Below are 57,671 nucleotides of genomic sequence, written 5' to 3'. Positions count from 1 at the left end.
TGGCTTGGCCAACGCGGCAAACAACAATAAACCTGGAGCGCGCTCATGAAAGTGAAAAACATGCGTCTGGCAGTATCCGGTCTGGCCCTGAGTTGTTTCACCGCGTTCGGCGCCCACGCCGCCGAGCCCAAGCAATTGTTCTTCTACAACTGGACCGATTACTACCCGGTGGATCTGCTGGCCAAGTTCGAAAAAGAGACCGGGATCAAGGTCACCATGGACGGCTACGACAGCAACGAAACCCTGCTCGCCAAGTTGCAGGCCGGCGGCGCCGCGTATGACGTGATCGTGCCGTCGCAGTCGATCATGCAGACGCTGATCAAGCAGAACCTGCTGCTGGAAATCGACGCCCCGACCCTGAGCAACTTCCAGTACGTCAAAGGCCCGTTCCGCGATCCGAGCTTCGACCCGGGCCGCAAGTTTTCGGCGCCGTATCTGTGGGGCACCACCGGGTTTTCCTATGACAGCGCGCGGGTGCCGGGCGGCAAGCTCGATGATTCGTGGAAAGAATTCTTCGAGCCGCGCAAGGAACTGCAAGGCCAGCTTGCCGCCCTCGACACCTCCAGCAGCGTGATCAACGCCGCCAGCCATTACCTGAACGTCGACGAATGCACGGAAAACCCGCAGGACGCCAAGCGCATCCTCGAACTGCTGCAAAAGCAGAAACCGTTTTTGAAGATGTACAGCTCCGACAACACCGTCGACCGCATGGCCTCGGGCGAAGTGATCATGATGCAGAACTGGAACGGCTCGACGGCCCGCGCCACATTGCAGAAGAGCACGATCAAATACGTGTACCCGAAAGAAGGCCTGGCAATGTTCCAGGACAACTTCGCCGTACCGAAAAGCGCCCCGCATCCGGGCAACGCGAAGATCTTCATCGACTGGATGATGAAGCCGGAAAACGCGGCGGCCGTGTCCAACGCGATTGCCTATGCCAACGGGATTCAGAGCGATCAGTTGCTGGATGCGAAATGGAAGGTCATGGACGCGATCAACATGCCCGAGGAGTACGCCTCGCGCCTGCGCCCGGAGAAGGAATGCAGCAACAAGGCGCGGGAGCTGCAGGATCGGATCTGGTCGAAGCTCAAAGGCTGATCGCCTGACTTGAGACCGCGTCGCGGCCATCGCTGGCAAGCCAGCGATGAGGCCCGCCCAGACAACATAGAAACAGAGGTATGAAATGTCCCACCCCCGCTGGCTCAGAAACATCCGCCCCTACGGCGCCCCTGCCGAAGACCTGCTGATCGAAAACGGCAAGTTCAGCCAACGCCGCCCGGCCTCCAGCACCCCGCTGGCCGCCACCGACATCGACGGCCAGAACCAGCTCCTGACCGCGCCGCTGGTGGAAAGCCACGTGCACCTCGACAAGACCTTGTACGGCCAGCCCTGGCGCCCGAACAGCGCCGGCCCGACGCTCAAGGACTACATCAGCAACGAGCGCCGCGTGCTGCGCGAAGTCAAAGCGCCAATTGCCGAACGCGCCGGCGCCCTGCTGGAGAACTGCATCGCCCGGGGTTCGCTGACGATGCGTTGCCACGTCGACATCGACCCGGAATTCGGCCTGCGCCACGTCGAGGCCATGCAACAACTGCGCGAAACCTACAACGACCTGATCGACCTGCAACTGGTGGTCTTCCCGCAAACCGGCCTGATCAGCCGTCCCGGCACCGCCGAACTGATGCGCGAAGCCATCGCGCTGGGCGTGGAGAACGTCGGCGGGCTCGACCCGTGCGGCATCGATAACGACCCGATCGCGCAACTGGATTTCGTATTCAAGCTGGCCAGTGAATTCCAGCGCGGCGTCGACATCCATCTGCACGACAAAGGTGAACTGGGCCTGTGGCAGATCGCCCGGATCGCCGATTACACCGAGCGTTTCAACCTACACAACCGGGTGATGATCAGCCACGCCTATTGCCTGGGCATGCTGCCGTGGAGTCAGGTCAAACCGGTCGCCGAACGCCTTGCTGCACTGGGCATTTCGCTGATGAGTTCGGCGCCGGCCGATTGCGCCGTTCCACCCTTCCTGGCGCTGCGCGAGACCGGCGTCAACGTGTGTCTGGGCTCCGACGGCATTCGTGATGCGTGGTCACCGATGGGCAACGGCGACATGCTGGAACGGGCAATGCTGCTGGCGTTTCGTTTTGATCTGGGCAAGGACGATGAACTGGCGGCGGCGTTCGACGCGGCGACGGTCAACGGTGCCCGCGCATTGGGGATCGAGGATTACGGCTTCGCCATCGGCCGGCCGGCAGACTTTCTGCTGATGCCGGTGGAAACCCTTGGTGAAGCGGTAGTCGCGCGGCCGGTGCGTCAGGTCTATCGCGGCGGCGAACTGATCGCCAGCGGCGGTCGTTTGCTGGGCAGCCGGCTGTGAAACGGATCGGCCTGAAGGCCGGTTGCGTGGTCGGTTTCGACGGCACGCAACATGTGCTGTGGCGCGACGGCGAAGTGGTATTCAGCGGATCGCGCATCGAGTTTGTCGGGCGCGGTTATCAAGGGCCGGTGGATCAGTGGATCGACTACGGCAACGCACTGATCGGTCCCGGTTTCATAGACCTGGACGCCCTCGGCGATCTCGACTCCACGGTGCTGACCCTGGACAACGGCGACGAGCGTGCCATGGGCCGCATGTGGTCGGCGGAGTATCTGGAGGCCGGCCCGCGTGAGTCGTTCAGCCCGGACGAAGAGGTCTTCAAATACCGCTACGCCTTCACCCAGTTGATCCGCAACGGCATCACCACGGCCATGCCGATCACCTCGATGTACTACCGCGAATGGGCGGAGACCTACGACGAGTTTGCCGCTGTCGCCGATGTGGCGGGCGAGTTGGGCCTGCGTACCTATCTCGGCCCCTGCTACATGAGCGGCATGAGTTACTGGCGCGCCGACGGCACCCTCGCTCACCACTGGGATGAGGCTCGAGGCCTGGCCGGGCTGGACGCGGCCGAACGGTTTTTCAAGGATTTCGATGGCGCCCACGCCGGGTTGATTCGCGGCGCGCTGCTGCCGGATCGCATCCAGACCTGCACGCCGAAACTGCTGCAACGCACATCCGCCTTGAGCCGCGAGCTGAACGCACCGATGCGCCTGCATTGCTGTCAGGCGCCGGGTGAAGTGGCGATGGTCGAACAGCTACGCGGCACCACGCCGCTGGGCTGGTTGCAGCAACTCGACCTGCTCACCCCGCGCAGCCTGCTGCCCCACGGCCTCTACACCTCGGGCGATGACGATCTGCAGCGGGTCATCGACGGCGGCGCGAGTCTGGTGCACTGCCCGCTGGTGTTCGCCCGTGACGGCGAGGCGCTGAATTCGTTCGGCCGCTATCGTGCCAAAGGCATCAACTTCGCCCTTGGCACCGACACCTGGCCGGCAGACCTGCTGGAGAACATGCGCCACGGTTTGAACATTGCCCGCTTGATGGAAGGCGGGCCCGCGCTGACCAGCAGCCTGGATCTGTACAACGCCGCCACCCTCGGCGGCGCCAAGGCGCTGGGCCGTGACGACCTCGGTCGCCTGGCCGCCGGCGCCAAAGCGGATATCACCGTGTTCAACCTGCGCGGTCTGCACCTGGGCCCGCTGTTCGATCCACTGAAAAACCTGCTGCTGGCCGGGCGCGGCGACGACTGCATCGCCAGTTACATCGATGGTCGCTGCGTGATGCACGACGGTCAGGTCATCGGCGTCGACTACCCCTCTCTGCAACGCCAGGCCCAGCGCCAATACGAAAAACTGATGCGCAGCCACAGCGACCGGGCCTTTGACCGACCGGACTGGAAAACCCTGTTTCAGCCGGCCATTCCGTTCGCCGACGACTACAGCGCCGAAGCGCCCTTGAGCGCCATCGATCCACTTCTTTAGAGAACACTGCCATGCACAGCTTCGATTTCAGCCAACTGAGCCCACGGGAAAAATACAAGATTCTGATCGGCAGCGTAGTGCCGCGCCCGATTGCTCTGGTCACCACCATTGATGCCGAAGGCCGGGTCAATGCCGCGCCGTTCAGCTTTTTCAATGCGCTGTCGGCGGATCCGCCGATTCTGGCGCTCGGCGTGGAGAACTACGGCGATCAAAGCCCGAAGGACACCACGCGCAATATCCAGATGAATCAGGAATTCACGGTCAACATCGTCAGCGATGCACTGGTGGAAGCCATGAACGTCTGCGCCGTGCCGTTCGCGCCGGGTTTCGATGAATTGACCGCTGCGGGCCTGACAGCGATTCCCGGCACCTCGGTCAAATGCCCGCGAATCGGCGAAGCACCGGTGGCGCTGGAATGCCGACGGATGATGGCGCTGAACATCGGTCAGTCCCGGGAGATCATTTTTGGCGAGGTGTTGATGGCGCATGTGCGCGACGAGTTGATCGACCCGAAAACCCTGTACATCGATCAATTGGGGCTGGATGCGATCGGGCGCATGGGCGGGCATGGTTATGCGCGGACCCGGGATTACTTCGACCTGCCGACCCGCTCGTTGCAAGCGTGGACGGAAGCGCCGGGGGGTGGCGAGCGGTTCTGGCCACAGCGCTGAAAGCTATTGCTCGTTCCCACGCTCCGCGTGCTGCTCGTACTGATCGTTCCCACGCTCCGCGTGGGAATGCATACCGTGACGCTCTGCGTCACAGTGGACGCGGAGCGTCCATGGCGGCATTCCCACGCGGACGGTTCGACGCCTCGACGTGGGAACGATCAACGATGCAGGGCGTGGGAACGAGCAGCAGGTTCAGTGGGTGTCAGTGGAAGTCGCGGCTCTGTACGCGGATGCCGTTGAGCAGCGGAGTCAGATCGCTCAGGCGTCCGGCAATCAGGTGACGCACCTCGCCTTCCCGCTCCCAGCGGCCATCGACCTTGAGCAATTGCGAGCCCACCAGCACCTGACGCTGACGCTCGGCCAGATCGCGCCAGACCACCACGTTGACGTTGCCGAACTCGTCTTCGAGGGTCACGAAGGTCACGCCGCTGGCGGTGCCCGGCCGCTGGCGACCGGTCACCAGCCCCGCCACGCTGACCGGCCGGCCATGCTCGACCTCCAACAACTCCCGGGAACTGCGACAGCGCCGCGCCCGCAACTCGTCGCGCAATAGCGTCAGCGGGTGCGGCCCCAGCGTGGTGCCCAGCGTTGCGTAGTCGGTGAACAGGTCTTCGCTGACACTCGGCGTCGGCAGCAGCACATCCGGCTCTTCCTGACTCGGCAACCCGGCAAACAACCCGAGCTGTTTCTGCACCCCGGCCACTTCCCAGCGTGCCCGATGACGATGACCGGCCAGACCGCGCAATGCCCCGGCATCGGCCAGCAGCGCCTGAGCGCGACTGTCGAGCCCGGCCCGTTCGCCCAGATCGGCGACATCGGCAAACGCCCCCCTCGCCCGCGCGCTTTCAATGCTGCGCGCATCCTCCTCGCGAAAGCCCTTGATCATCCGCAGGCCCATGCGGATGGCCGGTTGCTCGCCGGTGATCGGCTCCAGGCTGCAATCCCAGTCACTGGCGCGCACGTCCACCGGGCGGATCTGCAAATGATGCCGGCGCGCGTCCTGAAGAATCTGATCCGGGCTGTAGAACCCCATCGGCCAACTGTTGATCAGCGCACAGGCGAACGCCGCCGGTTCGTGGCACTTGAGCCAGCAACTGGCATAGGTCAGCAAGGCAAAACTGGCAGCGTGGGATTCAGGGAAACCGTAACTGCCGAAGCCCTTGATCTGCTCGAAGATCTGCGCGGCGAATTCCGGGCTGTAGCCGTTTTTCTTCATGCCGGCGGCCAGCCGCTCCTTGTGCGGTTCCAGTCCGCCGTGGCGTTTCCACGCGGCCATGGAACGGCGTAACTGGTCGGCCTCGCCGGGGCTGTAGTCGGCGGCAACAATGGCGATCTGCATCACCTGTTCCTGAAACAGCGGCACGCCGAGGGTGCGTTTGAGCACCACTTCCAGCTCCGGTGACGGATAGGTTTCCTCTTCCTCCTTGTTCCGCCGGCGCAGGTACGGATGGACCATCCCGCCCTGGATCGGCCCCGGCCGGACGATGGCCACCTCGATCACCAGGTCGTAGAAGGTTTGCGGGCGCAGGCGCGGCAGCATCGACATCTGCGCCCGGGACTCGATCTGGAACACGCCGATGGTGTCGGCGCGGCTGATCATGTCGTACGTGGCGCGATCCTCGGCCGGAATCGTCGCCAGACTCAGCTTCTGGTTACGATGACGGCGCAGCAGGTCGAAACAGCGGCGGATCGCGCTGAGCATGCCAAGGGCGAGGATATCCACCTTGAGCAGCCCGACGGCGTCGAGGTCGTCCTTGTCCCACTGGATGATGGTCCGGTCGGCCATGGCGGCGTTTTCCACCGGCACCAGCGTGTCCAGCGGTTGCTCGGAAATCACGAAACCACCGGGGTGCTGCGACAGGTGCCGGGGGAAGCCGATCAGTTGCCCGGTCAGGCTCAGCACCCGGTGCAACAGCGGACTTTCGGGGTCGAAACCGCCTTCGCGCAGACGCTCCACGGGCGGCGTCTCATCGCTCCAGTGGCCGCAGCAGTCGGCCAGCGCATTGATCTGGTCCGGCGGCAGCCCCAGCGCCTTGGCCACATCGCGGATCGCACCGGAAGCGTGGTAGGTGCTGACCACCGCGGTCAGCGCCGCACGACGGCGACCATAACGACGAAACACGTATTGCAGGACTTCTTCCCGGCGCTCGTGCTCGAAATCCACGTCGATGTCCGGCGGCTCGTTGCGCTCCCTCGACATGAAACGTTCGAACAGCAGCGTGGTGCGATCCGGGTCGATCTCGGTGATGCCCAAGGCAAAACACACCGCCGAGTTGGCCGCCGAACCTCGGCCCTGGCAGAGGATTTTCTGCTCACGGGCGAAGCGCACCACGTCGTGCACGGTGAGGAAGTAGCTTTCGTAGCCGAGTTCGGCGATCAGCTTCAGCTCATCGTCGATCTGCTTGAGCACCTTGGGTTGTGCGCCTTGCGGCCAGCGCCAGGCGATGCCTTGTTCGGTCAGGTGGCGCAGCCAGGAACTGGCGCTGTGTTCCTCGGGCACCAGCTCTTTGGGGTATTGATAACGCAACTCGCCCAGATCGAAGGTGCAGCGGCGGGCCAGTTTCACGGATTCGTCCAGCAAGGCCTGCGGATACAACTCGCGCAACACATCAAGGCTGCGCAGATGCCGCTCGCCGTTGGGGTGCAGGCGCAAGCCGGCTTCGGCCACCGGAACGTGATGGCGGATCGCAGTCATGGTGTCCTGCAAGGCCCGCCGGCCACGGGCGTGCATGTGCACATCACCGCTGGCCACAGCTGGAATCTGCAGTTCATCCGCCAGACTCAGCAGTGCGGCCAGCCGTTGCTGATCGTTCTGCCCACGATGCAACTGCACCGCCAGCCACAGCCGTTCACCGAAGGTCTGTTTCAGCCAGCGGCCCTCTTCTACCTCTTCGACCGTATCCGGCACCCACAGCACCAGCAATCCCGGCAACGGTTCGCTGAAATCCTCGCGCAGTATTTGATACTGGCCTTTCTGGGTGCGCCGTCGAGCCTGGGTGATCAAACCGCACAACGCCTGATAACCCTCGATGTTCTCCACCAGCAACACCAGTTTCGGGCCGTTCTCGATGCGCATCTCGCTGCCGATAATCAGCGGCAGCTCCACGGATTTGGCTGCCTGCCAGGCACGAACGATCCCGGCCAGTGTGCATTCATCGGTGATCGCCAGCGCCTGATAGCCGTGTTTCTTCGCGCGCTGGAACAGCTCCAATGCACTGGACGCACCACGCTGGAAGCTGAAGTTGGACAGACAGTGCAGCTCGGCATAACCCTGGCTCATGCGAACCAGCCCTGCAGCCACAACGGGCCACCCTCACCCACCGCCCGGTACGCCCAGCCTTGCTGGCCGGCGCGGTTCTGGATCAAGTAATAGTCGCGGCGCACATCGTCACCGTCCCACCAGCCGGACTCGATGCGTTCCGGGCCCATGAGAATCCGCGCCGAACCTTCGGGCACGGATTGCGGTTCGCCCAACAACCAGCCCGGACGCTGCACGCCCGGCAATGCAGGGCAACGCTGTTTGTCATCGGCGTTCTGCCACGCGCACTCCGGGCGATGATCGGCCTGAAAGCGCAGGCCCTGCACCGCCTCATCCCCCAGTCGCGCGCGCAGGCGTTCGCGCAACTGCTCCCAGGGCAAGGTCTGCTGCGGACGGTCGTCGAACAGCTCCTGAAACTGCGGCACGAAACTCGGCAGATCCTCGGCGCGCAGACGAAAACCGCGCACCGGGGCTTCGACCTGCACCTGCTCCAGTCGACCACGGGCCAGCTCGAACAGCATCGCCGGATCGCGCTCGGCGCTGAGCAGGCCGACCTTGATCAGCGTGTCCGGCAACCCGGCGTGTTCCAGATGCAGATCGAAGCGCTGCACGCCGCTGTCGCGCCCGCACAAAAACGCCGCCAGATCGGACGTCAGGCGGCGCAATGGAAACAGCAGCGCCTGATGGGACTGCACGTCGAAATTGAGTTCGATGCGCACGTCGAAGCGATCCGGCGGCAGGTAGAACGCCAGCGCCAGCGGTCGTGCGCCGAACAGCGTGTCCAGGTGCTTGAGCATCGGCGCCTCGAAACGCCGGGCCAGGGCCTGACGCGGCAGGTTCTGCACCTGATGGAGGTTGCGCAGGCCCATGCGCGACAACGCCGTGGCCACACTCGGCTCCAGCCCGATGCGGTCGACCGGCAGTTGCCCGAGGTGATGGCGCAGGGCTTCACCGTCGGGCACCACCAATCCGTCGTAGGCGTTGGCCAGCACCCGCGCCGCCACCGGGTTGGGCGCGGCAACGATGCGGTGCCGAAAGCCCAGCTCGGTCAGCTCCGTGCGCAACCGCGCCTCGAACTGCGCCCAGGAACCGAACAGGCCGAGGCTCGATTCGATCTCGAACACCACGGTGCGCGGGTAATGCACGCTGACCTGGGCGCTGAAACGATAGGCCCAGGCGGCGAGAAACTGCTGCCAGTGCTCGACCTCGGCCGAATCGTAATCGACGGTGGCAAACCCTTTGCTCATGGCCTGCGCAGCAGTCATCGACTGCCCCGGACGCAAGCCCAGGGCCCGCGCCGCCGGGTTGACCGCTTGCAGCACCCGGCGCTGGGCCGGGCCGCTGAGCAGCGCCAAGGGTTGCTCGGGATCGGGGCGCTGGCGCAGCACGGCGTCGAGGGCCAATTGCGGGAACAGAATGCAAACCCAGCGCATGACGACCTCAATGCCCCACGGTGAAGGCAATCGGTGCGCTGCGCGCCAGACCACCCCGGCACTTGAGCACGCGCAACTGCGCCGGCCGCGCATCGATGGCAATGCGCAGCGCGGCCGGCGACGGGTTGACCGCTTCGCTCAAGGGGCGCCACGCGAACGCCAGGGTCTGGCCGGTTTCCGCCGCCACCTGCAAACGGCGCAAGGCACGGTCATCGGCCTTGTGCGGCCAGCACAGCACCGCGCCGCAACTGCCCGAGCGCAGGCATTGTTCTGCCGCCCACAACGCATCGCGCTCGCTGGCCTGGATCACCGACAACTGCCGCAGATCGACCCCGGCATTGGCCCAGGCCTGCGGGTACGGCACAAACGGCGGCGCCACCAGCACGATGCGCTCCCCCGCCGCCGACAACCGCGCCAACGTCGGCCACACCAGTTGCAGTTCGCCGACACCGGGCCCGGCCAGCAGGATTTCGCTCAGCGCCGCTTCCGGCCAGCCGCCACTGGGCAAGGCCGCATCCAGCACCGCGTGCCCGGTGGGTTGCGGGCTGGCGGCGGGTGGCGCAGGCCGACCCTTCCAGACCTGGCCGCCATTGAACAGCGTATCCAGCGCAACGACGGCCCCCATCAGCCTTGCCTCACCAGACCGCAGAACACCCCTTCGATGGCCAGATCCTGATCGGCCCGCACCACAATCGGCTGGTACGCCGGGTTGCGCGGCAACAGGCGAACTTCATCACCGATGCGCTCGAAGCGTTTGATGGTGACTTCACCGTCGAGCCGCGCCACCACGATCTGGCCGTTGAGCGCCTCGGGGTTGCGCCGCACGCCGACCAGATCGCCGTCGAGAATGCCGTCCTCGATCATCGAATCGCCCTGCACCCGCAGCATGTAGTCGGGCGTGCGGGAGAACAGCGCCGGGTCGAGCATCAGCCGATTGTGCAGGTCGGCATCGGCACCGATGGGCGCACCGGCGGCCACCCGGCCAAGCACCGGCACTTCGAGCAGTTCCGGTCGCGCCGGTTGCCCGAGCAAACGAATGCCCCGGGCCTGATGCGGATTGACCTCGATGAACCCGGCTTCGGTGAGCGCCAGCACATGCTTGCGCGCCACGCTGCGGGAGGCGAAACCAAAAGCCTCGCTGATTTCAGCGAGGCTTGGGGGCTGACCGTGTTCGGCGATGCGTTCGCGGATAAAGGTCAGGATGGCGGTACGGCGGGGAGTCAGAGTCGTCATGGAGTACATTTGTACTCTTGTGGGAATTTCCTGACAAGCACCGCCAGTCAGCTCAAACCCACTGATGATCGTTCCCACGCTCTGCGTGGGAATGCCTCTAGGGACGCTCCGCGTCCAGTGACGCGGAGCGTCACGGGCTGCATTCCCACGCGGAGCGTGGGAACGATCAGAAGCACGGAGTCAGCTCAAACCGCGTTCGGCGAGAAACCCTGCGATGTAATCAATAAACGCCACAACCTTGGCCGTCGCCCGCCGATGACTCGGGTACACCGCCAGAATGTGCGGGCCGAAGCTGTCCGGGTCGATCTCGTAATCAGCCATCACCCGCACCAGTCGCCCGTCGGCGATGTACGGCGCGGCGCTCCACAGCGGGGTGTGCAGCAAACCGCGCCCGGCCAGGGCGCTGGCCAGCAGCAAATCGTAATTGTCACTGCGCAACAGCGGCGCCGCCGGTTGCGCCAGGCTCAGGCGCTGGCCGTCGCGTTCGGCCCACCAGAACTCGCGGCTGAGCAACGGATGCCGGTACAGCAGCCATTCATGCTGATCGAGGGTTTGCGGCGTCACCGGCAACCCTTTGCGCGCCAGGTATTCAGGGCTGCCGCACAGCGCCAGGCGATTGCTGCCGACCACTCGCGCGATCAGCCCCGGCAAGTCGTCGTGCCCCTCGCGCAACGCCAGGTCGTAGCCGCTTTCCAGCAGATTGACGAATTCGTCGCACAAATCCACTTGCAGGCTGATTTGCGGGTATTGCTGCAAAAAGCCGTCACACACCTGATCGAGAAACGCCCGCCCGTAAGCCAGCGGCGCGGTGATTTTCAGGCTGCCGCGCAGGCCGTGCTGCAACTGCTCGATTTCCTCGCTGGCCTCGTCCAGCCGTTGCAACACCTGGCGTGCGGTTTCCAGATACAGCCGGCCGATTTCGGTCAGCAGAATCCGCCGCGTGCTGCGCTCGAACAGCCGCGCGCCGAGTTCGGATTCCAGATGATTGACCGCTTTGGTCAGGGCCGACGGGGTCTTGCCCAGTTGCTCGGCAGCGCGGCTGAAACTGCCGAGTTGCGCGGTGACCACGAACATTTTCAGTGCACCCAGCTTGTCCATGCTTTTTCCATTCAGGCAAAAACGTTTTTCGTGAGGGAGGCGTTCTGTCGGGCGTTGGCAGCCACTAATCTGGCCATCAGACGCAATAACAAGGAAATGTTCAATGAAAAGATTCATCCCGCATTTCGCAAAAAATGTGCTGGTCGCCGCTATGAGTTTTGCCTCGATGGAAGCCATGGCCGCCACCGATCTGGTGCTGCTCAATGGCAAGATTTTCACCGCCGACCGCGCCCAGCCGAAGGTTCAGGCGCTGGCCGTGGAGAACGGCAAGGTGCTTAAAGTCGGCAGCGATGCGCAGATCAAGGCCTTGATCGAGCCCGGCACCCAGGTCATCGACCTCAAAGGCCAGGCGCTGATGCCCGGCCTGATCGACAGCCATTCCCACGCGATTTTCGGCGGGCTGGAAATGGTCTCGGCCAACATGGAAGACGACGTGGTCGGTCTGGATGAACTGGAAAAACGCCTGCGCGGCTGGCGTGACGACGGCAAGGCCCGGCATGGCGATGTGCTGAGCGTGGCCGGCATGAGTTCGGCGTATTGGGCCAAGGCTGAAGCGCTGGGCCAAATCTTCAACCATGGCGAATGGGCCGACGTGCCGGTGGTGTTCACCGGCAGCGACCACCACACGGCGTGGGCCAATAACGTGATGCTAAAGCGTGCGGGCATCGACGCCGCGCTGCTGAAAACCCTGCCGGACGCAGAAAAAGACACCATCGGCAAACTGCCCAACCGTGAACCGAACGGCTTTGTGGTCGACGCCGGTTGGGATCGGGTCGCCTCGAAAATGCCGGTGCCAAGCCCAGCCGACATGCTCAAAGCCGCGCAATCGGCAGTGCGCTTCAACAACAGCCTCGGCATCACCGCGTGGATGGACCCCGCCGCCAACGCCGCGCCGGGCGAGCCGGTGTTCGCCCTCAAGCCCACCGAGAAAACCGTCGGCGTGTTGCCCGCTTATAAAGCCCTGTCGGAAAGCGGCGGCATGACTGCTCACGTCGCCGCGCTGCTGGTGGCCAATCCGAAAAGCGTCCCGGCCGACCTCGACACCCTCGAGAAAGTGCGCCGGCAGTTTCAGGGCATCCCCAACCTGACGCTGCCTGGGATCAAGATCTTCGCTGACGGCGTGATCGAATACCCGGCCCAGAGCGCGGCGATGATCGATCCCTACAGCAACTCGCACAAACAGGGCGAGTTGCTGATCGATCCGCAGCACTTCGGTGAGCTGGTCAGCGCCATCGACCAGCGCGGCTGGCTGGTGCACATCCACGCCATCGGCGATCGCGCGGTGCGCGAATCACTGAACGGCATCGCCCAGGCGCGCAAGGACCGGCAAAGCGGCGTGACGCACTCGATCACCCACCTGCAAATGGTCAACCCGAAGGAGTTCGCCCGCTTCAAGCCGTTGAACGTGATTGCCTCGATGCAGCTGCTGTGGGCCAGCGCCGACGACTACACCACCGACATGATCAAGCCTTACGTCAGCGCTCTTGCCTTTCGCTATCAATACCCGGCGCATTCGCTGCTCAAACAGGGCGCGACGATTGCCGGCGCCAGTGACTGGCCGGTGTCCTCGCCGAACCCGTGGAACGCCATGGCCCAGGCCATCACCCGCACCGGGCCGCTGGGCGTGCTCAACGCCGACGAACGCCTGGATCGCGAAACCATGTTCTACGCCTACACCGCCAACGCCGCGCGGACCATCGGCCTGGAACAACAGATCGGCTCGCTGAGCCCCGGCAAACAGGCCGATTTCATCGTGCTCGATCGCGACGTGTTCAGCGTCGACGACAAGGCCCTGCATGACACCCAGGTCCTGCAAACCTGGTTCGCCGGCCGTCAGGTCTACGCCCCTACCCTCCAATAACAATCGCCATATCCGCTGCCCGACCCCGCGCCCGTCGCCGGGGTCCGGCGCAGCCTTGCCCGCTTCCTGCCCATAACAACCACAACAACGGGACTTCACATGAAAGCCTTGCCCCTGCTCGCCCTCACTTCCTTGAGCCTGCTGCCTTTGAGCAGCCACGCAATTGCCCTGAACGATGATTTCGCGGTGCTGGTCGATCTGACCCTGGCCAGCGATTACCGCACCCGCGGCATCTCCCAGACCCAGAACGACCCAGCCCTTCAGGCCGGTCTGACCCTGGCCCACAGCAGCGGCCTGTACCTCGGCGCATGGAGTTCGAACGTCGATTTCGGTGGCGGCCTGAAAACCCGTCAGGAGGTCGATTACTACGCCGGCTGGCTGTGGCAGGCCACCGAAGCTGTGAGCCTGGATCTGGGCTACATCAAATACGCGTATCCCAAAGAGAGCCAGTTCAACCAGAGCGAGGTGTACTCGATTCTCAGCGCTTACGGCGTGAAACTCGCGGCCTATTACTCCAGTGACGCGCCGGGCATCGACAGCAAACAGAGTTCGCTCTACAGCTACATCGGCTATGAAACCGAATTGCCGTTCGATTCCGGGCTGAAACTGCGCTACGGCAACATGGACTTCAAGGATCCGCATATGTATTCGGCGTCCGGTCACAGCGAAGAGTCCTACCGGGAGTGGGAAGTCAAACTGACCCACAACCTGGCCGGCGTAGTGCTGGGCCTGAGCTACATCGACACCGACCTGTCGCAGAGCCAATGCCTGAGCAACTGGGGCTTCAAGGACGTGTGCACGGCGACGGTCGTCGCCAGCATCAGCAAATCCTTCTGAACCTCCGCAGTTCTCCGTGGGAGCCGGCCTGCTGGCGCCCACGTTTTTTTTGCACTTACCGTGGATTTTGTTACCGGATGTTTACGGAATTTTTACCAATGCTCTTCTACAGTTACGCGCGTAACCGTATGGGTTTTCGACTGACGTAGAGGAAAGTATCGAAATGGCTTTGGGCAAAGGACTGCGTTTACCGTCCATCACTCCGACCCGCCTGGTGCTGCTGTTTTCGCTGGCACTGGTGGCGCTGTACAACCTGGCGACCTGGAAGGCGCTGGGAACGCTGATCACCCTGCAAGGCGCACAGAAACTGGCGTTTTTCGCGTCCTTCGGGCTGTTTCTCTGGGCGGCGATCACCCTGTTACTGACCCTGGTGTCGTTTCGCTGGACGCTGAAACCGGCGCTGACCCTGGTGGCCCTGCTCTCGGCCTGCGCGGCGTATTTCATGAACGAATACGGCATCACCATCGACACGGTGATGATCCAGAACGTGTTCGAAACCAATCCCGGGGAGGCCACCGCACTGTTCAGCGGCAAACTGCTGGCTTACGTGCTGGTGCTCGGTGTGTTGCCGGCCGTGCTGATCTGGCGCTGGCCGGTGGTGTATCGGCCGTTCTTTCGGGGTTTGCTGAACAAGGTGCTGGTGATCGCGGCCTGTGTGCTGGTGATCGGCGCTTCGGTGGGCGCGTTCTATTCGACCTACGCGCCGATCTTTCGCGAGGAAGACAAGCTCACCCACTTCATCAACCCGACCAACTACATCTACGCGATCAGCAAATACACCAAGCAACGGCTGGGGATCAAAAAGCATTTCGTGGTGCAGGCCATCGGCGAAGACGCAGTCATGAGCGCCAAGGCGGCCGGTCGCGAGAAGAAATCGCTGATGGTGTTCGTGGTCGGTGAAACTGCCCGGGCCGACCATTTTTCGCTCAACGGCTATGAGCGCGAGACCAATCCCGAGCTGAGCAAACTCGACATCCTCAACTTCACCAACGTGCATTCCTGCGGCACTTCGACGGCGGTGTCGGTGCCGTGCATGTTCTCGATGTTCCCGCGCGAGGACTACAGCGACAAGAAAGGCAAAACCTACGAAGGCCTGCTCGACATCCTGCAACGGGCCGGCGTGCAGGTGCTGTGGCTGGACAACAACAGCGACTGCAAAGGCACCTGCCTGCGCGTGCCGAACCGCGACATCGCGAAGAATCAGCCGGGGCCGTTCTGCGACGGCAACAACTGCCTCGACGAAGCGCTGCTGGCCGACCTGCAAGGCTACATCGATAGCCTCAAGGGCAACGCGATCATTGTCCTGCACGCCGACGGCAGTCACGGCCCGGAATACTACGAGCGCTATCCCAAAGACATGGAGCGCTTCAAACCGATCTGCCACACCAATCAACTGGGTAGTTGCAGCCGTGACGAGCTGGTTAACGTCTACGACAACACGATCCTCTATACCGACCATTTCCTGGCCAAGGTGATCGAGCTGCTCAAGCGCAATCAGGACCACCTCGATACGTCGATGCTGTACGTCTCCGACCATGGCGAATCCCTGGGCGAAAACGGCCTGTACCTGCACGCTGCGCCTTATGCGCTGGCGCCGGAAGCGCAGACCCATGTGCCGATGGTGATGTGGTTCGGCAACAACACCCTGGCGCAACTGGGCATCGACCGTGGCTGCCTGCAAGGCAAAAGCAGCCAGCCGGATCTGAGCCATGACAACCTGTTCCATTCGGTGCTCGGGTTGTTCGAAGTCAGGACGTCGCTGTATCAGCCGGGGCTGGATATTTTCCATGGCTGTCGGCCGGCGATGACGGCGGGACAGTGATCCCCTCCAGCTGCGCCAGATAGGCCCACGGGTAAATCCCGCGCTGGTGGCCGTCGCTGAACACCAGCTGCAGGCCATAGCCCTGAGCGTTCAATTCGATGACCCGCACACGCGGGTCAACCATGGGCGGCGAGCCCCGCAGGCGAAACGCCCGGCATTGCGAGCACGGGCATTGGCGGCGCAGTTCGGCATGCTCAAGCAGTTGCTCGCGGCCATCCGGCCAGCTCAGCAGCAACCGGTGCTCACGTTGGGAGTTGCCGACCGACAGCGGATTCATTGCAGCTGACTCAAGGCAATCCGCACGGCTTTGCGCACTTCCGGGTCGCCGTCGTCCTGCGCGGCCTGCAATGCCGCCACCGCTCCGCGATCATTCAGTTCGCCGAGGGCCAGCGCGGCTTCCTTGCGCAGGTTGCTGATGCGATGGCCGAGGGTGTCGATCAACGCGTCGAGGGCCGCGACGTACTTAAGGCGACCGAGGCTGCGGGTGGCGCGCAGGCGTACCTGCCAGTAGTCGTCGGCCAAGGCTTCGATCAGCGCCGGCCCGGCGTCGGTATGGCCGACCTTGCCGAGGGTGGTCGCGGCTTCTTCGCGCACTTGCCAGGCCTGATCCTGCAAGGCTTGACGCAACGCGGGCAGCACTTCGGCGTCACTTGCCAGACCCAGGGCGCCAGTGGCGGCGCGGCGAACTTCGGTGTCAGGGTCATCACTCGCCAAGCGGGCCAGGGCCGGCAGCGCGTCGAGTTGCTTGAGCCAGCCGAGCACGCCGACGGCTTCGCGGCGCACGCTGGCGTCGGCATCGTTCAGCGCCTGAATGGCGGCCGGCGCAGCGCCGGGGAAACGCAACTCGCGCAAGGCCCGGAACGCGGCAATCCGCACGCCGGTTTCGGCATGGCTGGTCCACGGCAGAATCACCCTGCCCGCCGCTTCGGTCTTGAGCAGGCTCAGGCTCTGCGCCGCAGCGGCTTGCACCGTCGGCGACGGATCCGTCAGCGCCTGGCACAACGCTTCAACCACCGGCTCGTCTTCCCAGGCTTCCAAGAGACGCGCCGCTTCGGCACGCACTTCTTCGGCGGGGTCTTCGGCCAGACGCTCGACCAGCCAGAGCAGACCGTCCGGCTCTTCGAGGTCGGCCAGGTCGATCAGGGCAATCCGCCGCACCCCGGCATCATCGGCGGTGAGGCGCGGTTGCAGGGCGAGAATGTCGTCGTTATCGGTCACAGCAAAAAATGAAGTCACAGGGCAAATCTCGGCAAAGAGTTTTCGAGAGGCAGGCCGAGCGGGTTGAGGCGCGGCAGCGGTCGGTCGTTGTCGTGGCGCAGCAGGTCGAGGCAGTGGCGCTTGAGGCGCGAGAATTCGTGGCTAGTGACCAGTTCGGTGGTGCGTGGGCGCGGGAAATCCAGGCGCAGGTCTTCGATGATTCGCCCTGGCCGTGCGCTCATCACCAGCAAGCGGTCGGCAAGGAACAGCGCTTCGTCGATGTCATGGGTGACGAACACCACGGTGGTGCGAATCCGCGTCCAGATGTCCAGCAGCAGTTCCTGCATGTTCAGGCGGGTCAGCGCGTCCAGTGCGCCGAAGGGTTCGTCCATCAGCAACAGCCGGGGGCGATTGACCAGCACCCTGGCGATCTCCACCCGTTGCTGCATGCCGCCGGAAAGTTGATCGGGCCAGCGTTCGGCGAAACCTTCGAGGCCGACCAATTTGAGGATGTCGTCGGCGGCGCGATGGCGCTCGGTCTTACCGATGCCGCGCATTTTCAGGCCGAAGGCAACGTTGTCGCGCACCGTGCGCCACGGGAACAGCGTGTGATGCTGGAACACCATGCCGCGTTGTGGTGACGGGCCGGACACGTCGGTGCCGTCGACTTTCAACTGTCCGCCATGGGGCTGCAGATGCCCGGCCAGCGCGCCGAGCAAGGTCGACTTGCCGCAACCGGACGGGCCGAGAATGCACACGAACTGGCCGGGCTCGATTTGGCAGTCCAGCCCCTGCACCGCTTCAAACGCTTGCCGGCCTTCGCCGAGGACGATGGATAACTGGCGGATGTCGATCCGCCCTTCCGGAGTTTGCATCACGCTCATCAGGCTTTTCCTCGTGGTCGATGCCAGGGCGTGAACAGCCCGCCCAGGCGTTTGATCAGCAGGCTGCTGCCCATGCCCAACACGCCGATCAGCAACATGCCGACCACGATGTCCGCATAGTTCTGGATGGTGTAGGACTCCCAGGTGTAGTAACCGATGCCGAACTGGCCGGAGATCATTTCGGCGGTCACCAGGCAGAACCACGACGTGCCCATGCCGATCGCTAGGCCGGTGATGATGCTCGGTGCGGCACCCGGCAGGATCACTTCCAGCAGGATCGCCCGACGCCCGGCCCCGAGGCTTTTGGCCGAGGCTATCAGGCGTGGATCGACACCTTCGACGCCGTGCACGGTGTTGAGCAGGATCGGGAACAGCGCGCCGGTGAAGGTGATGAAGACCATCGACAGTTCCGACGACGGGAACATCAGGATCGCCAGTGGAATCCAGGCCACGGCAGGGATCGGGCGCAACACTTCCAGTGGCGGCAGCAGCAGGTCTTCGGCCCACTTCGAACGGCCGATGGCCAGGCCCAGGGCGATGCCGATCACCAGCGCCGCGAGGTAACCGGCGAAGACCCGGCCGAGGCTGGCGCTCAGGTGCTGGATGAGCTTGCCGGAGTCGCCGAGGCCGAGGGCGGCTTCGATCACGGCCAGCGGGGTCGGGACGTTGGCGAAGGTGACGAGGCCGAGGTTCCAGTGGTGGCTGGCGGCTAGTTGCCAGAAGAGCAGGCAGAGGAGCAATGAGGCGGCTCGGGGGATCCAGCGTGAAAACATATATCACCTCTGATCGTTCCCACGCTCCGCGTGGGAATGCATCCCGCGACGCTCCGCGTCACAGTGGACGCAGAGCGTCCATGGCGGCATTCCCACGCAGAGCGTGGGAACGATCTACGTTTGAGTTAACGACTGGCCACTGCCTGAGTCGTGGCATCGGTGAAGTCGAGGACTTTCCCGCCCTGCGCCGATGCAAATTGCTGCGCCTGGCCTTTGAGCAGGAACGCGCTGAGGCGCCCCTTCGCATCGCTGGCAAACCACGCCTGCTCCGCCAGCAACTTGATCCCGCTGTCACTCGCCTGGGCATACACCGCACGGATGTTCTTGCCTTCCGACTTCAGACCGGCCAACGCGGTGAACGCCTCTTCAGCCGAGGCATAGCGCCGGACCTTGTCCTCACCGCGCACCCAGATTTCCGCGACATGGCTGAAATCGCTGATAGCTTTTCCAGTCGCCGCATCGACCGACTTCAAGGGCGTCTGCGCGTAGTTGGCCAGTTGCGCGGTGTAATCCAGATTCGAGGCCTTGAACGCCGCGCGGATGTACTGATCGTCGATAAAGGTGTTCAGGTCGAGCCCGCGATCGGCCTTCTTCAGCAGCTTCAGCGTGTCGATGGCAGTGCCCACGGCCTGGCGGTATTCCGGTTTCCAGCTCAGGTCGCGGGTCTGCACGCCGAGCGGGCCGTGGAACAGATAATTGACCTCGGCATCAACGCCGGTGACCTTGGCGATCAGCTCGCTGTATTTCTCCGGTTCGGCGGCCAACAGTTGATTGGCCTCGATGCTGGCGCGCAGGTAGGCGACGACGATTTCCGGATATTTTTTGGCGTAGGCCTGATCCACCAGCGCACCGTGGAAGGTCGGTGCATTGGCTTGGGCACCGTCGTAGATCTTGCGAGCAAAGCCACGGCTCGGGAACAGCTCGGCGAACGGTACGAAGTCGGCGTGGGCGTCGATCTTGCCGGCCTGCAACGCGGAACCTGCGACCTCCGGCGGTTGGGCGATGATGTTCACGTCCTTCAGCGGGTCCCAACCCTGCTCCGCCACCGCGCGCAGCAACATGCCGTGGGCGGTGGAGGCGAACGGCACGGAAATGGTCTTGCCCTTGAGCTCGCTCAGCGACTGCACGCCGGACGCGCTCGGCACCACGATGCCGTTGCCGCTGCCCTTGATGCTGCCCGACAGCACGCTGATGAACAGGCTGTGTTTGCCGGCGGTTTCGAACGCCACGCCATTGAACGCACCGGGGAAATCGGCCATGGCGCCGAAATCGAGTTTGCCGGCGACCATCTCGTTGGTCAGCGGCGCACCGCTGGTGAAGTTCTTCCACTGCACGTCGTACCTGGCGTCCTTGTAGGCGCCGTCGTGAGGCAGGTATTTGTCGAGCAGGCCCAGCTCGCGAATCAACAAACCGCCGGCGGCGCAGTTGATGGTGGTGTCCTGGGTGCCGATGGCAATGCGGATGGTTTCGGCCGAGGCCGACAGGGTGAACGAAGCCAGTACCAGACCGGCGATTGCTGCACGCAACATGGTTGAATCCCCTCGAATCATTTATAGGATGTTCGTCTCCGCCGCGATCAGGGCGCGGTGGGAAACGAGGGGTGTGTTGAATCAGGCGTCCGGTGTTGCCGGATAGCGTTTTTAGCGAAGCAGATACGGGATTTCGACTTTGACGGCGCCGGTCGGGCAGTCCTTTTCGCAAGGCATGCAGTACCAGCACTCATCGAAGGCCATGTAGGCCTTTTGCGTGGCCGGATTGATCGCCAGCAGGTCCATCGGGCAGACGTCGACGCACACGGTGCAGCCCTTTTCGGCGATGCATTTGTCCTCGTCCACGGTGACGGGGGCGTTGGAGCGGAAGAAGATTTCCTGGGCTTGATAGGCCATGGTTCGGACTCTCTCTAGTGATGCATCAAGCGGCGAAAGCGCCGACCCGCAAACGGTCGTAGGCCTGCATTTCCTCGGCATCGAGCGGGATGATGTAAGGCTCGACGGCTTTCTTGAAACTGGTCATGCGCCCGTCTTCGCCCTTCTTCAGGTGGCAGTGGCAGAACCATTCGCGGTCGTCTCGTTGCGGGTGATCGACGCGGTAGTGGTACAGGCCCCAGCGGCTTTCGGCGCGGAACAGCGAGGCGCGCGCAGCCATTTCGGCGCAGTCGCGGATCACGCTGGTTTCCATGGCGCGCATCAGTTCATGGGCATTGTTGGCCTTCATCTCGTTGAGATCGCGTTCAATGTCGCTGAAGCGTTGCAGGCCGATTTCCATTTTTTTGGTCACTTTCGGCGGTTGCAGGTAGTCGTTGACGAAGCGCCGCAGCTTGTACTCGACCTGTGCCGGCGGCAGACCGTGTTCGCGATCCAGCGGTGCGTAGACCCTGGCCTTTTCCTTCTCGATCTGCTCGGCATCCAGTGCGGAGAACTCGCGCCCGGCGACGAATTCCGCCGCGTTATTACCTGCGAACCAGCCGTAGGTGAACGCGCCAAGCATGTAGTTGTGCGGCACGGCAGCCATGTCGCCGGCCGAGTACAAACCTTTCACCGAGGTTTCGGCGCGCTCGTTGACCCACACGCCGGACGCCGAGTGGCCGCTGCAAAAACCGATTTCCGAGATGTGCATCTCGACCATCTGCGTGCGGTAGTCGGTGCCGCGATTGGCGTGAAACTGGCCGCGACTCGGGCGCTCGTTGCTGTGGAGGATTTCCTCGATGTTCTGGATGGTTTCCTCGGCCAGGTGATCGAGTTTGAGGAACACCGGACCGTTGCCGCTCTCCAGTTCCTGGTGGAACTCCCACATCATTTGCCCGCTCCAGTAGTCGCACTCGATGAAGCGTTCGCCCTTGTTGTTGGCGGTGTAGCCGCCGAGCGGCCCGGTGACGTAGGCGCAGGCCGGGCCGTTGTAATCCTTGATCAGCGGGTTGATCTGGAAGCACTCGAGGTTCGCCAGTTCCGCACCGGCGTGATACGCCATCGCGTAACCGTCGCCAGCGTTGGTCGGGTTTTCGTAGGTGCCCATCAGGTAACCCGAGGACGGCAGACCGAGTCGGCCGGCCGCGCCGCAAGCGAGGATGACAGCCTTGGCCTTGATCACATGGAAGTCGGCGGTGCGGCAGTCGAACCCCATCACGCCGTTGACGGCGCCCTCCTCGTCAGTCAGCAGACGGGTGCAGACCAGGCGGTTGGTGATGCTCACTCGCGCGCGCTTCAACTGGCGATAGAGGACTTTCTTGATGTCGTGCCCTTCCGGCATCGGCAGCACGTAGGCGCCCATGTGATGGACCTTCTTCACCGCGTAATCGCCGGTTTCGTCCTTCTCGAACTTCACGCCCCAGCGGTCGAGCTGTTCAATGGTTTCAAAGCTGTGCGTCGCGTAGGCATAGACCGCCGCCTGATTGACGATGCCGTCGTTGGCGATGGTGATTTCCTTGGTGTACTGCTCGGGCGTCGAGTGGCCGGGGATGATCGCGTTGTTCAGGCCGTCCATGCCCATGCTGATCGCACCGCTGCGTTTGACGTTGGCCTTGTCCACCAACAACACGCGCAGCTCCTTGTTCTTTTCCTTGGCCTTGATCGCAGCCATCGGGCCAGCGGTGCCGCCGCCGATCACGACGATGTCGTATTCCTGTTCGAGAGTATTGCGGGTCATGTTCAGGCCCCTTTTTGCCGGTCGATCCGCAGGCGGTACTGGAACGCATCGCCACGGTAGTAAAGGTGTTCGAAGTCCAGCGGCTGACCGTTGGCGTCGTGGGTCAGGCGCTCGATGCGCATGATCGGCGAGCCAGCCTCGACGTTCAGCGCCTGAGTCAGGTCGCTGTCGGCCAGCACCGCGTCGATGGCAAGATCAGCGTGGCCGAGGGCGATGCCGCAGTCGTTTTCGAGGATCAGAAAGATGTCGCGGGTCACCAGATCAGCCTTCTCCAGCCGCTCGCCGACCGCCTTGGGCAGGTAGGTAATTTCCAGCGAAATTGGCTCGCGATTGATCAGGCGTACGCGTTTGATCTGCGCAACAGTTTCGCCTTCGGCAACCTGCAAACGTTCGGCGACCAGTTTGTCGGCGGCGATGAATTTGAAGCTGCGCAGGCGGTTGATCACCTCGTAGCCACGGCCGGTCATGGACTCGGCGAGGCCTTGCAGGGTGCTGACGTTTTGAAAGGTCTTGGGCTTGGCGACGAAGGTGCCTTTGCCGTGGATCTTGAAGATCAGCCCTTCCTTCTGCAGATCGCCCAAGGCCTGGCGCACGGTGATGCGGCTGACCTTGAACAGTGCGCCGAGCTCGCTTTCGGACGGCATCTGGCTGTCTTGCGGGTATTCGCCGTCGAGAATCCGGGCGCGCAGCACGTCGCGCAGTTGGGTGTGCAGCGGGACGCTGCCAAGAGAGAGAACGTTATCGGTCATCACGGGATCACTTGTTATAACGAGTTATGACGTGATCTTAGAGACGTTATGACAAGCTTGAGAAATATTGTTTGGGCATAACCTTAGATGCGCCTTCAGTGGCGCTTGAGGATCTGATCCATGACCCAATCGGTCTTCAGGGCCTCTGCGGCGACAGCCGGGTGCCGGGACTCACCGCGAATCTGCGCGTTCATGCCCAGCACGTGGTGCCACTGGATGTGTTCGTGATGGGGGATTTCCAGGCTGATGCCCTCTTCGGCATGCAGCTCGACCGGATGCTCGTCGAACACCGAAAACCCGATCCGCCCTTGGCTGCCGATGATCTCGACCCGATCCTCGCGCCGGTCCGCGACAAAGCTCCAGCAGCCCATGCCCAGCGCACCCGAGGCGAATCGCCAACTGGCGCTCACCGCATCTTCCGACGCGTACAACCCGGCCTGACGCGCGGTGAAGCCGGCGACTTCGACGATGTCGCCGAGCAGGTACTGGAACAGGTCGAACCCATGGCTGGCCAGATCGGCGAAATACCCGCCCCCGGCCACCGCCGGATCGGTGCGCCAGTTTGCGCTGCCGTCCAGATCCTTCGGTGACGGTGCCTTGGTCAGCGTCCAGCTCAGATGCCGCACCTCACCGATGCGCCCCTGCTCCAGCCATTGCCGAACTTGCTGGAAGCGCGGCAATGAACGGCGGTAATAGGAGACGAACAGGTGCAAACCGGCATCGGCAAACACCTGCTGCATCTCGCGGCTTTGCCCGACGTTGAGCGCCATCGGTTTTTCCACGCAGCAATGCTTGCCGGCGGCGGCGACTTTCAGGCTGTAGGCGTGGTGACTGTCGGGTGGCGTGGCGATGTACACCGCGTCCACCTCGGGGTCGTTGATCAGGGCATCGACGTCGGTGTACGTCCGGGCGATGCCGTGGCGCGCGGCGTAATCGGTCACCGCTTCGAGGCGTCGCCCCATGACGGCCACCAACGCCGAGCCGGGGGCCTTGTAGAAGGCCGGCCCGCTCTTGCGTTCAGCGACGCTGCCGCAACCGATCATGCCCCAGCGCACCACGTTCATCGTCACGCCTTAGCCGATGCGCAGTGCGCGCAGGTCGAGGTGGCCGTCCTTGAGCGGCGGGCACCAGTAGTAGCCGCCGGTGATCGGCCGGCTGATGCGGTACAGACCGTCGGTGATGCCGTCTTCCAGACCGCTCATGCGCCGCAGTTGCGCTTCGAAGGCATCGAGGGAGAAGCCGAACGCGAGGAACATCAGGCCGGCGCGATCGCCTTCGATCCACGGCATCGAACGACGCACGACGAAGGCTTCCGGGGCGAAACTTTCCTGGGCGGTGCGTTTGACGTGAGCGGACACCGGGGCGTCGTCGATCTCTTCGTTGTCGCTCAGGCGACGGCCCATGATGTTGTCCTTGTCTTCAGCGGACAGCGCATGGAAACCCTTGAGGTCGTGCTGCCACTGCTGGATCGCAGCGAAGCTGCCACCGACCAGACCGTCCGCACCTTCACTTTGCAGTGCGGCGGCGATAGCGGCTTCGTCATGGGGGTTTTCGGTGCCGTCTTCATAACCGGTGAGGTCATGGCCGTCCTTGTGGCGAAAGGCTTCCTGCATCTGCACCAGACGCAGCGCCGGGGCCAGTGCGGCCTCAAGCGCAGTGCTGCGGTTGAGCAGCTCGCCACGGTCGACGCCGTGCAGCCAGACCCACAGGGCGTGCTGGGTCGACGGGTTTTCCACGCCAACGCCGGTCAGCGCCGGGAAGCTGCGCAAGCCGTCGATGTGCACATTCAGGGCCTTGGCCAGGGATTCACCGAAACCGACCACCGCCGACTTGCCATCCACCAGGTTCAGCAGGTTGTCGATCGCCTGCGGCAGCGCTTCAACCGACTCGAGAGCGAAAAACAGGTGACGTGCTTGCGGCGGAACAGGGGTGGCGAGAATGCCCGGCTGGTAGTAACTCATGTCGACTCCTTGGAAAGAGCGCGGAGTTTAACTGTAGGCGGAGGGTTTGTGGGGGATTGAAATGGGTTGGATAACGTCAAAAGCGCCCTCACCCCAGCCCTCTCCCGGAGGGAGAGGGAGCCGATCCGGGAATATTTAAGATGGATTGCGACCTGAAAAAACACCTGGGAATCCATAATCGACACAAACCTTTCAGGTCGATGTATAACGCCAGACACCTCGGTCGGCCCCCTCTCCCTCCGGGAGAGGGCTGGGGTGAGGGGTATCGGTCTCAAGTCAAATCACAGAACTCTCCATGCGCCACGCACTCGGACTCTTCCCCGTCCAACGCTTGAACGCCCGGCGAAAACTGCGCACGTCGCTGTAGCCGACCTCCTCGGTAATCCGCTCGATCGGCATATCAGGATTGGCCAGCAAACTCATGGTTCGCGCCTGCCGCACCTGTTCCAGCAGCGCCTCGAACGTCAACGAATGTTCAGTCAGCCGCCGACGCAAAGTCCGGCTGCTCATGTTCAAGTCACCGGCAATCTTTTCAATGTGACTGCCCCGGCTCAGATCCCGCGCAATCGCCCGCTCCACGGCCTGGATCAGATCAAGTTTCTGATGAACCTGCGCCGCTTCCAGCTCCAGCAGTTTGACCGCCTGACGCAGCGCCAGCGAATGATGATTGGGCAAATTCACATCCAGCCATTGCACGTCGATCAACATCCGATTGTGCAGGCAACCGAAGCGCACCTCCGGCCCCAGCAGACGGCGGTATTCATCGACGTAATCCGGCGCCGCGTGCATGAACTCCACGGCAATCGGCTTGAACGTCTCGCCCACCAGCGCCCGGCCATAGACCAGCAGGCTGGCGAAAAACTCTTCCACCGCAAACACCTGCACCTCGGCAAACGGCAGCCGGCACTCAACGTCGACGTAGACCTGATCGCCCACCACATCGACGCTGGAAACGACGATCCCGCCGGAGGTGTGCTGATGCCGAACGCCAATGTCGAACGCATCGCGCAAGGTCTTGCACAGCGACAGTACGTGCCCCAGCAGCCCCAGCGTACCGAGCACGTTCTGCGCGCCCACCCACAGGCCCAGCCCCTGATTGGGCAAAGCTTTAAGCCCCCGCTGGATCATGGCCACGGCCTGTCGGTAGGAAATCCGCTGCGCCGGATCCTGCAGGTCTTCGAAATCAAAACCCAGGCCACGGCACAGGCTCTGCGGCTCGATGCCCTTGTTGGCGGCGACTTCGGCCAGGGTTTGCAGGAGAAACGGCGACACCAGCGCCATTTCGAAGGTCGGGTCTTGGACTTTTACGTTCATGGGGGCTGACATTCCGGATCACGCTGAATTGTTATTTTTGTTACCGGTTATGTCGAAGGAAGTTAGCACAGGGTTGACGAAGTGTCCGCAGAAGCCCCCATCCGTGTCCGCCAATACCCTGCCCTGTCGTGCGCCAAGGGCTTATTTCTATCGTAGCCGGGCACCCTGCGTGCCGGCGTTGCGCCCAAAACACAATAATAATGAGGACGGACATGACCCCGAACCGCGCGACATTCCCTGTGCGACTGGCGCTGAGCCTGCTCGGCTGCGCCGCGACCCTGCCGGCGCTGGCCACCGAAGCCGGCGTCGACAACATCGGCCCCGGCACCGACGGTTTCTTCATGCTGCCGATGGAAGTCGACAGCCTTCCGGAGAACATGGTCGCCTTCAACCTCTACTACAACCACTACAAGGCGCGGAAGCTCAACATCAGCTCGTTCGGCGGCAAGGTGCCGAATGTCGAGATCGAATCCACCGCCGTCATCCCGCGTCTCGATTACCTGAGCCCGGTACGAATCTTCGGCGGGCGCCTGGCCGGTTACATCGCCCAGCCGTGGCTCAAGCAGGAAGTCTCGGTGTTCGGCCTGAGCGACATCCGCGAAGGCATGGGCGATACCACCATCGCGCCGATCATCCTGTGGGACATGGGCAAGGACCTGACCCTCGGCGCCGCTGTTGAAATCACCGTGCCCACTGGCGAATACAGCGTCGACCGGCTGGCCAACACCAGCAACAACTTCTACACCTACAAACCGCTGTTCTCCTTCACCTGGCTGCCGACCGAGCGCACCGAGGTGTCGATGAAGACCACCTACAGCTTCAACGAGAAGAACAAGGACACCGACTACAAGTCCGGGCAGATCTTCCACTTCGATTACTCGGCCAGCTACAAGATCACCGACGACCTGATGCTCGGTATCAACGGTTACTACCTCAAGCAGACCACCGACGACAAACAGTTCGGCCACACCGTGCAATTCGCCGGCCAGGACGTTGATGACGGCGTACGCGGCAAGGTCTTCGCCATCGGCCCGGCGCTGCACTTCACCTTCCTCAAGTACGCCAGCGCCGAGATCCGCTGGGCCAAGGAATTCGACGTGGAGAACCGGCCAGAGGGGGAAATGTTGTGGGCGAAGGTGAGTATTCCGTATGCTTTTTAAATAAAAGAACCGAAAAAAAAAGGGCGGCCAAACGGCCGCCCGAAGCGTACTACACGAGAGTTCTTTACAACGTCAGCTGTCCCCGCTCCTCTTCGGTCAGCTGCTGTTTCGCCTGTTCATCCAGCGCCCCGGCGCCCAGCACCTGCACCGGGCTGTCGGGGTTGTAGCCGGGTGTCGGCGCACGGCTGGCACCATCGCGGGTCGGGGCCAGTTGTTCGTTGCCGAAGCTGAGCACCTGCACGGTGAACACCGAAGCCTGGTTCTGGCGCGACGCGGCTTGCTGCTGACGGGCGACGTCTTCCGCGGCCTGGGTTGCCGAGGACGCAGCGGAGCTGGCCGAAGTGATTGCGCCGGTGTTGACCGCCGAGACCACCGGCACGCCGGTCGCCTTGCCCTGCACCGAGATGTTGGCGGCGTTGACCACCGTCAGCGCGGCGATGTTGACGTTGCCCGAGACGCGAATCCCCGCCTCGCCCGCATCGATCGTGCCCAGCGGCGCGATCAGGTCGATGTCCCCCGGCGCCACTTCGGCAATCGGGTTGAGTGTGGCGATACCGGCGCCGGTGCTCGGCACCGATGGCGACAGGGTCACGTTGCCCCAGGTGTCGTACACGCGTTTCGGCGGGGTGTAGACCACGGTGGTTTTCGAACCGCGACCGGCGTTGATGTCGCCCTCGGCAGACCAGCCGAGGATCGAGCCGCCGAACGTGGTCATGATCCGGCTCTGCCCCAGCAAGATACTGCCTTGGGAGTAAAGCTGAATGTTGCCCGAACCCTGGGTGATGATCCCTGCCGTGGACGGCGGCGCGGCACCCTCGATGCCGAACACCTGACCGCCGCCCGGCGTGAGCATCTGGATATCGCCACCGAACAGGGTCTTGACCCCGGCGCCACCGTAAAGGGTGATGTCGCCGTCGTAGCGGATCGGGTTGCCGGCCACATCGACGGTCGGGAACAGCGAAGCAACAGCGTTACGACCACGCAGATAACTGCCTGTGCGCGGGCCGTCGACATCGTTGTATTCCAGGCCGCCAGCACGCAATTCGGCGAAGTACACCTGGCGGGCGAAGATCGCCTGTTCGGCACTTGGCAACGCTGCAAAGAAGGCTTGCGCCTGCTCTGCGTTGCCACTGAAGCCGTAGCCGAGGGTCAGCCAGCTCTGCAGCTCGTCGAGGTAGGTCTTGACCACTTTGCCCGGTTGCCCGTTGAGGGATGCGTTCGGGTCCGCGAGGTACTGCGGGTTCAGGTACCGGGCGATGAACCGCGAATAATCCGGCCCCTGCGCGCCCACACCGGCCTGCAACACCACACTGGCGCCCGACCGCTGATCACCGGCCACCAATGAGCCAAGGCTGGTGATGCTGGCGCGGTCTTCCATCAGGATATTGCGCCCGGCATTGATATCCAGGACGCCGGGGCCCGCGATGTCGAAGCTGCTGTAGAGGATGTCCCGCCCTGCCGATACCCGCGACACGTCCCTTGGGTCGTCATGCACGAACAGGTTGCCGGTCGAGGTGATGCTTTCTGTCGGTGTTATGCCCATCTCGGCACCAGGCACGGTCGTTGGGCTGCCCAGGAAAGTACCGGACGCCACGATATCGCGCCCGGCCAGCATCCAGACAGGGCCTGCGGCTTCGTACCAGGTACGTTTCGACAGGCTGAACGTCAGCGTTTCACCGCTGCGAACGCCCACCAGATCGCCGGTCAAGGCGTAGAACCGCGCCGGTGTCTGGACGTCGCTCAAGCCCGAGTAGCTGTTGGCGCCGAAAGCGAATAACGGATAGCGCAGATTCTTGTCCGGCAAAACCCCGTCGCTGTTGCGATTGCTCATGATCGGCGTGGCCGACGTGTTGTTGCCGTACCCGTTGAAGGCCGGCGCAAAGGGTGTGGCGAGGGACAGCGGACTGGCGCCCGACTGATTGATCGCATAGCCACCCGCGTAAATCGAGTCCTGCGCCAGCAACTCCAGTTGCCCGGTTCTGGAAGGTGCCAGCAGCAGCGAATACCCGGTTGCCGGCACCGTTCCGCTGCCCTGGCTGTAGACCGCTGAAGGTCCGGCATAAATCGAACCTTGCGCCGCCACCGCCCGCAGGATCGACGGGTAAACGAATCGTCCATCGGTAGGCGACGTATTGCGGCCGGTGACAGGGCCCTGACCGTCGACTTCGCCCAGTTGGGTGCTCGGTGTCAGGTTGCCTCCCGCCGAAAACAGGTCGATGGCGGTGTGATCGGTCCACAACGAGAAGCCCGTCAGGCCGCCCCCCTCATGGACGACACCGTCGTCCGTGGTGAACGGCGTGGAGTTCTGCAGCCGCACCCGACCCGGGTCCGCCGCCCCGCCCAACACCAGATCGCCGCGCGTGCTGAGACTCATCCCCGAATCCCCCGGAATCAGCACAAGCCCACCGGAGGCGCTGCCCATCGTGGACGTGAACGGGTCGAACGGGCGCACTTCACGAGGATCCTGGGTCGAGGCTTCGGCGCCATATTGCAGATTGATCCCGCCCAGCGCGCCGCCGGTCAGTCGCGCGGCACCGCGCAGGTTGATCAATGCACCTTGCAGGTCGTGTTGTGCGACACCGATGCCGTTCTCTCCGGCCCGGGCCTGCAATGACGGGTTCACCGATCCGCCAATGCGGATGTCCATGTCGCCGCCACCGGTCAATTGCAGGCTGCCATCGCTGCCCACGCGCCCGGTACTGCCGACCGCCACGACCAGCCCCCGCCCGCGTGGATAAAGGTTGGTCTTGTTAGCGTCGCCCATCGCCTTGAGCATGCCGGCATCGCCCCCGGCACGCAGGCTGATATTGCCGCCGCCCAAGGTGCCGAAACCGGTGAAACCGACCAGGTACGGGCCGGTATCAACACTCTGATCCGGCAACGGTTGCGTCGCATAGCTGCCGAAGTTGATCCACCACGCGGTCGGCACATCACTGTTGCCGGTGCCCTGACGCCAGAGCCAGTTGCCCACGGCCACACTCGGAACCTGCTCACGGGTGTCCATGTTTTGCGACAAGCCGCGACGCCCCAGTACATCGCCCGATATCGAGCCGCCGGCATTGATGGTCAGGTTGCCGCCCATTTGCGGGTACCAGGCCTGATACAGGCTGTCACTGCCACTGACCCATTTTTCGTAGTCGCCGCCGGCACTGCCCAGCACCGAGCCGTTGTCCGACAGTTTTCCGCGAGGCTGATTGAAGCGCGGATCGATGTCTTGCGACTGAGTGCCGGCGGTATACACGCCGTACGGCGAATCCATGCTCAGATCGCCGGCGGCGAGTACGTCCAGATCGCCGGTGCCGGTCCGCAGCACGCTGAACATCTGTGTGTGGGTCTTTACCGTGGTACCCGGTTTGTTCTCCACGCACAGTTCCGGGAATGCACCACACCAGGCGAGTACATCATCGTCGGTCATCGGCGAGCCAGGCGGCATGCCCATCCAGTTGTCCGGCGCCCAGACCCAGCGCGGGGCCGGCACACAGGAGTTCGGCGCCCAGTCGCACCACATCATTTGATCCTCGGGGACGGGGTCACCCGGCGTGAAGCCGCCCAGGTTGCCCTCGCCCCAGACCAGGGTCGGTGGTTTTTCTGTCACGGTCAGACCGTAATGGGTGTCGGCCAGGCGCAGATGGCCATCGCTGGACACCGGCTTGATCGCCCGGCTGTCCGCGGCGCTCAGATCGGCCCCCGCCACCACGCGCATCGACCACGACGCGCTGCCGGCCGGCAACAGGCTGGCGACCGCCCAATTGCGCCCCTGGGTCGTGCCGGTCAATGGCCGCAATTCGATGAACGCCGTACCGTCCGCCAGTACGACATTGGTCATCGACGGAATCAGCGAGCCGCGCAACAGGGCCAGCGAACCGCTCAGGCGCACGCCCTTGACCCCGGCGTTGCCGGCCTCGACGCTGCCCGGCAGCGGCACGCCTTTGGGCCAGCGCAGGGCTTGCAATGCTGTTGCGTCATTCAAACGGATACCCGCTCCCAGCCGGCTGCCCGCGGGCAAAGTCACGCTGTCGGCGAGCAGCGTGCCGGCGGCATACAGCACGTTGCCCGAAGCATCGCGAACCGAGCCGGCGAGCACCGTGCCGGCGCCGAAAGTGTAAGGCGCCGCCAGTGTCGCCTCGGTCGGCAACAGCGTGCCGCTGGCCAGCGTCGTCGCTTGCAACGGGAGGTCGTAGTTCAACGTGGCGCCGACCGGGAACACCGTACCGTCCGCGAGCGTAACGCCCGCCCCCGGCACGATCAGATCGCCGCCGAACGGCTGAATCCCCGGCAGCAATTTCCAGCCGGCATCGTCCACGGTCTCCGGCGGCGGCGCGAAACCGTCGTTGAGGCTGCCATGGATATCGAGGTTGCCGCCCGCACGGATCACCAGGCTACCCGCCTCGCCCGAGCCGTATACCGAAGTCTTCTGCGTGTGCGGATTCAGGCTGGCGTAGCGGTAACCGGACAGGTCCACATCACCCTGCACCACCAGATCACCGTCGGCGGTTTTACTGGCGATCTCGACCCCAGGCCGTAGATGGAAGGCGTCGGCATAAGTGGCGTTGTTCAGACCGGCCAGTTTGTTGTTCAGCAAGTTGCCGTTGGCCAGCGCCGCGTTGATGAACGCCGTGCTGTCGCCGTGGATGCGATCGAGGTACGCCTGATCGATCACCTGATATGGGCGTCCACTGGCCGCCGGGTCCGTGCCGTCGCTGGCATCGGTATAGCGGCGCGTGGCGTTGAGGCCAATCGAGCGGGCTCCCTGAATACTCAGCGCACCGCCGGCATCGATGGCAATGTCACCCGTCCCCAGACGCGGCGCGTTCAGCTCCAGCGTACCGCGCAGCAATCCGTCGGACTGCCCCGGCAGAGTGCCGCGAACGGCCTCGGTGCCATGGCGCAAATCGATGCGCGCACCGGCGCCGAGCGTCAGCACGCCTTGTCCGGAGTTGAGTTCGACCATCGCCCGGTTCGGTGCGTCGATGATCTTGCCGTAGCTGTCGACCCGCAGCACACGACCATGGGCGTCAAGCACCGCATTTCCCGCGACGGTCAGGCCGTTTTGCGCCGACAGGCGAATACTGCCGACCCGCTCGCCGCCGGCATCGATCAGGCCAGCGACTGTCAGCTGGCCGTTGTCCACCGACACATTGACCTCGCCCGCCTTGAGCCCGTCGCCGATCAACAGATCGCCTTGCTTGAGCTGCAAGCTGCGGCTGCCGAAAACCTGCCCCGCGTTCAAGCGCTGATTGAGGGCCGCGAACTGCTGGCTCGCGTCGCCATTCAGGTGCTGCGCGCGGATATCCACGCCACCGGCCTTGTACGGCACCAACGTGCCGCCGGCATCGTAATAGCCGCTGCTGGCACCGAGGATATCGCCTTGCAGATCGACCATGCCGGCATCGGCGGCCAGCGCGACGGCACTCAGGTTACCGGCCTGATTGTTCTGCGCCGACAGATCGATTCGCGAACCCGCCGCCTGACGAATGTTGCCGTCGCGGCTGTACAGCGCCACATCGCCGCCCCAGCTGTATTTATTCACATCGTTGAACGGCAAGGTGCGACCGGCCATGTCCAGATACGCGCCACTGGCCAAGGTCAGATCGTCCTCGGACTTGACCACCAGTTTGCCGCTGGCCAGGGCGATGCGACTGTCCAGCAGGACATTGCGCGCATCGAGGGTCAATTCGGCTCCCAGCGCATTGGCGGCAGCCGCTGTACCGGCACCCGTCAGGGTCAGATTGTTACCGGCTTTGAGCAGGTTGACCGAGCCCGACTCCCCCGTCAGCAACGGCGTACGCAGCGTGAGATTGCCGCCGCTGTAGGCATAACCGTTGACCGGATCGAAAGCGCCCTGCGTCTGGTACACCGCCAGGCTGCCCTTGTGGTTGGCGGTGATGCGATCGCTGGCAGAGAGGTTGACGTTGGCAAAACCCAATACCAGACGTTTGTTCTGGTCCAGACCGCTGGCCTGCGGATTGGGGCCGTAGCCGAACTCGATCCGTTGCGCCTGAATATCGAACGTGCCCTGGCCAGTGCCGGCGCCGCCCGTGATCACCGACCCCGGATCCTGAGTCGCACCGTTCCAGATCAGATTGGCAGTGCGAATGGACGCCACGTCGCCGCTTTCACCCAGGCCGTAAATGGCCGGGGTGCTGAGAATCAGGTTTTGCAGCTTGCTGACACCGGTCTGCGGATCCAGCGTATCGAGGCTGACACTGCCGTAAAAATTGAACGCATCGCGGCTGGTCAGGCTCAGGGTTTCCAGCGCCGGTGCGCCGAACTGTGTATCGCCCCGCAACAGGCGGTTCAAGACATTCTGGTTCAGCGTCAGACCGGTCGGCACCCGGTTGCCGGCGGCGCTCAAGGCCTCGGCACTGCCGGCATTGACCGAGCCCACGGCGAGCGTCAGATGACGGGTGCCGAAGCGTACCGCTTCGTCGAGTTCGAATTGCTTGTCAGTGGCGGCGGTAATGCTGCCGCTGGAATAGAGCAGCGTCGGGTTGTTGCACGCTGTCGTCAGGCAACTGCCAATGAGAATGTTACCCGCGCCGGATGTCCTGACCGACACTTCTGGCGCCAGCACATTGGTCCAGCCGTTCGACACCACCAGCAACCCCGCCGCACCCGGTTTGTAGATGAAGCCGGTGCTGGAATCGTAAGGCGCGTTGCCACGCCCCAGAGTGTTGATGCCCGAGCCGGCTTCGAGGCTGATGCCGCCATCGGTCCGGGTGGTGCGCAGCAGCACTTCGGGTGCCGCCAACACGGCACCTTCACGCAGGGTAATCGTTGAGGTATCGCCGCTGAACGCGATGATGTTGCCCGACGTGTTGTAATCGATCGTCGGTTGCGCGCCGAGGGTCAAGCGGCCGGCATTGAGCGCGTTGAGGCTGCCGGCATACAGCGACACACCTGCAAAACCTGCAGTGCTCGAATGTCCCGCGCCGAGAATTTCGAAGTTGGGCGCGCCGTGCACCACGGCCGTCCCGACGACGCCTCCCGTGGCGGGCTGGAACAGCGCCTGACCGTTGAAATCCAGCGCGTTACCCGGTGCGGCGCCCTGGGACAGATTCAGTCTCAGGGATTTGCCGTCCATGGGCGCCAATGCCCGTGGCACGCCCCGGCGCGTCGCATCGCTCTGGATGAACTGACTGAAAGAGGTCTCGTTGTACTGCGAGTAACGGCGCAGCACGGCGGCGGATGTCAGGATGACCTGGCTCGCCAGGCTGTCACGCAGGCCGGTATTGGCAATCGACATCCGCCCCGAACCCGTCCACGAACCATTGCGCAGCGGCAGTGCAGCGTTGGTTGCACCCGCTGCCGCCTGGCCATTGACCTCGACCCGGAAGGCGCCCGGCAACAGCGCAAAGGTCGAGGGCAGCAACGTATAGATGCCCGCCGCCAGCCCCGGCACGCCCGCCCCGAGGGTGATCTGCTGGCCGATGCGCGGATCGACCGCCCCCGCCTCGGCGAGCATCGGCGCATAAGCACTCTGATTCCCCGGCACGATGGCGTATACCGGGTTGCTGGCCAGGCCAGGCAGGCTGAAGGTGCCGTCACTGGCATTGCGCACCAGCGGGTTGTAGCGGGCATCGGTGGAACCGCCACGCCCGGATACGAAACCGGCACCGCGCAAATCACCGCCACCCGACAGGTCGATCAACGCACCGCCTTGCACATCGACGTACTTCGAGGTGAGCGTCACGCCAGCGGTTTCGGCGGTGATCCCTCGAAGCAGCACGGACTTGCCGTTGTAGCGATAGTCGATGCCGTCGGTGGTGCCGCCATAAGGCATGACCAGCCCGGCTGCGCTGGCCGAAGTCATGCTGCCTGGCAACAGTTGCAGTGTCCGGGTGTTGAGGACCAGGTTGTCACCCAGATTGATCATGCCCAGCGGCGCACGGATCACCCCGCCCTGCTCGATATGGGCAGCGGCCAGCGTCAGGTTGCCGAAGACCGAGTAAGGCAACGCGGCCGGCGCCGCCCCGGAACTGCTGATTCGCAGGGTACGCTCAGGATTGGCGTCACGCTGGACACTCTGATAACCCACGCGTACCTCGGCGGTGACATCACTGGCGGGGTAGATCTGCGCGGCACGCAGGTTCAGGTCGCCCGGCGTCCACAGTTCGGTTTTCTCGACGTTGCCGGTGGGCGCCAGAAAGCGCAGATCGCCTCGGCTGTCGAGCGTGACCTGTTCAAAACCCCGCCGCCCGACTTCCAGCGCCGGGCCGCCGAGCTGCACGATTGCCCCGGCCGTGCCGAACGACAGACTGTTGCCCAGATCCAGCAGATCTGCCGTGGCGGTGAAGTGTGCCGGCGCCACTTCGGTGGTCGGATTGTTCATCACCCGTGGCCGGATATCCCCGGGAGCCTCGGAATACTTGCCCGTACCCGACAGACGCACGTAAGGCGCAGACAGATTGATCCGTGCATTGCTTTGCGAACTGTCGGCCAGCGACAAGGCCCCGGCATACAGGCTCAGGCTTTGATTCATGTGCAGATCGACGTTGCCGTCGAACGACAGCAGACCGTTGCTCAGCACGCTCAGGTTGTCGAACCCGCCGGACATCAACTGATCGGCGCCCAGACGGGCACGTCCGTATTGCAACGCAGGGGCGGCTTCACCCGCTTGCAGACTGCCCGGCAACAGCGACGGGCCGGCGTCCTGGCCGATGACGATTTCGCGCGGCACGCGAACGTCGTTGCTCGCGTCGCTGCGCAGATAAATCGGGGTCTCCAGCGCAATGTCCAGTCGCCCGCCCGCCGCCCCGGCACCACCGGCCGCCGCACGCAGGCCGCCTTCGATGAACAGGCCGTTGTAGGAACTCAGCGAAATTCGTCCACCATCCGTGGCAACCAGCGTCGGTCCCTGCCCGGCGATATCCAACATCGCCTGTGCGCCGGAAGCCTCCAGTCGCGCACCGCTTCGCACAATCACATAAGCATCGGCCGACGTGGCCGTGGCTTTCTTCGCATCGGTTTCACCACCGATGATGATCGAGCCGCCCTTGCCGACCTGGCCATACACCCGACCCAACGCATCGATGCCGGTGGCCACGCGACCGGCCACATCCAGCACCGCGTGCTCGCCGATCCAGATGGAACGGTTGTGGATTTGCTTGTCCGCCGTCTGCGAGGAATCGGCGACATTGATCGAACCGAACTGCTGCTGGCGGATATCGATTGTGCCGCCCCAGGCATTCAACTGGCCATCGACCGTGAGCTGACCGGCGCTGCGCAGATTGATGCGCTGCCCCGGATCGACACTGATCCGCGAGCCCTGGCCAAGAGTCAGGGAGTTGCGGGTCGGATCGACCAGAGCTATCTCGCTGGAACCGGCCTGCAAAGCCAGGCTGGCGCCGGTACGCTGGGTCAGTTGCGCCTTGAGCGGGTTTTCCTGATAAAGCGTCGGCGTCCACAACTCCAGCGCCTGCCCTGGCGCGGTGCCACTGACCTGATTCGCGGCTGCATCACCAAAACGGTAGACCGGCATCAGCACGTCAATGAGGGTGTTGTCCGCCACGTCGAGGCGATTGAGGCCGATAAGGTTGTAGGCAGAAAAGCCCTTGTCGAACAGATCCGGTTGCAGATGCAATGTGTTGTTGGCGAGGGGTTTATCGGACTGGCCGATGAAGATGTCGCCCGCCTGTATCAGCAGTCGGCCACCGCCGGAAACACCGTAACCGCGCAGTTGACCGTCCAGGGTCAGGTGGCTGTCACCCGGCGCAGACAAGGCGCTGGACTCCAGCGTCACATCACCACCCTTGCCACCGCGAGTCTTGCCGTTGGCCAGAATCGCTCCGCCGGAAGACACGTCCAGCAGACTGCCCGCACCGATTTCGATATCGCCGCTGCTGCGGATCGACACCACGCCACCGTCCAGATACGCCAGGCTTGCGGCATCATCCGGGTTGGTGCGCAGGTTGCTCCACAGACCGCGCGTGTCCAGTTGTGCCCCTTCAGCCACGCTCACGCGGGTGGCCTTGCCGGTCGGTGCGACGAGCCGGGTGTCGGTGAGGCGATCGGTGTTGAGCTGATTGAGCACGTTGCCCAGGTGCAGGCTGCCGCCGCGCGCGGTCAGGTTTGCGTTGACCTGCACCTGCGGCCCGTAAAGGGTGATGTCGCCACCCTTGTCGACGGTGACGGCACCTTGCACGTCGATCCGTTCTTTGGCCGCCACTTTCAGTGCGCCCGGTTGCCAGTCGCTGAGTTGCCCGGCATCGAGAAACAGCTTGCCGTCGCGCGCATCGGATACAGCGCCGGTCAGATCCCGATCATTGCCTTCAGCCGGCCGCTCGCCGCCGATCTGCACCTGATCGAACAACGGATTGAGCCCATAGAGCAAACCACCGGACGCCGCCACGTACGCCGGGTCGTAACTGCCGACAATCAACTGCCCGCGCCGCGCCAGCGCCGTCTGACTCTGCGCATAGCCATCGAGCACCGCACGCGGGGCCTGGGTCTGGCGCTCGCCTTGATAAACCTCGCCGAGCAACTGACCTTCGAGCACGGCGTTGCGGGTGCCGATCACCAGTTGCCCGGCATCGCGACCCACGGTGTAACCCGATTCCCGACGACTGGACGGCGCAATCAACGGGTTGTAGTAATAACTCGTCTGGCCCCAGCGCTCACTGCTGTCTTCATAGCCCTTGTACAGTCCGGTGTAAAGCAGATCCCCAGGCGCTTTGGAGACTTCATACAGGCGCCCGTCGGCCCCACGCAGCCAGCTCTGGCGAATCTCGCCGCTTTGTACATCCAGCGTGCCGCCGGACAGATTGATCAGCGAGCCCTTCTCGGTCACCACGTCATTGCCGGCAAAACTCACCATCCCGCCCTGGGCCATCCATTCGCCGATGCGGTGGCCCTGGGTGCCGAGATAGCCGCCGACCTCCAGCAGACCGCCCGCCGTGTACCAGCGATCCGTGGCGTAGCCGTTGGTGCCGGCCGGGACGTAGACCAGTTCGCGCACATCGACCCAGATGTCATTGCTGTTGAGCGCACCTTTATCGCGATTGACCGAAGCATCGCGCTGCTCGTTGCCCTGGACGTTGATCTTGATGCTGTTGGATTCCATCGCGACTTTCACGCCGATGGCACCGGAGACATCGATCAATGCGCCGTCTCGCACCAGACTGCGACGCTGCGCCGCCACCGCCACTTGCCCGCCGGTGGCCAGGGTGATCGAGCCGCTCTGGAACTCGACGCTGCCGCCGCTCTGGATGTCGACGCGTGACTGGTCGCTGCGAATCCTGTTGTTGGGCGTCACGCCGGTCAGCGCCGCCTGATGCTGACTGTCGAGGGCCGTCAGGTCACTGCTGTCAAGCAGGATCGCCGTCGCGCTGCCCTGCCCCAGCGTCACGCTGCCCTGAGCGTCGGTCGCCGGGTTGAGCAAATGGATCGTGCCGCGGGTCGCGACCGAGGTGCTGGCCAGCAATACGCCGTTTTGTACGACCTCATGGCCGGTCAGGGTGATGTCGCCGGTCGCGGCCTGAATCAGACCGTTGTTGCTGACCTTGCCGGCAGCACTGCCGGTCTTGAAGCCCGGCGTGACTTCGTTGCCGAACGTCGTGGAGAAGGCGTTGCCTTCAGTGCCCGAGCCTTTGCGGATGTAAAAGCGATCGCCTGCGCCGAGCACGGTCTGGCCCTTGGCGGTGTTGATGCTGCCGTCGTTCTGCACTTCGCTGCCGAGCAGCAAGGCATAGCCGCCGGCATCCGTGGATTTGGCCGGCCGCGCCGTTTCGATGGACGCACCGCGCTCCACCAGCACTTTGCCGGCCGCCTCGGTGAACGTCGGCTGACTGCCGGTGCTGTCGAAATACAGGCCGCGATCGCGGAACTGAATATCAGTAATGTTGGCTGCCGCCGCGACCAGGTTGCGCACGTTGACCTGGCTGGTGCCGCTGAACACGATGCCGTTGCGGTTGATCAGCATCACCGTGCCATCACCCTTGATCTGGCCCTGAATCTGGCTGGCCCGCGCATTCGGATCGTTGACCCGGTTGAGCACCGCCCAGTTCGACTGCTGGGCGAACTCGACCGTGGTGTTGCGCCCGACGTTGAAGGTCTCCCAGTTGAGGATCGCCTTGTCGGCGGTCTGCTCGATCTTCACCGTGGTCTTGCCGTCGGCCTGAGTCTGCTGCGGGCCTTTGGCGTTCTGCCAACCCTGCGTGAGGCTGTTGTCGACCTTCAGGCCGCCCTCGCCCAGACCGTCAGGCACAAACTGCACCGTGCCCAGTGCCGCCGCACGACCGGCCGCCTGCGCCGCCTGTTGCGCCGCAATCGCGGCTACGGTGTTGTTCAGCGTTTGAATCGAGCGCTGCAACTGCTGGTTGGCCTTTTGCTGCTGCGCCAGCGGTGGCGTCATCCCCGGCAATCCGCCGACGCTCGGGCGCGCTGCGGCGGCCTGTTGCGCCGCGCCCTTGGCGGCAAACCATCCCGAGCTGAAGGTGGTCGCCGCCTCGGCACTGCCCGCCACCAGGCACAAGGCAATCGCCTGCGCCAGGGGCTTGAGCAACCACAGCGCCGGATCGGCGGCCATGCGCTGCTGAGGCTGAACACGGGTACTGCGACGGGATGGGCGAGCGAGCATCACTACGAGATCCTTTTTGTTTGCCACACGAGGCCGCAGGTCGGCTTGCCCCTGCTGTTACGACATAGGCGGTTGGCGGGGGCCGCGACCGAACGGATGTCACACAAACTTCATGAATGAGGAGTAGATCGGCCAAAAAAAATGGCAGCAGCCCGAAGGCTGCTGCCATTTCATTGCCGTGAAACGAGGCTTACAAAGGACGACCGACAGCGTTGCAGACGCTGGCGTTGTTGATGTCCAGGTTGTTGCCCGAGGTGTTGGTGACGAAGTTGGCAGTCACAGCCGCTTTCCAGTTGGTTGGAACCGGAGTGAAGCTGTGAGCGATGGTGGCAGCGTTGTTGCCCGGGTTGCTGTAGTGAGTGGTCAGGAAGGCTTTGACATCAGCGGCCACGGCTGCGTCCTTGTAGCACTGGCCGAAGATGAAGTTGGTGTAAGCCACGATCGGGTAACCGCTGGCTGGGTTAGGAACGACCGGTACCCACTGCGAAGGGTTCGAAGGGGTGGTTGGCAGAGCAGCCGAACCCAGTGCCAGCGAAACGTTGGCGGTGGTTGGCTGTACGCCGTTGACGCGAGCAACCACTGCGTTGCTGGCGGCGTTCACACCGTCCGGACCGACGTAACCGATGGAGCCGTCAACAGCGTTGACCTGAGTGGCCACGTCAGCAGTACCGGCAACGCCTACCCAGTTCGAAGGCAGGGTCGAACCGGCTGGCAGACGAGCGCTGGTGAACGTGGAGTTGGTGGCGAACCTGGTCGGGCAGATCGCGTTCAGGTGACGGGTCAGGATTTCCGAAGTGCCGCTGGAAACGTTGCGATAAACAACGCGGATCGGCGTGGTGTCGGAAGTGCCCAGCAGCTCGCCCCAGGTGGCTTTGGCGCCGGAGAAGGCATCGCACAGCTGAGCGCTGGTCAGGTTCAGAGCGGTCTGACCGGATTTTTTGTAAGGGATGGCAACCGAAGTGGCCACCGAAGGCAGCTGGATCAGCGGGCCGTACGAAGCGCCGAAGTTGGCGTTGTAGGTGCTGATTTCCGAAGCGCTGAGGATCGAGTCGCTACCGGCGAAGTGAACCGAACCGGTGGTGCTGAACAGTGCCGAGTTGTTGGTCAGGAAAGCGGTCTTGCCGGTGCCGCTACCGGTACCCACGTAGCTGAAGTTGGTTGGCAGGATGCTGTTGCTAGAGCCTTTGTACAGAGCGGCAGGCAGAGTCGCGCCACCACCGGTAACGTTGGCGGCCATGGCCTGGGCGGAAGCCAGGGCAGCGACGGTCAGGGAAGCTGCGATCAGAGTGCGCTTGAACATGAAGAATCTCCTTTTCAACGTTGGGTGTGAACACAGGTTTTCAGGGGTCTTGCATGACACTGGGAAGACTCACCGCCGACCTTCGCAAGCGGGGTCCGTGGTTAAGTCGCACTGAGAAATTCGCAGTTTCCGGTGACAGATAAAGGAAAAAACCTCGGGAGGTGCGAGGTGATTTTCGAGGGATTTTCTCGGGTGTTCCGGGGGTTGTTCGGAGTGTCTGCGGCAAGCTTTTCGAGGGAATCGCCCACAGCCCTTGAAGGGCCGTTGCAAATGACAGAAAGGAGAACCCGAGGATGCTGTTTTTGGCGCTCGGGTGAGATCCGGGCGCCGGCAAAAAAGTTGAAAAAACTACTGCACCAACTGGTTGATCTCGATGATCGGCAACAACACCGCCATCACGATCACCAGCACCACCCCGCCCATCACCACGATCATCAGCGGCTCAAGCAACGCGGTCATGCCCATCGCCCGGCGCTCGATATCGCGGGACAGGGTTTGCGCCGCACGCTCGAGCATCGGCGGCAACGCACCGGTTTTCTCGCCGCTGGCGATCAGGTGAATCAGCACCGGCGGGAACACGTTCTCCACTTTCAGCGCTGCCGCCAGGTTGACGCCCTCGCGCACTTTGGCGGTGGCCTCATTGACGCTCAGGCTCAGACGATCATTGGACAAGGTCTGCCGCGCCGCTTCCAGCGCTCGCAACAACGGCACCCCCGCACCGCCGAGAATCGCCAGCGTCGAGGCGAACCGCGCCGTGTTCAGCCCCAGCACAAACCGCCCGATCAGCGGCAGCTTCAACACCCGATGATGCCAACTCAAACGCGCCGCCGGATTGCGCAAATACAGGCGCCAGCTCCAGAACGCACCGGCCATGACGCCTGCGCACAACCAGCCCCACGCCCTAATGAAATCACTGGCATTGAGCATCGCCAGCGTCAGCCCCGGCAGGTCCTGCCGCGCCTGGGAAAACGCGCTGACCACCTGCGGCACCACGTAACTCAGCAGGAAAATCACGATGCCGATCGACACCAGCCCGACCACACCCGGATAGATGAACGCGGTGAGAATCTTGCCGCGCAGGTTATTGCGTTCCTCGATGTAATCCGCCAGCCGCTCCATCACCTGCGCCAGATCACCGGACTCCTCGCCCGCCGCAATCAGCGCCCGGTAAATCTCCGGAAAGTCCCGTGGTCGCGCCGCCAGCGCTTCGGCCAGGCGCATGCCGCTGCGCACATCGGCGCGCACGGCGCTGAGGGTGTGGGCGATGTGCTTTTTCTCCGCCTGTTCGACGGTGGCACTTAGCGCCGCTTCCAACGGCAGACTGGCGCCCAGCAGGCTCGACAGCTGCCGGGTAGCCCAGGCCAGGTCGTTGTCCGACAGCTTGGCACTGAACAAACCACCGCCGCCGTGCTGGGAGACATTGCTTTCCTTCTCCACCGACAACGCCGTCAGGCCACGACCGCGCAACACGCCAAACGCCGCGCCCTGACTCTCCGCCTCCAGATGCCCGGATTCGATCTTGCCGCTGGCATCGGCGGCCTCAAAACGATAGCGATTCATCAGGCGTCCCGTGTCACACGAAGGATTTCTTCCGGCGCCGTGGCACCGCTGCGGATCCAGCGCTCGCCGTCCTCGCGCAGGCTGAACATCCCGGCCTTGCTCGCCGCAGCACGCAAGGCCTGCTCCCCTGCCCCTTGGTGAATCAGGGTGCGGATGTCGTCGTCGATGCAGAACAACTCATGAATGCCGGTCCGGCCGCTGTACCCGGTGTGATTGCACGCGGCACAACCCACCGGACGCCAAGTGCCGGGCGTGGCCGGGTCTTCCTGTTTGCACTGATTGCACAGGCGCCGCACCAAGCGCTGGGCCAACACGCCGAGCATCGACGAGGCCAGCAGAAACGGTTCGACGCCCATGTCGACCAAGCGGTTGACCGCCGACACCGCGTCGTTGGTATGCAACGTCGCGAGCACAAGGTGACCGGTCAGCGAAGCCTGCACCGCGATCTGCGCGGTTTCGAGGTCGCGGATCTCGCCGATCATGATGATGTCCGGGTCTTGCCGCAGAATCGCCCGCAATGCCAATGCAAAAGTCATGTCGATCTTCGCGTTGACCTGAATCTGGCTGATGCCCGGCAAGTCATATTCCACCGGGTCTTCCACGGTAAGGATGTTACTGGTGCTCGCATCAAGCCGTGCCAGCGCCGCATAAAGACTGGTGGTTTTGCCGCTACCGGTCGGGCCGGTAACCAGCACGATGCCGTGGGGCTGGCGGATCAGGTGATCGAGTTTGGCCAGCACCTGCGCATCCATGCCCAAGGTTTCCAGATGCAGGCGCCCGGCCTGCTTGTCCAGCAGACGCATCACCACTCGCTCGCCATGACCGGTGGGCACGGTGGAGACGCGAATATCAATCGGCCGCCCCGCTACGCGCAACGCAATGCGGCCGTCCTGCGGCAGGCGTTTTTCAGCGATATCGAGCTGCGCCATGATCTTGATCCGCGACACCAGCGCACCGTGCAACGCCTTGCGCGGCGACACCACGTCGCGCAGCGTGCCGTCGACCCGGTAGCGCACCACCGAATGGGTTTCGAACGGTTCGATGTGAATGTCGCTGGCCTCGTCCCGCGCGGCTTGGGTGAGCAAGGCGTTGATCATGCGGATCACCGGCGCGCCGTCCTGGGTGTCGAGCAGGTCGGTGATTTCCGGCATGTCCTGCATCAGGCGGTCGAGGTCGACTTCGTTTTCCGCCGCACCGACCACCGCCGCCGCGCTGCCGGTGTCGGCGTAGGCCGTGGCCAGCAGGCCGTCGAGCTCGTCATCGCGCACCCGCTCAAGCCTCGCCGCGCCGAACTGCCGCCGTACTTCGCTGATCGACCAGCCCGGCGTCGACGGGCACACCGTCAGCACGCCGTCACGCAGCAGAATCCGCTGCGCCTTGGCCCAGGCGTAAGGCAATGCGCTCATTGCAGCGGCACCGCTTTGATCGTCGCACGCGGGCCGGACACCGGCGCCGGCACGCCTTGAGCGGTGGCCGGCAATTGCGGCGCCTGCATGTCCGGCATCGCCCAGCTGCGCTCCGGTTGCAGACCGCCCTGGGCGCGGCGCATGAAGTCGTAGCGGTTAAGCGTGATGCTGCGCCCCGCCGCGCTGTCGCGGATGATGTACGGGCGCAGGAACACCATCAGGTTGGTCTTGGTGATCGAGCGGCGTTCGTTGCGAAACAGCGCGCCCAACCCCGGAATGTTCGACAACCATGGCACCGCGTCATTGCTCTGGCTGTAGCCGTCCTGCAGCAGACCGCCGAGCACCATGATCTGCCCGTCGTCGAGCAGGATGCTGGTGTCGAGCGCGCGTTTGCTGGTGACGATCCCCGCCGAATTGGCCGCGGCCGAGGCGCGTTCGTCGATGCTGCTGACTTCCTGATAGATGTCGAGTTTCACCGTGCCGCCCTCGGAAATCTGCGGTCGCACGTTGAGCTTCAAACCGACCTCTTCACGGGTCACGGTCTGGAACGGGTTGTTGCTGGTGCCCCCGCCGCCGGTGACGTAGCTGCCGCTGACAAACGGGATGGTCTGGCCGACGAAAATGCTCGCCGCTTCGTTGTCCAGGGTCAGCAGGTTCGGCGTCGACAACACATTGGTGCCGCCCTTGCTCTTCAGGGCTCGGGCCAGCACTTTCAGGTCAAGGATCTTGCCGATGCCGGGGATGTCGACGGTGCCATTGACGTAGCCGAGGTTCAGGCCTTGCGGCAGCACATCGAGGCTGGTCTTGCCATTGACGTTGATCCCCGAACCACCGAGGTTGGCGCCGCCGATCACGCCTTTGCCGCCGAGGTTGCCGGTCTGCCATTGCACGCCGAATTCGCTGGCATCGTCCTCGCCGACTTCGACGATCAGGCTTTCGATCACCACTTGCGCACGGCGCTGGTCGAGCAGATCGATGACTTCGCGCAGGTTGCGGTACAGCGGCTCCGGCGCGGAAATCAGCAAGGTGTTGGTGGTGGCGTCCGCCTGAATGGTCACGCCACCGGCGCTGAAGGCGATGTTCTGTTCGCCGCTTTGCGCATTGCCGCTGCCGCTAGTGGCGCTGCTACCCTGAGCGTAGCTGCCGCCGGTGCTGCCGCTGTTGGTGGTCGACGTGCTGCCGTTGCTTTGCGTGCCGCTCTGGCCATTCTGCCCGCCGCCCGAATTGGTGGAACTGCCCATGTTGCTGAGCACCGAGCGCGCATTGTCGCTGGTGCCGCTGTCGCTCTCGCCGGTCAACAAACCGCGCAAGGCCTGGGCCAGTTTGCCGGCCTGAGCGTTGCGCAGATACACCACATGCAGATTGCTCGGATTGCTCTGGGCGTTATCGAGTTTGTAGATCAGGTTGCGCGCCAGCTCCGTACGCTCGGGGCTGCCGGCGCGGATGATGATGGTGTTGGAACGCGGGTCGCCGATCACCGCGATTTTCTGCGTTGGATCGTTGCCCGGTGCGTCGAGCAGGTCGGCGACCATTGGCGCGATGTCGGCGGCGATGCCGTTCTGGATCTGCACCACGTCGGTGTCGATGGCGCTCGGGGTGTCGATGCCCTGAATCAGTTGCGCGACCCGCGTCAGGTTCTCGGCGTAGTCGGTGACTACGATGGTGTTGTTGCCCGGATAGGCGTTGATCGGGTTGTTAGGCGACACGATCGGGCGCAGCACCGGGATCAGGTTCACCGCGTTCTCGTATTGCAGGCGGAACGTGCGAGTGAGCATGCCGTTGCCGGCCGGTTTGTCGGCGCTGTAAATCGGCCCGCCTAGCAATTTGGCGTCGGCCTCCGGCACCACCTGCGCCACGCCGCCGACATCCACCACGCTGAAACCCTGCATGCGCAACGCCGCCAGCAACATGTCATAAGCCTGATGCGCTGGCACCTGGCCTTCGGAGACCAGCGTCAGGTTGCCCTTGACCCGTGGATCGACCAGAAACTGCTGGCCTGTGGAGCGCGACAACGCCCGCACCACCGCTTGAATATCCGCATCGACGAAATTCAGCGTCACCGGTTGATCGCCCAACGGATTGGCCGGCAACGTCGTGCCCCGCGGCGAACCGCCACTGCGGGCGCGTTCGGTGATGTTGTGCAATTGCTTCGGCGCCGGTTTGACCTGAGCCTGCGCGCGCTCGCGGTCGAGCACCGCGTCGCCACTGCGCTGAGTGTTGGCCAACGGCCGGCCGAGTTCGCTGTCCACCAGCAGCGGCGGTTGATTCGGTGGTGTGGTGTTGCTGCACGCGCTCAATGCCATCAACAGCATCGGCAACGCCATGCGTTTGGATCCTGACCCCTTCATGAAGCTTCCTTAGCGCCCAGCGCCTGATCCATGCGTACGGTGCCCGACAGAGTGCCGGCCGTGTCATCGGTCGCGGCGTCGTCTGCGCGTTGCAGACGGGCCTCGACCACTTGCAGTGAAAAATTCCGCGGTTGGCTCAGCAGCCAGTCAAGTACGGCGTCGGCCGGCGCCGCGTCGAAGGTCAACTGCCAGCCGGCGGACGCGGCCGCCAATTGGTAATGGCCGCCCAGGCCGCTGGCCTGCAAGGTCTGTTGCAGCGACTGTTCCAGGTTCTGCCCGTCCGGGCGCACGCTGACGTCGCGCAACAGCACTTCCAGCGCTTCAGCCTGGGCGCGCAGTTTCGGGGTTTCGACTTGCGAGGCGGCGATCTTCTTCAGCGGCGGTTGAACCAACGCCACCCACACAAACAGCCCCAGCAACAGCGCCGCCATGCCGCCGACCATGCGTTTTTCCCGCACGGCCAACGGCTGCCAACGGGCCTGCAACTGAGCGTTGAAGCGCTGCCAACCGGCGCGGTATTTCGCAAGCGATGGGCTATTCATCTTCGGCTCCGCTGCTGTCGTCGTTGTCGGTGGCAGCGGTCGCCTCGCCGGCCGGGCGCAAGACCCAGCCGTCGTCGTTCGGGCTGATGCTGATACCCGCCTGGGCAAGCGTGTCTTGCCAGTCCTTGTCGTTGCCCGAACGCCGGGCCTCGGGCAGCAGACTCAATTGCAACGCGCCGTCGACAAACTCCAGCCGCTGCACCGTGCCCGCCATGGACGGCATGCCACTGCCGGCCTGCGAAACCAGCCGCGTGAAATCCTGCCCCGGCGCATCCACCGCGCCCTGCTGACGCGCCGCGATTTGCTGACGCGCCTGTTGCAACGGATTGAGGATCACCGGCAACTCGGGGAACGCCTGCTTCACCCGCTGCGCCATCTGCGCCTTGAGCTGCTGGCCCTGCCCGGCCTCGCGAGCGGCGTACAAGTTCAAACCGATCACCCACACCGCCAGTGCCAGCGCACAACAACCGAGTGCCCTGCCCCAACCGCGATGTTCGGTGCCCGGTTGCTGAAGGCCGCCGTGCAGGCCCCAGTTCGGCAACGGGCCGGAGGAGCGTTGCGTGTCGGCCAATGTCGATTGCACCGCCTCAGGCGCGCCGTCACCGACCCAGTGTGCCGGCAGACCGGTTTCCAGCAGCCAGGCTTCGTCGATCATCGGCTGCACTTGAGCCGAGTTCTGGCCGTGGCGCAGCAACAGGTGATCGTCGTGCAGACAGCCGACGCCGCCGGCCATCACCGGCAAGCTGTAGGCCGCCGGATAAAGGCCTCTGAGGTTCAAGCCGTATTGCCCGAGGTGCTGCAAATCCTTGCGTGCTACCCAGGCAATCTGCACCTGGCCGCTTTCATTGCGAGCGCTGTGGGCGATGTGCATTTCGGCGCTGTCGCCGAGCATCAAGGCCTGCGCCGCACATTGCACAGCCGCAGCGGTTTTGTTCGCAGGCAGCGGCGGCAGATCGATACTCGCCAACAGGCTGTCCGACGGGTGCAGAAAGCACAACAGCGGCTGTTTCGGCAGCGCGCCAAGTCGAACGCGTTCCTGGCGAGTGACCTGCCCCTGTCGATCCAGCCAAACACAATCCACTTCACTGTCGAGACTCAGCGCCGCCAGCGGCGGCAAACTCACGCGCAACTGGCTCATACGCCCACCCGCGACCAGATCACTTGCGGCAACCGATCCTGACTGCGATGCAGCAACGCATCGAGGCTGACCCGCCGCTGATCGCGCCGCGCCTGCCCGCGCAGCCGAAACCAGTCGCTGGTGATGCCGACCTTGACGCTGGTGATCTCCAATTGCGGCAGGCGCAGGCGATTGACGAAATCCCCACGATTGATGAACCAACGCCCGGCGTCACGCTCATTGATCAACGCCTGCGCCCGCTCCAGCGACAGCCCCGGCACATAAGCCGCCAACACCGGCGCCGTGGCCGTGTTGCCGTTGACCCAGGTGGTCGCCGGAATCACCGTCAGGTACGGCGCCATTTTCGCCAACAGCGCATCGTTGACCCCGTCGACACTGCGCAAATCATCAAGCGTGCGCAGCATCGGCAAGGTCGGCGATTGCGGTTTGCGCGACGCGGACGGCGACGTGGCGCGCCCGCTGTCGAAAGTGCTTTTCGCCACAGGCTTGTCCACTATTTGGGCATTCAACAGGTGCGGATAAGAGCCGATCACCCGCTGACTGATGCGCCGGCTCAAGCCGCTGCTGACACCAATCAACTCGCACAAGCGCTCGAACGCCTGCACCTGCGCATCATCGATCCGCTCGTTAGCCACCAGATTGCGCAGGTTGAACTTGCCCTGCTCGTCCTCCAGCCGCCCCTCGAAACCCTGGGTGTTCAAGCGCTGCGCCCAGGGTTGATCGAGTCGGGTCAGCGGATCGCGCTGCCGCGCATCCCACAACAATTGCCGGCTGATCTCCAACCCGCCGTGCAACACCCAACGGCCCTGCACGCGCAATTGTTCGGCTTCCAGCGCCCGGGTCGAAACGCTCTGGCGGGTCAGCATGCCGGCAGCGATCACCGCGACCACCGCCGCGATCAGCAGCGCACTGATGATCGCCATCCCCTGCTGGTTCGATTGGCTGTTCATGACCGGCCTTACAACTGCCAGGAACCGATGTCGGCATTCACGCCGTCGCCGTCAGGCTGGCCGTCGGCGCCGAGGGAAAAGATGTCGATCTCGCCGTTGGCACCGGGATTGAGGTACTGATAAGGACGACCCCACGGGTCATTCGGCAGGCGCTCCAGGTACGAGCGCCAGTTGCTGTTCTTCGCATCGGCCGGCCGCTCCACCAGCACTTTCAGGCTCTGGCTCTGGCTCGGGTAAGTGCCGTGATCGAGGCGATACAACTTCAGCGCCTGCATCAACCCGCCAATGTCCTGCTTCGCCGCCGTGGCCCGCGCCTGATCCGGCCGGTCGAGCACCTTGGGCACCACCATCGCCGCCAGAATCCCGAGAATCACCACCACCACCATGATCTCGATCAGCGTGAAACCCTGCTGCCCACGGGGCATCCGGCTCGGTCGACTGGGCTGTTTGAACTGCGCGATATCCATCTCGTCATTCCCTGGCTTGATTCGATTCGACGCGCAGTGTTGCAAGAAGATATGTCAGGGATGTTGAAAATCCTCGGGTGTTTTCGTCGTCAAGCCGTCAAGCACGGGCGTTAGCGTCAAGGGCTGCCCGACCGCCCGAGACCCCGATGCGCACCCCCTCCCCGCAAGCCGGATTCACCCTGATCGAAGTGCTCGTCGCGCTGGCGATCATCGCCGTCGCCATGTCCGCCGCCGTGCGCGTGGCGGGGTTGATGACGCAGAGCAGCGGGGTTTTGCGGGATCGCTCGATTGCGATGATTGCGGCGCAGAGTCGGATGGCGGAATTGCGGCTGGAGGGGCGATTGCCGATGGGGGTCAAGGTGATGGAGTGTGATCAGGGGCGGTTGTTGTTGCGGTGTGAGCAGGTGATTGGGGGGGCGGAGAATGGGCGGTTGCTCAAGGTTGGGGTGCAGGTGTTTGACCGCAACCAAGATGCGCCGCCGCTGGCTCGGCTGGAGACGTTGCTTAGCCGACCCGAGAACCCCTAGCTCTAAACCGTCCCGAAACGTCGGTCGGCTCGGAGGTATATGAATAAGTCGTGGGACATTTCCGACATCCACCTAAAGATCTAAACCAACTTGCGCTTACCGCGTTGAATCCATAATCAACTCGATCTTTCAGGTCGATGTAGAGCGCAAGACACCTCGGTCGGCCCCCTCTCCCTCCGGGAGAGGGCTGGGGTGAGGGCCGCTTTCGACTCGAAGCGGCCTTTCGCTTTTGCCTGTCTATGAATTTATATAACCTCGCGAGGTTCGTTTCGCACACTCATTGCAATATCCAGGATTCGTTTATGCATACTGACCAGGCCAGGCTACTAGCCCTCGCACTCCTTGAGATCAGGGCATTGCTTGCTGATTATCTGGGCAGCGATGCCGATACCCCAATGAGCGTCCGTGTCGCGGCGCATTTGGCCTACGCACTCCACAATGAAGCGGAGGCTACATACAGCAACGCCGACTTTCAGCTCGACCAAGCAACCCGAAAAATCGCCGCTATCGATCAAATTCTTGGTGTTACGGATGGTGCCGCGCTGTTAAGCAGATTTGAAATCGAGCCGAGAGCAGCCGCTCACGAACTGAAATAATCCGCCCCTTTATTGTTCGGAAGGTCCAGGCAGAAGCACCACTCTCCACCCCAACCGTACGCCGGCTATCCAAAGTTTTTAGTTAGCTACAAATCTGCTGGAGGAACTGCTAAATGAAAACCCCGATCCTCCTGCTCCTCGCAATTTATTGCACGGGTACAAGCTTTGCGTTTGCCGGCGGCTCGCAAGCGACAAACGACAAGCACGGGCCAGCAGGCATCGCCGTCGATGAGCCCTTGGTGTCGGCCAGATCCAAGTTGATCAGACAGGGATGGAAGCCAACCCGGATGCACACCAGCGATGGTTATGAATACAGTGGCGTCGAGCGGGAGCTGGCCGCACGCGATTTCCTGGAGCTCGATACCTGCTCTTTTGACAGCTCGCGCTGCATCCTTTTCTATTCAAAGAAAGGCGCCTGCTTGCGAGTCGACACCATGGGAGAGCAACTCAAAGAAATAACGGTTACGCGATGGGCCAATGAATGTCCTGACGCGTCAAAGGAGCCCAGTAAAGACGACGCGGGTTAGTTACTGGTTTGTGAAAATCCGTCTGTTTAACCGACTTTCTGAATACTGTTTAACGACACCCACCGTTACTTCCTCAAGGCTACAACGCCTTGCGTCATTGCCTACGACTACGCCAGAATCCGCCGGCTTGTGCGTCTAGGGTGAGGGTCTTATCGTTTCCGGGTCACTGAAAAACAGTGATCGGGTTTGGTAGCCCGACCTCCCATATGACGCATAACGTCACCTAGCGCAGACGCCCTTTCGGCATTTGTCTTATGGTGGCCATGCGCAGGGCGCCCTCGGGCGCGCCGGATTTTCCATATGGGCCGGTCTACCAACCTTCGTATGGCCACCACCACTCGTTTGGTAGCGAGAGTGATGGCTCCTTAAGTCCCATATGGAGCTACATTTATGTTCAAACCAACACCAAACCCACCAGAAACCGACCCGGTCTCCCCCTACAAATTCCCCGACTCCCGAACCCTGAACGAAGCCGCCGAACGCGCCCTCGACCACTACCTCACCCCACAACAACGCATCATGGGCAGCCACCACAAACACGACCCCATGTACCTGGCCAACCCGGCCTACAACACTGAATCCCTGCTGGCCAACGCCAGCGAATCATTGGGATCGGCGAGCGAAATGCTCAATAACTTCGCCGCCACGCTTGAGCCTGCACATCGCAAGACTGCGATAGGGATTGCGCAGTTGGTGATGTTGAGCGAGCTGGCGGTGAATCAGGCGTTGGATCATGTTGAGGTGAAGACGTAAGCGTCTGAGTGCTGTAGCTCAATAGACGAAAAGAAAATGGCCGAGGTTGTCAGGTGCGACTGACGACCTCGGCCAAATGAGCATTTCTATTTTTTGCGGCACATCTCGACGTCGTCCTGAGTCTTCAGGTCTGTGTCGATTCCCAACCGATACCTGCAGTAATCAATAATCCACCCCCGCTCCTCTGCTGTCAGGCGCTCTACCTTCCGGATTTCTCCATCGTTCGCGTGGATGTTGTAGAACTTCATCTGAAACGTCGGGTGCTTCTTGATGAAGACAATGGTCTCGATGTCTCCGTCCTCAAGGGCTTCGTAGTAGCCGACGTAAAACACCGTCGTTACGACGAGGATCGCTGCGATTAAAAGCTTTTTCATTCCGTTGGTGCCGGTGGTAGAGGCTGAAGGGTTCTAGCATGAAAGGAGACTGATTGAATGCCAGAAAGTAAATCAGCCCGCATTTTTTGCTCTTTTTATTAAGCTTGTACTAATCTCTATCTCCGGGCATTGGTGACTCATTCACTCCTCACATCAAGAGGTTTAGACGACTATGAAAATCGGCAAACACTCTCGCACCATTGCAATGCAGTGTCCGACTTGTGGAGGAACATCTTTCGAATATGAGTCAAGCGATAGCCCTGAGGTCAAATGCATCCAATGCGAGAGAGTAATTCAGCGCGATGAGCTACTGCGCGAAAACAGTGAAAACATCCAAGAAAACCTGGAGGAAATCAAAGCAAACATTGTAAAAGACATTGCTAACCAAATGAAAAAATCTTTAACCGCCGCATTCAAAGGCAACAAGAATATAAAAATAAAATGATCAATTTCGTAATCGACTCCGGAGACGTGATCGCAGGGCTTGCGCTAATTTTCTCAATTTACGCAACAATCAAAACCATTCAGTTTAACAATCGTCAGCAAAAATTAATCTCAACCCAGGAGAAACTTAATCAGCTATTGCTTGAGAAGGAAAGCGCAGTTATTGAGATCGAGAAGCAAGCTGAGCTCGGCGCCTCCTTCCTAAAACTCGGGAACAATCATTATCGCTTAAAAGTCTGGAATAAAGGCAAGGTCCCTGCACAGAATGTCTCAATAGACTTTCCCGAAGGGAATGACGTTATTTCAACACGCGAAATCGATGAAAAATTCCCATTGCAACAGCTTGATGTCCATCAAACTGTTGAACTGATTGCTTCCGTAGGCCTCAGTACCAAATCAAAGCATCTTGTGAAACTTATGTGGTCGGACGGAAGACCCGAGAGAGTTGAAAAACTTATATGGGTTACAATCTAACAAACTCATTCAAAGGGGAGCGATCTATTGCCTGGAACACCACACTTTTTCCTTTTCTAGTCCTTTATACGTCGCACTGACACTCCAATTTTAACCTTAGGGCGCCATACTGCGTGGGTGCAACCATTAACACGTTCAATTCCAACCAAATTTCCACCCCACCACTCACAAGACAATTACTTAATCAGCTATCTGCATCCGTAATGCCCTCTTCATCACCACCAACCAATATTGATTTACCCATCAAGATGTAGAGCTCCCTCATTCGTTCCTGATGAGCTCGATTATTTTCCACCGCCTCCAAATCGTTTTCATCTTCTACATTTGGGTCAAAATCCCCACCTATTATCATGGCATGTTCAGCTTTAAGCAGCATTTCGTCAAACATATTCAGGTTCAAATTGAGCCAATTACTAAACTCCGGGCAACTCTCAACAATCTCTTCACCAACCCGAACTTTAAACAAAGACCTCACGCACATCGGGTATTTATTCTCTTTAGCTCTCTCAATAGCAGCAAAAATCATCCCAATGAATAGCTGACCACTAAATCGGAGCGAATAATCAAAAACGTCATCCCTCAGACCATATTTTATGCGTACGGTTTTAGAGTGCGAAAAATAGCGCTTCATAAGTAAGTCCGCGCGCGCCTGATACGCCTGAAGCATTTCACTCTGAATTATATTCTTAGTACGCTCTTTCAACTCCTCAAAAGTAACAAGCTGAATATTAGTTTTCAGCGCAGCCTCCATCGCACCACTCTGAAAGCCTTTAGCAGAAATTAAAAACCCTTTATCAGCGCCAACTTCATCGACTACCGTGCGTAATGCTAGCACTTTCTCTTTCGGAACATTGCTTTTCCAATATTTAGCTTCTACAACCCACTTAATATCAGCACCTAAAAACTTCGTAACTACTAAAACATCTATATCATGCTGAGTTCTGATGCCGTCAAGTGACACATTTGTCTTAGCCATTGCACCCAAGCTACGAAAGTGCTCGGCAATTAACTCCTGAAATTCATACCATTGTTTTGTTTTTTTCACTTTCAACCCCGCACACTTAAACTATAAACAAAGGGGACTGATCCATACACTGAACAAATCAGCCCCATTTTGCTTCAAAAAAGACGCCTTCCTGATCAAACTGTTGAGAAAAAATACAAAGGGGACTGATCTATTTACTGAATAATCAATCAGCCCCATTTTTTCATGAAAACTGGTTACTTCAACACCATGCATAAAGAGTCAGGTTGATTTTTCGCTGAAATCGCCAAGCAGCTTCGCCTCAATGTAAGCCTGCCACCGCTTATTCAGTCCAGCATGACTTAACTTATAAACCCAAGGCAGTGTGGTAGGTGCCCTTTCAATAGCCGCATTGTAATCTGACATCAGCAGCAAGACATCAGACTCTCGATAACCTCTTGCAGCTGCCACCTCAACCCGTTTGAATATCTCGTCAATCGTAGAAGCAGAGTTTCTGTAAGAAAGTAGCAAGCCTAGAGCGTCGGACGAAATAACAAACACCATAATTGCTATCATCACACGAGACATAGTTATCAAGCCATCTGACTTGAGTGACGCCACAGCAGCACCGCTCACTACAAACACAGTTGCTACAAGCAAGAAAAGCAACCCAGCCATAGCCTGAGAACTTGTATTTTGAAGATCCCGAGTCCAGTACGATGACTCTTCAATCATCTCCGCCAATCGCTTGTTACCAGGAGTTTCTCGAGTCGCAAAATGATCTTCTTCGCGCCGAATCATATTGGGAGAAATTGCCACTCTAAATCCGTCGCTGATTCTAAGCTGTTGACCAGCCGATGGCTCCATCTCAAGGCCGCTCATAAGTAAAACTGCTCGGCGCGCCTGATCTCCAGCTGATCGATGCAACAACTGTCCTTGGCTTAAGTAGAACCACAAAAGCATTAGAACAAAGCCAAGGACTGCGTATACAAATAGATACTTATTATCGTTCGAAAAAACAGAAATCGCGGCAATCACTGCAACCAAAAGCTGGGTAAACATCATTAACATTTGTAATTTTTCAGCCCTATTAGATTCAGCTCGCTGATGGCTGAGCAACCGATTTATGCTAAATTCGCTATACACCTCTCGCAACCTACCTTCAATAAAGTCTTTTTTACCAAGCCCATAAGCTTTAGCATCATCATGATAAATCTCTGCAAGATGCTTTTTCAGTTCTACATAATCATCAGCAAGGGTTTCATCGGAAGCAAGCTCATTCTTAAAAACAAGCATGTCCCTCCCCCAACGACTATGAGGCTTGCATACGTGGATATGAAAAGAAACTGAATCATCAGATGTATATTTTGTAAGGTAAAATCTAGGAGCATCATCGCACTGCTCATTTAAATCATAGCCTATCCCCCTCAACTCATTCACAAGGGTATCAACAAGAGACCAATCACTGATTGATATCAGCATATCAATTATAGGCTTACTGGATAACCCCTTAACCGATGTCGAACCCACATGATCAATATAAATTTTCGTGCAACTTACTACTGAGCCAATTAATTTCGACTCCCTTAAAAAACTCTCAACCCAAGAATCGCTATACTCAGAGATATTTACCGTACTCACCTTAACCGCTACTCCCTATAACTCAAGCAATGGCACTCAATCACGCCCTTCCGTACTAAACACCACCACAAGGAACCGTTCATTTTAGACCAAAAAATCACAAAAAAGTATCATTACGAATTACAACATAAAACGAACATCAAACGGGACGGATTTATTTTAGCCCCCACTTTTTCAATCTAGTTTCCAAAAACAGATCAGTTTCCTTTCGCCTCTTACCATGCGTAATTATTCAATATATTATCCTGCAACTCCAGAACGACATTTGTTGATTTAAATACAATTTGCCATTGACCCAGCCTGGTCTGATAGTGATGTGCAGCAGCCCACTCAATCACTCGAATGGGTTTATACGCTCCATACATAGCAATCAACTCGTTCAGATGTATATCACAACCAGAATAACCAACCACAACAATTTGAGTTGCCTCTTGCAGCGCGCGATGCAAATAATGCCAGTAGGTAGTGAGAATAGGCGAAGCGCTTATGACCGATCGCTTATGCGCAACATGGGTTAACACTATGTGCTCGGAAGGATTAGCGGTAAATGTACTAATCTCATGACGCTGAAGCTTTCGAATACGCCCATCAATGTCTGTGTAAAACAAAGGAGATCCATGCAAGTGCAGGTAGTAACCGAAGGTCCTACCCCACAATCGTTCCAAATTAGACGAATCAAATCCTTGATTAGTTATCCCGTCGACTAGATTTCCTCCATAGCCGGAGAGGATTCCGCGGTCAATAAACGACCCATACAGTAACCTGTCGTAATTCAAGGTAGCAACATGAGAGTTAGTCTGTTGAATAAATTCACACAGTGCAGTTATGAAAGATGCGGGCAAATCAGCGTCGGTTAAATGCAGCCTGCTCGCCACCATATGCATATATTTAGCCACTGCAACAGGAAAGTGCTGTCCTTGTGCTGTGAGCCAATGTAGATTCGGGGAAAGTATATTATTTAGCGTTTTGCATGCTGTGACAGCTTGATGTAATACGTCGAGTTGTTCTTCATTTTGTGGTATCGCATTCTCATGCCCGAGGGTGAGACTGATCAGCCTTTTGTCTTCTGGCGTTAAAAAGTGAGCGATGTTCCATACATCGTGCATAACCTGGGCTAAATTGAAATGATTGGGCGAAAGAGCCATCCCCAATCCGTTGCCAAAAATTAATGCTTTACGCATCTCTCATCCTTGTTTTTGGTGGTATTAAAGCCTTTAGATAGCAAAAGAGAAAAAATGATGTCAACTGGCCTTTAGTCCGGTATGCCTTGAACCTCGCAATTTAGGGCCTCACCAACCTAGGCATATCCACCCCCTCCCCCAACC

The 57,671-nt window shown here is 61.5% G+C and carries 43 protein-coding genes and 1 pseudogene (1 of these 44 running past the window's edge); 15 read left to right on the top strand and 29 right to left on the bottom strand.

Annotation, left to right across the window (positions count from 1 at the left end; translation table 11 throughout):
- The 5 genes from AC07Y2_RS19520 to AC07Y2_RS19500 all read left to right on the top strand — a co-directional run.
- Window positions 1–30, top strand: partial view of an ABC transporter permease gene (locus AC07Y2_RS19520; protein ID WP_007959453.1) — the final stretch only. 759 nt of this gene lie to the left of the window's left edge; the window shows 30 of its 789 coding nt (coding positions 760–789); its start codon lies off the left edge, out of view; the stop codon is at window positions 28–30.
- A gap of 15 nt (window positions 31–45) precedes the next feature.
- A complete protein-coding gene (locus AC07Y2_RS19515; RefSeq protein ID WP_103386667.1) occupies window positions 46–1,098 on the top strand; it encodes an extracellular solute-binding protein in 1,053 nt (350 codons plus the stop codon).
- Between the two features lie 85 nt (window positions 1,099–1,183).
- Entirely contained in the window at window positions 1,184–2,380 is a 1,197-nt protein-coding gene (locus AC07Y2_RS19510) for an amidohydrolase family protein (protein ID WP_103386668.1), read from the top strand.
- On the top strand, window positions 2,377–3,864 hold the full coding sequence (locus tag AC07Y2_RS19505) for an amidohydrolase family protein (protein ID WP_103386669.1): 1,488 nt from the start codon (window positions 2,377–2,379) through the stop codon (window positions 3,862–3,864). The genes AC07Y2_RS19510 and AC07Y2_RS19505 overlap by 4 nt, the downstream gene beginning before the upstream one ends.
- Before the next feature lie 11 nt (window positions 3,865–3,875).
- Window positions 3,876–4,535: a flavin reductase family protein gene (locus AC07Y2_RS19500; protein WP_011334531.1), complete on the top strand. Its 660-nt coding sequence runs from the start codon at window positions 3,876–3,878 to the stop codon at window positions 4,533–4,535.
- 202 nt (window positions 4,536–4,737) lie between these two features.
- Here the strand turns inward: AC07Y2_RS19500 and AC07Y2_RS19495 are convergent, their stop codons facing one another.
- The 5 genes from AC07Y2_RS19495 to AC07Y2_RS19475 all read right to left on the bottom strand — a co-directional run bounded on the left by AC07Y2_RS19495 (window position 4,738) and on the right by AC07Y2_RS19475 (window position 11,558).
- Window positions 4,738–7,815, bottom strand: a complete 3,078-nt coding sequence (locus AC07Y2_RS19495; protein WP_103386671.1) for an error-prone DNA polymerase — start codon at window positions 7,813–7,815, stop codon at window positions 4,738–4,740.
- Window positions 7,812–9,227 (bottom strand): Y-family DNA polymerase, encoded by a 1,416-nt coding sequence (locus AC07Y2_RS19490; RefSeq protein WP_039768872.1) that lies wholly within the window; start codon window positions 9,225–9,227, stop codon window positions 7,812–7,814. Before AC07Y2_RS19490 ends, AC07Y2_RS19495 begins: the two co-directional genes overlap by 4 nt.
- Window positions 9,228–9,234: 7 nt before the next feature.
- A complete protein-coding gene (gene imuA, locus AC07Y2_RS19485) occupies window positions 9,235–9,852 on the bottom strand; it encodes a translesion DNA synthesis-associated protein ImuA (protein WP_103386672.1) in 618 nt (205 codons plus the stop codon).
- On the bottom strand, window positions 9,852–10,469 hold the full coding sequence (gene lexA / locus AC07Y2_RS19480; protein ID WP_039768874.1) for a transcriptional repressor LexA: 618 nt from the start codon (window positions 10,467–10,469) through the stop codon (window positions 9,852–9,854). The genes imuA and lexA overlap by 1 nt, the downstream gene beginning before the upstream one ends.
- A gap of 171 nt (window positions 10,470–10,640) precedes the next feature.
- Window positions 10,641–11,558, bottom strand: coding sequence for a LysR family transcriptional regulator (locus AC07Y2_RS19475; RefSeq protein WP_085745456.1), 918 nt, complete (start codon window positions 11,556–11,558; stop codon window positions 10,641–10,643).
- 103 nt (window positions 11,559–11,661) lie between these two features.
- Between AC07Y2_RS19475 and AC07Y2_RS19470 the strand changes: the two genes are divergently transcribed.
- The 3 genes from AC07Y2_RS19470 to AC07Y2_RS19460 all read left to right on the top strand — a co-directional run bounded on the left by AC07Y2_RS19470 (window position 11,662) and on the right by AC07Y2_RS19460 (window position 16,078).
- Complete coding sequence (locus AC07Y2_RS19470) at window positions 11,662–13,419, top strand: amidohydrolase (RefSeq protein WP_103386673.1); 1,758 nt, start codon at window positions 11,662–11,664, stop codon at window positions 13,417–13,419.
- A gap of 99 nt (window positions 13,420–13,518) precedes the next feature.
- Window positions 13,519–14,256, top strand: coding sequence for a TorF family putative porin (locus AC07Y2_RS19465; RefSeq protein ID WP_103386674.1), 738 nt, complete (start codon window positions 13,519–13,521; stop codon window positions 14,254–14,256).
- Window positions 14,257–14,419: 163 nt separating this feature from the next.
- On the top strand, window positions 14,420–16,078 hold the full coding sequence (locus AC07Y2_RS19460) for a phosphoethanolamine transferase (RefSeq protein ID WP_103386675.1): 1,659 nt from the start codon (window positions 14,420–14,422) through the stop codon (window positions 16,076–16,078).
- A gap of 7 nt (window positions 16,079–16,085) precedes the next feature.
- On the opposite strand, the pseudogene AC07Y2_RS19455 reads toward AC07Y2_RS19460, so the two are convergent.
- From AC07Y2_RS19455 to AC07Y2_RS19405, 11 genes and pseudogenes are all read right to left on the bottom strand, one after another.
- A pseudogene (locus AC07Y2_RS19455) lies at window positions 16,086–16,355 on the bottom strand (DUF971 domain-containing protein); the annotation flags it as partial.
- On the bottom strand, window positions 16,352–17,314 hold the full coding sequence (locus AC07Y2_RS19450) for a HEAT repeat domain-containing protein (protein WP_103386676.1): 963 nt from the start codon (window positions 17,312–17,314) through the stop codon (window positions 16,352–16,354). The gene AC07Y2_RS19450 and the pseudogene AC07Y2_RS19455, both read right to left, overlap by 4 nt.
- Entirely contained in the window at window positions 17,311–18,159 is an 849-nt protein-coding gene (locus AC07Y2_RS19445; RefSeq protein ID WP_103386677.1) for an ABC transporter ATP-binding protein, read from the bottom strand. Before AC07Y2_RS19445 ends, AC07Y2_RS19450 begins: the two co-directional genes overlap by 4 nt.
- Window positions 18,159–18,932 (bottom strand): ABC transporter permease, encoded by a 774-nt coding sequence (locus tag AC07Y2_RS19440; RefSeq protein ID WP_039768884.1) that lies wholly within the window; start codon window positions 18,930–18,932, stop codon window positions 18,159–18,161. Before AC07Y2_RS19440 ends, AC07Y2_RS19445 begins: the two co-directional genes overlap by 1 nt.
- A gap of 125 nt (window positions 18,933–19,057) precedes the next feature.
- Entirely contained in the window at window positions 19,058–20,461 is a 1,404-nt protein-coding gene (locus AC07Y2_RS19435) for an ABC transporter substrate-binding protein (RefSeq protein WP_103386679.1), read from the bottom strand.
- A 111-nt stretch (window positions 20,462–20,572) separates the two neighbouring features.
- Window positions 20,573–20,818: a 4Fe-4S dicluster domain-containing protein gene (locus AC07Y2_RS19430; RefSeq protein ID WP_007959413.1), complete on the bottom strand. Its 246-nt coding sequence runs from the start codon at window positions 20,816–20,818 to the stop codon at window positions 20,573–20,575.
- 25 nt (window positions 20,819–20,843) lie between these two features.
- Entirely contained in the window at window positions 20,844–22,574 is a 1,731-nt protein-coding gene (locus tag AC07Y2_RS19425; RefSeq protein ID WP_085683934.1) for a fumarate reductase/succinate dehydrogenase flavoprotein subunit, read from the bottom strand.
- Between the two features lie 2 nt (window positions 22,575–22,576).
- Window positions 22,577–23,323, bottom strand: a complete 747-nt coding sequence (locus AC07Y2_RS19420) for a GntR family transcriptional regulator (RefSeq protein ID WP_039768890.1) — start codon at window positions 23,321–23,323, stop codon at window positions 22,577–22,579.
- A 95-nt stretch (window positions 23,324–23,418) separates the two neighbouring features.
- Complete coding sequence (locus AC07Y2_RS19415) at window positions 23,419–24,387, bottom strand: Gfo/Idh/MocA family protein (RefSeq protein ID WP_103386680.1); 969 nt, start codon at window positions 24,385–24,387, stop codon at window positions 23,419–23,421.
- A gap of 9 nt (window positions 24,388–24,396) precedes the next feature.
- Complete coding sequence (locus tag AC07Y2_RS19410; protein ID WP_103386681.1) at window positions 24,397–25,284, bottom strand: Dyp-type peroxidase; 888 nt, start codon at window positions 25,282–25,284, stop codon at window positions 24,397–24,399.
- A 276-nt stretch (window positions 25,285–25,560) separates the two neighbouring features.
- Window positions 25,561–26,598, bottom strand: a complete 1,038-nt coding sequence (locus AC07Y2_RS19405; protein ID WP_039768895.1) for an AraC family transcriptional regulator — start codon at window positions 26,596–26,598, stop codon at window positions 25,561–25,563.
- Between the two features lie 212 nt (window positions 26,599–26,810).
- Between AC07Y2_RS19405 and AC07Y2_RS19400 the strand changes: the two genes are divergently transcribed.
- Window positions 26,811–27,758: a SphA family protein gene (locus AC07Y2_RS19400; protein ID WP_103386682.1), complete on the top strand. Its 948-nt coding sequence runs from the start codon at window positions 26,811–26,813 to the stop codon at window positions 27,756–27,758.
- Window positions 27,759–27,822: 64 nt separating this feature from the next.
- On the opposite strand, the gene AC07Y2_RS19395 is transcribed toward AC07Y2_RS19400, so the two are convergent.
- The 9 genes from AC07Y2_RS19395 to gspG all read right to left on the bottom strand — a co-directional run bounded on the left by AC07Y2_RS19395 (window position 27,823) and on the right by gspG (window position 50,046).
- Window positions 27,823–40,335, bottom strand: coding sequence for a filamentous hemagglutinin family protein (locus tag AC07Y2_RS19395; protein WP_103386683.1), 12,513 nt, complete (start codon window positions 40,333–40,335; stop codon window positions 27,823–27,825).
- 190 nt (window positions 40,336–40,525) lie between these two features.
- Entirely contained in the window at window positions 40,526–41,635 is a 1,110-nt protein-coding gene (locus AC07Y2_RS19390; protein WP_074690257.1) for a substrate-binding domain-containing protein, read from the bottom strand.
- A 348-nt stretch (window positions 41,636–41,983) separates the two neighbouring features.
- On the bottom strand, window positions 41,984–43,195 hold the full coding sequence (gene gspF, locus AC07Y2_RS19385; RefSeq protein ID WP_102621804.1) for a type II secretion system inner membrane protein GspF: 1,212 nt from the start codon (window positions 43,193–43,195) through the stop codon (window positions 41,984–41,986).
- Window positions 43,195–44,601 carry a type II secretion system ATPase GspE gene (gspE, locus tag AC07Y2_RS19380; RefSeq protein ID WP_085646839.1) on the bottom strand — a complete coding sequence of 469 codons (1,407 nt, stop codon included), beginning with the start codon at window positions 44,599–44,601 and terminating at the stop codon, window positions 43,195–43,197. The genes gspF and gspE overlap by 1 nt, the downstream gene beginning before the upstream one ends.
- Window positions 44,598–46,949: a type II secretion system secretin GspD gene (gspD, locus tag AC07Y2_RS19375; RefSeq protein ID WP_103386684.1), complete on the bottom strand. Its 2,352-nt coding sequence runs from the start codon at window positions 46,947–46,949 to the stop codon at window positions 44,598–44,600. The genes gspE and gspD overlap by 4 nt, the downstream gene beginning before the upstream one ends.
- Window positions 46,946–47,491, bottom strand: coding sequence for a type II secretion system protein M (locus tag AC07Y2_RS19370; RefSeq protein ID WP_207273870.1), 546 nt, complete (start codon window positions 47,489–47,491; stop codon window positions 46,946–46,948). The genes gspD and AC07Y2_RS19370 overlap by 4 nt, the downstream gene beginning before the upstream one ends.
- Window positions 47,484–48,629 (bottom strand): type II secretion system protein GspL, encoded by a 1,146-nt coding sequence (gene gspL, locus AC07Y2_RS19365; protein ID WP_085668247.1) that lies wholly within the window; start codon window positions 48,627–48,629, stop codon window positions 47,484–47,486. Before gspL ends, AC07Y2_RS19370 begins: the two co-directional genes overlap by 8 nt.
- Window positions 48,626–49,579, bottom strand: a complete 954-nt coding sequence (gene gspK / locus AC07Y2_RS19360; RefSeq protein WP_085668248.1) for a type II secretion system minor pseudopilin GspK — start codon at window positions 49,577–49,579, stop codon at window positions 48,626–48,628. The genes gspL and gspK overlap by 4 nt, the downstream gene beginning before the upstream one ends.
- An 8-nt stretch (window positions 49,580–49,587) precedes the next feature.
- Window positions 49,588–50,046 carry a type II secretion system major pseudopilin GspG gene (gspG, locus tag AC07Y2_RS19355; protein WP_085668249.1) on the bottom strand — a complete coding sequence of 153 codons (459 nt, stop codon included), beginning with the start codon at window positions 50,044–50,046 and terminating at the stop codon, window positions 49,588–49,590.
- A 146-nt stretch (window positions 50,047–50,192) separates the two neighbouring features.
- Here gspG and gspI point away from each other — a divergent pair, with 146 nt between their 5' ends.
- The 4 genes from gspI to AC07Y2_RS19335 all read left to right on the top strand — a co-directional run bounded on the left by gspI (window position 50,193) and on the right by AC07Y2_RS19335 (window position 52,449).
- Complete coding sequence (gene gspI / locus AC07Y2_RS19350) at window positions 50,193–50,573, top strand: type II secretion system minor pseudopilin GspI (RefSeq protein ID WP_103386686.1); 381 nt, start codon at window positions 50,193–50,195, stop codon at window positions 50,571–50,573.
- A gap of 302 nt (window positions 50,574–50,875) precedes the next feature.
- On the top strand, window positions 50,876–51,169 hold the full coding sequence (locus AC07Y2_RS19345) for a hypothetical protein (RefSeq protein WP_103386687.1): 294 nt from the start codon (window positions 50,876–50,878) through the stop codon (window positions 51,167–51,169).
- A gap of 113 nt (window positions 51,170–51,282) precedes the next feature.
- Complete coding sequence (locus tag AC07Y2_RS19340; RefSeq protein ID WP_103386688.1) at window positions 51,283–51,696, top strand: hypothetical protein; 414 nt, start codon at window positions 51,283–51,285, stop codon at window positions 51,694–51,696.
- A gap of 390 nt (window positions 51,697–52,086) precedes the next feature.
- On the top strand, window positions 52,087–52,449 hold the full coding sequence (locus AC07Y2_RS19335; protein ID WP_011333718.1) for a DUF6124 family protein: 363 nt from the start codon (window positions 52,087–52,089) through the stop codon (window positions 52,447–52,449).
- Between the two features lie 86 nt (window positions 52,450–52,535).
- On the opposite strand, the gene AC07Y2_RS19330 is transcribed toward AC07Y2_RS19335, so the two are convergent.
- Complete coding sequence (locus AC07Y2_RS19330; RefSeq protein WP_103386689.1) at window positions 52,536–52,823, bottom strand: hypothetical protein; 288 nt, start codon at window positions 52,821–52,823, stop codon at window positions 52,536–52,538.
- 172 nt (window positions 52,824–52,995) lie between these two features.
- Between AC07Y2_RS19330 and AC07Y2_RS19325 the strand changes: the two genes are divergently transcribed.
- Both AC07Y2_RS19325 and AC07Y2_RS19320 read left to right on the top strand, forming a co-directional pair.
- On the top strand, window positions 52,996–53,268 hold the full coding sequence (locus AC07Y2_RS19325; protein WP_103386690.1) for an ECs_2282 family putative zinc-binding protein: 273 nt from the start codon (window positions 52,996–52,998) through the stop codon (window positions 53,266–53,268).
- Window positions 53,265–53,741: a hypothetical protein gene (locus tag AC07Y2_RS19320; RefSeq protein ID WP_219736980.1), complete on the top strand. Its 477-nt coding sequence runs from the start codon at window positions 53,265–53,267 to the stop codon at window positions 53,739–53,741. The genes AC07Y2_RS19325 and AC07Y2_RS19320 overlap by 4 nt, the downstream gene beginning before the upstream one ends.
- A gap of 184 nt (window positions 53,742–53,925) precedes the next feature.
- Here AC07Y2_RS19320 and AC07Y2_RS19315 read toward each other — a convergent pair whose 3' ends face one another.
- The 3 genes from AC07Y2_RS19315 to AC07Y2_RS19305 all read right to left on the bottom strand — a co-directional run bounded on the left by AC07Y2_RS19315 (window position 53,926) and on the right by AC07Y2_RS19305 (window position 57,527).
- Entirely contained in the window at window positions 53,926–54,786 is an 861-nt protein-coding gene (locus AC07Y2_RS19315) for a restriction endonuclease (RefSeq protein WP_158248864.1), read from the bottom strand.
- Between the two features lie 201 nt (window positions 54,787–54,987).
- Complete coding sequence (locus tag AC07Y2_RS19310) at window positions 54,988–56,346, bottom strand: GrpB family protein (protein ID WP_103386692.1); 1,359 nt, start codon at window positions 56,344–56,346, stop codon at window positions 54,988–54,990.
- 215 nt (window positions 56,347–56,561) lie between these two features.
- Window positions 56,562–57,527 (bottom strand): hypothetical protein, encoded by a 966-nt coding sequence (locus AC07Y2_RS19305; protein WP_103386693.1) that lies wholly within the window; start codon window positions 57,525–57,527, stop codon window positions 56,562–56,564.
- Window positions 57,528–57,671: the final 144 nt, after the last annotated feature.

Source organism: Pseudomonas sp. GW456-12-1-14-TSB6, from assembly GCF_059424205.1.
The sequence above is the reverse complement of the archived record's forward strand: the minus strand, read 5'-3'. Positions and strand labels throughout refer to the sequence as shown.

Excerpts from the sequence above, each read along its gene's own strand:
- AC07Y2_RS19515 (WP_103386667.1), top strand. The coding sequence starts at position 46 with ATGAAAGTGAAAAACATGCGTCTGGCAGTATCCGGTCTGGCCCTGAGT.
- AC07Y2_RS19510 (WP_103386668.1), top strand. The coding sequence starts at position 1,184 with ATGTCCCACCCCCGCTGGCTCAGAAACATCCGCCCCTACGGCGCCCCT.
- AC07Y2_RS19500 (WP_011334531.1), top strand. The coding sequence starts at position 3,876 with ATGCACAGCTTCGATTTCAGCCAACTGAGCCCACGGGAAAAATACAAG.
- AC07Y2_RS19495 (WP_103386671.1), bottom strand. The coding sequence starts at position 7,815 with ATGAGCCAGGGTTATGCCGAGCTGCACTGTCTGTCCAACTTCAGCTTC.
- AC07Y2_RS19490 (WP_039768872.1), bottom strand. The coding sequence starts at position 9,227 with ATGCGCTGGGTTTGCATTCTGTTCCCGCAATTGGCCCTCGACGCCGTG.
- imuA (WP_103386672.1), bottom strand. The coding sequence starts at position 9,852 with ATGGGGGCCGTCGTTGCGCTGGATACGCTGTTCAATGGCGGCCAGGTC.
- lexA (WP_039768874.1), bottom strand. The coding sequence starts at position 10,469 with ATGTACTCCATGACGACTCTGACTCCCCGCCGTACCGCCATCCTGACC.
- AC07Y2_RS19475 (WP_085745456.1), bottom strand. The coding sequence starts at position 11,558 with ATGGACAAGCTGGGTGCACTGAAAATGTTCGTGGTCACCGCGCAACTC.
- AC07Y2_RS19470 (WP_103386673.1), top strand. The coding sequence starts at position 11,662 with ATGAAAAGATTCATCCCGCATTTCGCAAAAAATGTGCTGGTCGCCGCT.
- AC07Y2_RS19465 (WP_103386674.1), top strand. The coding sequence starts at position 13,519 with ATGAAAGCCTTGCCCCTGCTCGCCCTCACTTCCTTGAGCCTGCTGCCT.
- AC07Y2_RS19460 (WP_103386675.1), top strand. The coding sequence starts at position 14,420 with ATGGCTTTGGGCAAAGGACTGCGTTTACCGTCCATCACTCCGACCCGC.
- AC07Y2_RS19445 (WP_103386677.1), bottom strand. The coding sequence starts at position 18,159 with ATGAGCGTGATGCAAACTCCGGAAGGGCGGATCGACATCCGCCAGTTA.
- AC07Y2_RS19440 (WP_039768884.1), bottom strand. The coding sequence starts at position 18,932 with ATGTTTTCACGCTGGATCCCCCGAGCCGCCTCATTGCTCCTCTGCCTG.
- AC07Y2_RS19435 (WP_103386679.1), bottom strand. The coding sequence starts at position 20,461 with ATGTTGCGTGCAGCAATCGCCGGTCTGGTACTGGCTTCGTTCACCCTG.
- AC07Y2_RS19430 (WP_007959413.1), bottom strand. The coding sequence starts at position 20,818 with ATGGCCTATCAAGCCCAGGAAATCTTCTTCCGCTCCAACGCCCCCGTC.
- AC07Y2_RS19425 (WP_085683934.1), bottom strand. The coding sequence starts at position 22,574 with ATGACCCGCAATACTCTCGAACAGGAATACGACATCGTCGTGATCGGC.
- AC07Y2_RS19420 (WP_039768890.1), bottom strand. The coding sequence starts at position 23,323 with ATGACCGATAACGTTCTCTCTCTTGGCAGCGTCCCGCTGCACACCCAA.
- AC07Y2_RS19415 (WP_103386680.1), bottom strand. The coding sequence starts at position 24,387 with ATGAACGTGGTGCGCTGGGGCATGATCGGTTGCGGCAGCGTCGCTGAA.
- AC07Y2_RS19410 (WP_103386681.1), bottom strand. The coding sequence starts at position 25,284 with ATGAGTTACTACCAGCCGGGCATTCTCGCCACCCCTGTTCCGCCGCAA.
- AC07Y2_RS19405 (WP_039768895.1), bottom strand. The coding sequence starts at position 26,598 with ATGAACGTAAAAGTCCAAGACCCGACCTTCGAAATGGCGCTGGTGTCG.
- AC07Y2_RS19400 (WP_103386682.1), top strand. The coding sequence starts at position 26,811 with ATGACCCCGAACCGCGCGACATTCCCTGTGCGACTGGCGCTGAGCCTG.
- AC07Y2_RS19395 (WP_103386683.1), bottom strand. The coding sequence starts at position 40,335 with ATGCTCGCTCGCCCATCCCGTCGCAGTACCCGTGTTCAGCCTCAGCAG.
- AC07Y2_RS19390 (WP_074690257.1), bottom strand. The coding sequence starts at position 41,635 with ATGTTCAAGCGCACTCTGATCGCAGCTTCCCTGACCGTCGCTGCCCTG.
- gspF (WP_102621804.1), bottom strand. The coding sequence starts at position 43,195 with ATGAATCGCTATCGTTTTGAGGCCGCCGATGCCAGCGGCAAGATCGAA.
- gspE (WP_085646839.1), bottom strand. The coding sequence starts at position 44,601 with ATGAGCGCATTGCCTTACGCCTGGGCCAAGGCGCAGCGGATTCTGCTG.
- gspD (WP_103386684.1), bottom strand. The coding sequence starts at position 46,949 with ATGAAGGGGTCAGGATCCAAACGCATGGCGTTGCCGATGCTGTTGATG.
- AC07Y2_RS19370 (WP_207273870.1), bottom strand. The coding sequence starts at position 47,491 with ATGAATAGCCCATCGCTTGCGAAATACCGCGCCGGTTGGCAGCGCTTC.
- gspL (WP_085668247.1), bottom strand. The coding sequence starts at position 48,629 with ATGAGCCAGTTGCGCGTGAGTTTGCCGCCGCTGGCGGCGCTGAGTCTC.
- gspK (WP_085668248.1), bottom strand. The coding sequence starts at position 49,579 with ATGAACAGCCAATCGAACCAGCAGGGGATGGCGATCATCAGTGCGCTG.
- gspG (WP_085668249.1), bottom strand. The coding sequence starts at position 50,046 with ATGGATATCGCGCAGTTCAAACAGCCCAGTCGACCGAGCCGGATGCCC.
- gspI (WP_103386686.1), top strand. The coding sequence starts at position 50,193 with ATGCGCACCCCCTCCCCGCAAGCCGGATTCACCCTGATCGAAGTGCTC.
- AC07Y2_RS19345 (WP_103386687.1), top strand. The coding sequence starts at position 50,876 with ATGCATACTGACCAGGCCAGGCTACTAGCCCTCGCACTCCTTGAGATC.
- AC07Y2_RS19340 (WP_103386688.1), top strand. The coding sequence starts at position 51,283 with ATGAAAACCCCGATCCTCCTGCTCCTCGCAATTTATTGCACGGGTACA.
- AC07Y2_RS19335 (WP_011333718.1), top strand. The coding sequence starts at position 52,087 with ATGTTCAAACCAACACCAAACCCACCAGAAACCGACCCGGTCTCCCCC.
- AC07Y2_RS19330 (WP_103386689.1), bottom strand. The coding sequence starts at position 52,823 with ATGAAAAAGCTTTTAATCGCAGCGATCCTCGTCGTAACGACGGTGTTT.
- AC07Y2_RS19325 (WP_103386690.1), top strand. The coding sequence starts at position 52,996 with ATGAAAATCGGCAAACACTCTCGCACCATTGCAATGCAGTGTCCGACT.
- AC07Y2_RS19320 (WP_219736980.1), top strand. The coding sequence starts at position 53,265 with ATGATCAATTTCGTAATCGACTCCGGAGACGTGATCGCAGGGCTTGCG.
- AC07Y2_RS19305 (WP_103386693.1), bottom strand. The coding sequence starts at position 57,527 with ATGCGTAAAGCATTAATTTTTGGCAACGGATTGGGGATGGCTCTTTCG.